Genomic DNA, 56,659 nt, shown 5'->3' on the forward strand with positions numbered 1-56,659 from the left:
GGCGCCGACCTCGTCCCCGCGCAGCATCCGCCAGGCTCCGGTGTCCGGATCCTTGGCGGCCACCGCGGCGCGGTCGGCGTCGGGGTCGTTGGCGATGACGATGTCCGCGTCCACGCGGGCCGCCGTTTCGAGGGCCAGGTCCAGGGCGCCCGGTTCTTCGGGGTTCGGGAAGTTCACGGTGGGGAAGTCGGGGTCCGGCTCGGCCTGTTCGGTGACCAGCGTGACGTCGGTGAAGCCGGCTGCGTGCAGGACGGCCACCGCCGTCTCCCCGCCGACGCCGTGCATGGGGGTGAGGACAATCTTCAGCTCGCGCGCCGGGAAGTGCTCCGGAACGGCCAGGGCCGCGACGGCGGACTCGTAATCGGTGGCAATGGAGCGCTCCAGCACGGTCCACCCCTGGGTCGCGAGGGCAATGGTGTCCAGCGCGCCGACGGCGTCGATCTTGGCGGCGATCCGGGCGTCGTACGGCGCCACGATCTGCGCGCCGCGGCCACTGTCCTCGACGGCGTGCCGGCCCAGGTAGACCTTGTAGCCGTTGTCCTGCGGCGGGTTATGGCTGGCCGTGACCATCACGCCGCCGTCGCAGTCCAGGGCCCGCACCGCGTAGGCGAGCAGCGGCGTGGGGAGCGCAGCCGGCATCAGGAACGTCTCGACGCCGGCGGCGGTGAGGATGGCCGCGGTTTCCTCGGCGAAAATCTCGGAGTTGTAGCGGGCGTCATAGCCGACGACGGCGCGCGGCCGGGTGCCGGGGGCGGCGTGGCCCACGGCGTCGGTCAGGAAGGCCGTGAAGCCGGCTGCGGCGCGGCGCACCACGACGCGGTTCATCCGGTTCGGGCCCGGGCCCAGGGCAGCCCGGAGGCCGGCGGTACCAAACTGCAGGGTGCCACTGAAGCTGTCCGCCAGCTCCTGGCGGGCCGCTGCAACGCCGTCGTCCGCAAGCTGGATCAGCCCGCTGAGGGTGGCGGCGGTGGCGGGGTCCGGGTCCTGTGCGGCCCACGTGCGGGCTTCGTTCAGGAGGCGGCTGAGTTCGGCATCAGGAGACGTCATGGGTACCAAGCTAGTGCCATTTGCCGCGGAAACCTCCCCCGACAAGCGAGAGGAGCCTCACAGGTCCGCAACGCCGGGACCTGGGACGGTAGCTGCCCCGCGAGGAGGCACTTCACGGCAATGCCGAACGCCGGCATTGCCGTGAAGTGTCCCCCCGAAGGCGGCCGGGCCCTTGACACCCATTTTTCCGGACACGTAACGTCTGGAATATGAAGACGGGCCGTGGGGTGGAGTGGGCGGTGCACAGCTGCGTCAACATGGCGTGGACACCGGCAGGGGAAGCAGTCAATAGCGCCCGGCTGGCGGCGTACTACAAGCTCCCCGGCGCCTACCTGAACAAACAGCTCCAGGCGCTGGTGCACGCCGGCGTCCTGGACTCAGTTTCGGGCCCCCGCGGCGGCTTCCACCTGGCCCGCCGGCCGGAGCACATCACGGTGCTTGACGTCGTCCTGGCACTTGAGGGTCCGGAGCCGGCGTTCCGCTGTGAAGGCATCCTGGGCAATGTCCCTGATGCGGATCAGGAACAGAACTACGTCCGCACGTGCCTCATCTCGCAGACCATGCGCCAGGCCGAGCTCGCGTGGCGGCAGGCGCTGGCGCGGCAGACCATCGCCGGGATCGCCGACTCGATGGAACGCCGGTTCCCGCAGGACAGGGTAAAAGCCGTGAGCTACCTGGCCGCAGGGACCTAGGCCCCGCGGGACTGAACCCGCGGGGACCCGGCCTCAGAGCTTGGCGATGATCTCCGCGAGCAGCTTGGAGATGCGCGGACCTGCGGCTTCACCGGCTTCGAGGACTTCCTCATGGCTCAGCGGCACCGGGCTAATGCCTGCGGCGAGGTTGGTCACGAGCGAAATGCCGAAGACTTCCATGCCGGCGTGCCGGCCGGCGATGGCTTCCAGCGCCGTGGACATGCCCACCAGGGATGCGCCGATGTGCTTGGCGTACTGCACCTCGGCAGGAGTCTCGTAATGCGGTCCGGTGAACTGGGCGTACACACCCTCATCGAGGGAGGGATCGACCTCGCGGGCCAGGGCACGGATCCGTGCGGAATACAGGTCGGTGAGGTCCACGAACGTGGCGCCCTCGAGCGGGGAGGTGGCGGTGAGGTTGATGTGGTCGCTGATCAGCACGGGCGTGCCGGGGTTCCAGTCCTCGTTCAGGCCGCCACAGCCGTTGGTCAGGACCAGCGTCTTGCAGCCGGCCGCCGCGGCCGTGCGCACGCCGTGGACCACGGCGCGGACTCCCTTGCCCTCGTAGTAGTGGGTGCGGGCGCCCAGGACCAGGGCCCGCTTGCCGTCCTTGGTGAGCACGGAGCGGATGGTGCCCACGTGCCCCACCACCGAGGGGGAGGAGAATCCGGGGACCTCGTCCGCGGACAGGGTGGCGGTGGTCTGGCCGATCAGATGGGCGGCGTCGCCCCAGCCCGAACCAAGTACCAGGGCCACGTCGTGGGTATCAACCCCCGTCTCCTCGGCTATGTAGGCGGCGGCGTCGCGGGCCGCGTTGAAGGGATCCGAGTTCAGGAATTCTGTATGACTCACTGGTACAAGCTATCGTGCCGGTGCCGTGATGCCCAGCACCGCACGCGGCACGGTGCACGCCCCGATTCTTGGAGCGCCGGGGCGGATAGGGGACAATAGACGATTGTGACTACGCATCCCGATTTCAGCTCCCCCCGCATTGCAATCCTCGGAGGCGGCCCCGGTGGCTACGAAGCCGCCATGGTCGCAGCCTCACTGGGGGCCCAGGTAACCATCATCGAACGCGCGGGGCTCGGCGGCTCGGCGGTGCTGACCGACGTCGTACCGTCCAAAACGCTGATCGCGACGGCGGACCTCATGACCCGCGTGGGCGAGGCCGGTGAGCTGGGCGTGAAGTTCGACGTCGACGGCGGCGAGTTCGCCCCGGTCATGCGTGCTGACCTCAAGCACATCAACGACCGCCTGCTGGGCCTGGCACGCAAGCAGTCCGACGACATCCGCGCAGGCCTGGAAAACCAGGGCGTCCGGATCCTCATCGGCTCCGGCAAGATGCTGGACAACCACACCATCGAGGTCCTCACCATCGACGGCACCGAAACCGTCGAGGCCGACGCGATCCTGCTGGCCGTCGGCGCCCACCCGCGTGAGCTCCCCACCGCGCGGCCGGACGGCATCCGCATCCTGAACTGGGCCCAGATCTACAACCTGGACGAGCTGCCGGAGGACCTCATCGTGGTGGGCTCCGGCGTCACCGGGGCAGAGTTCGCCTCCGCGTACAACGGCCTGGGCTCCAAGGTCACGCTGATTTCCAGCCGCGACCGGGTGCTGCCGGGCTCGGACACCGACGCCGCCGAGGTCCTGGAGGGCGTCTTCGAACGCCGCGGCCTTAAAGTGCTGTCCCGCTCGCGCGCCGAGACGGTGGAACGCACTGAAGACGGCGTCGTCGTCACCCTCGGGGATGGCTCCACCGTGACCGGCAGCCACTGCCTCGTCTGCGTCGGCTCCATCCCGAACACTGACGGGATCGGCCTCGAGGAGGCCGGCGTGGCCGTCACCGAGAGCGGCCACATCAAAGTCGACGGCGTCTCCCGGACCACCGCGCCGAACATCTACGCGGCCGGCGACTGCACCGGGGTCCTCGCGCTGGCCTCCGTCGCCGCCATGCAGGGCCGGATCGCGATTGCCCACTTCCTGGGCGACAGTGTGATGCCGCTCAAGCTGCACCAGGTCGCCTCGAACATCTTCACCTCGCCCGAGATCGCCAACGTGGGCGTCTCCGAAGCCGAGATCGAGTCCGGCAAGTATCAGGCCGACGTCGTCAAGCTGTCCCTGAAGAGCAACGCCCGCGCCAAGATGCGCAACCACCGGGACGGCTTCGTCAAGATCTTCGCCCGCAAGGGCTCGGGCACCGTGATCGGCGGCGTCGTCGTGGGCCCGAACGCCTCCGAACTGATCTTCGCCATCTCCCTCGCGGTGACCCAGAAACTGCACGTCGACGACGTCGCCAGCACGTTTACGGTGTACCCGTCACTTAGCGGTTCCATCTCCGAGGCCGCACGGCGCCTGCACGTCCATATGTAGCCTTTCGTCGGCGGGCCGCGCAGGTCCGGCGGTGCACGCCCACCGGCTCGCATGAACGCGGCGAAAATTCTCACTGTCCACCGGGTATTTTCGGCCGCCTACGGCCCTAGGATGAGTCTCGTCATTCGCACTCATTTAAGGGGACTACATGAGCTATCCGCAGCAGCAACCCGCGTTCTCGCCCGCGACCGGCGAAACACCGCTCTGGGCGCCGCTCTACGGGGCCAGCTTCCAGCAGGCCGTCCAGCGATTCTTCAAAAAGTACACCACGTTCTCCGGCCGGGCCAGCCGCAGCGAGTACTGGTGGTGGGCCCTGGTGTCCTTCGCAGTCAGCATCGTCATCAATGTCTTGACCAGCACCGGTATGACGACTGCAGCGTCCGGGGCAACCGCTCTGGGCCCCGGTGCCGTTGTCGGACTCATCCTTGGTGTGATCTGGGTGCTGGCGACGATCGTTCCGTCCCTGGCCCTCCTGGCCCGGCGCCTGCATGACGTAAACCTCAGCGCCTGGCTGATCCTGGTGGTCCTGGTGCCGTTCCTCGGCGGCCTGGCGCTCTTGGTGATGACAATCCTGCCAACCAACCCGGCCGGCCAGAGGTTCGACCAGCCCTCCGGCTACTAGCAAAACGCCTCCCGAACGCAAGCAGTCGGTTCTTGCATGGGAAAGCGGTGAACCCCTGCCCGGGAATCCGGGCAGGGGTTCTGCCCATTAAGCGCCGGGGACGTTGGACCCTAGCCTCTCCACCGCCAGTTCGGACACACTGAACCATGGCCAACATCTACATCCCGTACGGGACCGTCGAAGGACAGACAGCCCAGATTGCTGAGTACATGGCCGAGTTGATCCGTTCGCACGGGCACCAGGCAGAGACGGCGGACCTCAAACATGCCGGCGACACCCTTCCGGCCGGCTACGACGGCGTGATCGTGGCGGCCTCCGTTCACATGGGCAACCACGAGGCGTATGTCACGGACTTTGTTCAGAAGAACCGGAGCGAGCTCGAGCGGCTCCCGTCTGCCTTGGTTTCGGTCAGCATGTCCGCCCACGGAGACCAGGAAAATGCGGAGGGCTACGTGGAGAAGTTCAAGGACCAAACGGGATGGCGGCCTTCGCACGTCGGGTTGTTCGCCGGTGCGCTGCTCTACACGCACTACGGGTTTATCAAGAAGCACGTGATGAAGAAAATTACCCGCGACAAAGGCTCCCAGGACACGGACACTACCCGCGACTACGTCTACACCGAGTGGGACGGCGTCCGGCGCTTCACGGAGGATTTCCTGGCCGGGCTGGCTACTCTGCAGGCTCAGGAACAGGCATAGGGCGGAACGGCGTCGCCAGGGGTGAACGGCGTGAACCAGTGCTCGAAGTCCAGCATCCCGTCGTTGACGTGTCCCGCAGGACTGCCGCCGTCGGCGTCTTCATAGAGCGCCTCACTGTCCGCGCCGTCGAGCAGCACGTCCTCAACGCGCGCCCGCCAATCCTCCGGCAGGTCCAGTTCGTAGATGTCCTCGGTGAGTTCCGCCTGGTCGAGCAGGCAACGGACCGCCAGTTCGGCGGCGAGGCAGCCGGGGGCGGTCCAGCCGCGGACCAGGGATGCGGTGACGTCGGCGGCGACGGCGATGAACTTCTGGGTGAATTTCGCGTCGTAGCCGGCGGCGAACTGCGGCGGCAGCGAGGACAGGACCGAGGTCCCGGCGATGTCGGACGGGGTGACGGCTTCCAGATTGCTCAGCGTTCCCAGATCACGGAAGAGCTGGCCGATGAGGATGCCCGAGGAGTTCCACAGGAGGCCTGCCAGCAGGCGGGTCTGGCTCACGGCCTTCGTGCGCTCGCCCGGCGTGACGGCGGCCATCTCGGCCAGGTCCTCGGAATCAAACTGGAGCCGCTGCTCTGCCGTCATGTCATCGGGATGCGGGTCGAGACCCAGGAGCTCAAGGCTCAGCCCGGTGAGCTTCGCGGCGTCGGCCAGTAGTTCTTCGGTAATGTCATCGTCATCGGCGCTCATGGCCCCGATGCTACCGGGCTTATGTGGCCTGCCCGATTCCTGTGATGTGGACGTGTGCGGCGGATTGTCAGCGGGGCGGTAGCTCCCCTTCGAAGGAGGAATGACGGCCCTGACTTTGACCTTCCTCGTCTGACAACCTGAGAATGGCCCGCCGTGGGCTGGACGGAGTTCCCGATCGGCCTGAACTCCGAATTTTTTAGGCCCTGGTCCGAAGAGGCCCCGCGCGGTTCCTGCCCATGATCTGCGACGACGGGCGAGGACCCTACTGGCGACCACTACCGCACGGGCAATCAGGGAGTAAGACCTCTATCTCCGGGCGTGTCGCATATGGGATAGTGACGGAATGTTCCTTTTCGTGATATTGGCCATCTTTCTACTGGCCGTGTTTTGGCAATACATCTTGGCGGGGCTCGTCCTTTGGGTGCTCGTCCACACCATGCGCGCCGTGATCACCTGGACGGTGGCCGACGTGAAGCCGAACTACCGCCGGAGGCCGGTCCAGACCCGGCCTGTGGCCAGGCCCGTCCAGACCAGGCCCGCGCCCAAGCCTGCCCGCGAGCTGCCCGCGCCCGGCTACCTGCCCAGGTGGAATGCCGGCCGCCGGCTGGAGGCTGGCCGCGAGCTTGCCCAGTGGCAGAAGGAGTTCGACCAAGCAGCGTATTTTGCTAAGACCCTGCCGGGCTGGGGGTCCAAAACGGGCTAGCGCGGTCGCACCGGAGTCCGCCGACGGGTATTCCACCCCGGGCATCGGAGCCACGGCGAGCGCTGCGGCCCCTTGACGTGGGACGAACGGCGCGGCTGCGACGTTCGTAGCCGGCGCGTTGGTGGCGGTGTGAGCGTCGACGTGTGGCGTAGGGTGATGAGCATCACGCGAGACACTCTCGTGCGTCCAAATAGTGGACCGCATGTCCAGTGAATGGACGGCGGGAACTATTATCAGACGTATACGAATCCCCCTAGCCGGACGGTCTCAAGCGCCAGGAGTCCGGTCTTCATGAAAGTGCTACTACATGTCATCAACCGCCACTTCAACGGAGCCCGGGTCCGCCAAGCCGGTGAACTCGCGCGGCCGCGTCATCGTCGCCAGCCTGATCGGCACCACCGTTGAGTTCTACGACTTCTACGTCTACGCCACGGCCGCCGTCCTCGTTTTCCCGAAGCTATTCTTCCCGGGCCAGAGCGAGACCACCCAGCTGCTGAGCTCCTTCGCCGTGTTCGGCGTCGCCTTCATCGCGCGCCCGCTGGGTTCGATCGTCTTCGGCCACTTCGGGGACAAGTTCGGCCGCAAGGGCACACTGGTCGCCTCGCTGCTGACCATGGGTATTGCCACTTTCCTCATCGGCTGCCTCCCGACGGCGCTCGTCCCGGGCTGGACTTTCTGGGCCCCGGCCCTGCTCGTCGTGATGCGCTTCGCCCAGGGCCTTGCCCTCGGCGGCGAGTGGAGCGGCGCCGCATTGCTGGCCACGGAGAACGCCCCGTCCAACAAACGGGCCATCTACGGCACGTTCCCGCAGCTGGGTGCGCCGATCGGCTTCATCATCGCGAACGTGATCTTCCTGGTCTTCAGCTACACCCTGACGCCGGCTGCGTTTGAGGCCTGGGGCTGGCGCGTGCCGTTCCTGCTCAGCGCCGTCATGGTGATTATCGGCCTCTACGTCCGGCTCAAGCTGATCGAAACCCCCGCCTTCACCAAGGTCCTCGAATCCAAAGAAGTCGCCAAGCTGCCGCTTGCCCGGGTCTTCAAGACCAGCGGGCGCCAGCTGATCCTGGGCACGTTCATCATGCTCGCCACCTACGTGCTCTTCTACCTGATGACCACGTTCACGCTGACCTACGGCACCCGCGCCGCCAGCCTGGACGCCGCCAAGGCAGCTGCAGAGAAGGCCGGAAAGCCGATGACAGAGGCCGCCGCGGCCGCCTTCGTTCCCGGCCTGGGCTTCACCCGCAACGACTTCCTCTGGATGCTGATCGCCGGCGTCGTGTTCTTCGGCATCTTCACCCTGGTCTCGGGCCCGCTGGCCGAAAAGTTCGGCCGCCGCAAGATGCTGATCGCCGTGACCCTCGGCATCTTCGCCTTCGGCCTGCTCTTCGTACCGCTGTTCAGCGGCGGTTTCGTCGGCACCATGGCCCTGCTGATCGTCGGCTTCTCTCTGATGGGCCTGACCTTCGGGCCCATGGGTGCGCTGCTGCCGGAGCTGTTCCCGACGAACGTCCGGTACACCGGCTCGGCCATCAGCTACAACTTCTCCAGCATTCTCGGTGCGGCGGTGGCCCCTTTCATCGCCGTCTGGCTCTGGGAAATGGCGAAGGGCAGCCCCGTGCTGGTCGGCGTCTACCTCTCTGCCATGTCGGTCCTGACGCTCGTGGCGCTGTTCCTGAGCAAGGAAACCCGCGACCTGGACTACGAGAACAACGTGGCCTGACAGCCCGGGACCGCGTGGCCTGACCAGCCTCCCCATTTGCCGACGGAAACGCCCGGTGTGTTCGCTGAACACGCCGGGCGTTGCCGTGTCGGGAGCCGAATGCGCGGACGCAGCCGGGCAGGAGCGCAGGCCGCCGGCCGGGGACGCCTAGTTCGCGTACCTCTCCACGAAGTTCCGGAGGATCTTCATCGGTTCCGTGGCGACAAACCGCCTGGCGTCCTCCATCAGCATGTCGGCCGATTCCGGCGGGAAGTAGCCGGCGTGGCGGTAGATATCGATCCTGGTCACCAGCCCTTCGGCATCAAGCTCGGGGTGGAACTGGGTGGCGTACAGGTTGTTCTTGATCCGGAACATGTGAACCGGGCAGGCGGCGGAGCTGGCCAGAAGAACGGCATGGGAGGGCAGGACGGTGCAGGCCTCCTTGTGGCCGGTGAAGGCCGTAAAGCTCTCCGGCAGCCCGCGCAGGAGGGGATCCAGCAGCCCTTCTTCCGTCAGCTTGATGGCCACGCCGCCGAGCCCTTCGCCGTAGGTCCGGTCGATCACGGCGCCCTGGTGCCGGCCCAGCGTGCCGACCCCGTAACAGGCGCCCAGGAAGGGGTAATCCTCCGCAACGATCCGGTCCAACAACGCCGCGAGCTCGTGCTCCACCCGGTGCTGGACGTCGCTTTTCTGCCCGGCCGGGTCGCTGGAGGTGAACGGGCTCCCGCCCACAATCACGCCGGAGTATCCGGAGAGCTCCAGCTCGGGCAACGGTCCCGCTTCCATCCGAATGCGCCGCAGCTGGCCGGGTTCGAGCCCGCCGTAACGCAGGTAGGCGCGGTATTCGTCGTCGGCGGCGTCGTCCTCGGCGCGGGAGGCGAGGAGCAGGAATGGCTTCACAGACCAAGTCTGCACGGGCGGGACACAGGGGCGCCAGAGGCGCGCCCGCGTCCCGCCCGGCGGGGACTTCCGGGGGCCAGAGCTACTCGGCCGCGGCGTCCTCGATGAGTGCAATGACGGCGCCGGCGGAGACGGTCTCGCCGGCGGATGCGGACAGTCCGATCACGATTCCCGCGCGGTGCGCGGTGAGCGGCTGTTCCATCTTCATGGCCTCGAGCACGACGACGAGATCGCCCTCGGCAACAAGGGCGCCCTCGACCACGGCAACCTTGACGATGGTGCCCTGCATGGGGGAGGTCAGGGCATTGCCGCTGGCCGCAGCCACGGCTCCGCCACCGCGGGAACGCTTCTTGGCTTTCGCGGGCTTGACGGCGTTCGCGCCGCCACCGCTGCCCAGCGACGCCGGGAGGACGACCTCCAGGCGCTTGCCGCCGACCTCGACCACGACGCGCTGGCGTTCGCCGGCGTCGGCCGCCTCCGCCTCGGCGCCGGCGGGCGTCCAGGCGGGGATGTTGTTGACGAAGGCCGTCTCGATCCAGCGGGTGTGGACCTTGAACGGGCCCTCGGCGGGGGCGAAGTCGGGGTCGGTGACGACGGCGAGGTCGAACGGGATGACGGTGGGGATGCCTTCGACCACCATCTCCTCAAGGGCGCGGCGGGCACGCTGCAGGGCCTGCGGGCGGGTGGCGCCGGTGACGATCAGCTTGGAGAGCATCGAGTCGAAGTTGCCGCTGATGACGTCGCCCTGCTCCACGCCGGAATCGATCCGCACGCCGGGGCCGGTCGGGTTCGCGAGCCGGGTAATGGTTCCGGGGGCGGGCATGAAGTTCCGGCCCGGGTCCTCGCCGGTGATGCGGAACTCGATCGAGTGGCCGCGGACCTCGGGGTCCCCGTAGCCGAGGGCCTCACCGCGGGCCAGCCGGAACTGCTCGCGGACGAGGTCGATCCCGGTGACTTCCTCGGAGACGCAGTGCTCCACCTGGAGACGGGTGTTGACCTCGAGGAAGGAGATGGTGCCGTCCTGGCCCACGAGGAACTCGCAGGTTCCGGCGCCGAGGTAGCCGGCTTCCTTGAGGATGGCCTTGGAGGATTCGTAAAGGCGTCGGTTCTGCTCCTCGGTGAGGAAGGGGGCCGGGGCTTCCTCGACGAGTTTCTGGTTGCGGCGCTGCAGTGAGCAATCGCGGGTGGAGATCACCACGACGTCGCCGTAGGCGTCGGCCAGGCACTGGGTCTCGACGTGGCGCGGGGCGTCCAGAAAGCGTTCGATGAAGCACTCGCCGCGGCCGAAAGCTGCGACGGCCTCACGGACGGCGGATTCGAAGAGCTCCGGGATTTCCTCGCGGGTGCGGGCAACCTTGATGCCGCGCCCGCCGCCGCCGAAGGCCGCCTTGATGGCCACGGGCAGGCCGAACTTATCCACGAACTCGAGGATCTCCTCGGCGGATTCCACGGGGTCGGCGGTGCCGGGGACCTGCGGGGCGCCGACCTTTTCGGCGATATGGCGGGCCTGGACCTTGTCGCCCAGGGCGGCGATCGCGGCGGGGGAGGGCCCGATCCAGGTGATGCCGGCGTCGATCACCTTGGCGGCGAACTCGGCGTTCTCGGCCAGGAAGCCGTAGCCGGGGTGGATGGCGTCGGCACCGGAGCGGCGGGCCACGTCGATCAGCTTGTCCATCACGAGGTAGGACTCAGCAGCGGTGTTGCCACCGAGTGCGTAGGCCTCGTCGGCGAGCCTGGCGTGCAGCGCGTCGCGGTCAGGGTCCGCGTAGACCGCCACGGAGGTGATGCCTTCATCGCGTGCGGCACGGATGATGCGCACCGCGATTTCGCCGCGGTTGGCGATCAGCACCTTGCTCAGGGGACTTGTGCCCGGCGGGGTTGCCACGGCAGTGCCTCCTTGGGCTGATCGCTGCACGGGATTTGCGGACTGCTCCGAATTTGCTGACAAGGCGTCTCCTTCTTTCCTTCAGGGAGCCTAGCGCGGTTTTGTGGGGTCCGCCGATATTACTTGCGGAATCCGCGCGTAAAGCGTCCCGCCTTTGTAGGGTTGCTACAAAGTTCTGCGAATTGGCTCACTCTGCGCGCAGGACCGCCGGATCGGCGGCACCGCCGGTCCACAGTTCGGTGATGCCCACCTGCGCTTGGCCCAGCAGGCCGCGGAGGGTGGAAATGGACAGCCCGACGACGGCGTGCGGGTCGCCGTCGACCTTCCGGATGAACGCGCCGCCGTAGCCGTCGATCGTGAAGGAGCCGGCGCACTGCAGCGGCTCGCCCGTGACGATATAGGCATCGATTTCCTCAGCGCTCATCTCCATGAAATGCACCTCGGCGGACGTGACGTGGCCCAGGGTCGCGCCGGTGCCGGCGGTCTCTGTGGTGTCGCCATCGGCGTCCGTGTCCCTGCAGTCGACCAGCCAGTGGCCGGTGTGCAGCACGCCCATGCTGCCGCTCATCCGGAGCATCCGCTCCCTGGCGACCTCGGCGGTGTAGGGCTTGCCGTGCGCCTCGCCGTCGAACTCGAAGACCGAATCGCAGCCGATCACCAGGGCCCCATCGGCCTCCGGCAGCGAGGCGACGGCCTCGGCCTTGGCCCGGGCCAGAAGCAGTGCGGTGTCGTGCGGGTCGGTCACGCCGTAGCGGGCCTGGACAGCGTCCTCATCGACATCCGAGACGAGGATCTCGTGCTTGATGCCGGCGTCGGTGAGCAGCTTGGTGCGGGCGGGGGACTGGGAGGCAAGAATGAGGCGGGTCACCGCTCCAGCCTAGTTCACCGCAGCAGAGCAACGCGGGGTCACTTAGCGCCCATCCGGAGGGGAGTAATGGGCGGTAAGTGACCCCGCGTTGCTGGTGCGGGCCGGACGCCTGCGAGCCTGCGCCGGGCCGGGGGGCAAAAGACTCTAGCTGCGGACATCCGGCCGTGATGGGCTGGAATCGTGACTCCCTAGAGAATCGAGCAGCCCATGAGCGGATGGCTTGTCGCAGGCGCTGGCACGCTGGGTGTCGGAACCTATTTTGGCTGGGATGGCTTCACCATCCAGTCGGGAAACCTAGTGGTGATCGTGGTGATGATCATCCTGTTCGTTCTGGCCCTGGTCGTTCCGTTTCCCGGCGGGAAGCGGCGCAAATGAGCGCCCAGACCAAACCGGCACAGGGGTTGCCGGCGGACGACGACGCGCACACCTGGACCGGCAAGGCCCGCAGGTGGATGCTCGGGAAGCTCCCCCCGGACAAGCTCTTGCCCGAGGACCAGCCGAGCTATGTCATGTCGTGGGCCTATGTCTTCGGCATGGGGGCTATCGCTTCGCTGCTCTGGATCATCGTTTCCGGGGCCGTGCTGGGATTGAACGGACCCCAGTGGTACCACGTGTCCTCACTGGGCAGCTTCGTCAACAGCACCCACTTGTGGAGCGTGGAACTGTTCTTCATCTTCATGGTGGTGCACCTGTGGCTGAAGTTCTGGATGGCGGCCTGGCGCGGTGGGCGGGTTCTGACCTGGGTCACGGGGATGCTCTCCTTCGTCGTCTCCATCGTGGCTGCTTTCACCGGGTATCTGCTTCAGACGAACTTCGATTCCCAGTGGATTGCCTTCGAAGCCAAGGACGCGCTGAACTCCGTGGGAGTGGGCGCCTGGTTCAACGTGGCCAACGTCGGACAGATCTTCGTGTGGCACATCACCTTGCTGCCCCTGGCAGTGGGCGCCGTGGTGGTCCTGCATGTCCTGCTGGTCCGGGTCCACGGGGTTGTCCCACCGCTGGAGGCCGCCGAGGGCGACGCCCAACTGCTCGACGCCAGCCCGGCGCCCGGCCATCCTCCGGGGCCCAGCCATCCTCTAGAGTCCGCCAACTCTCAGGATTCCGCCGAACCTAGGGACGCAGCGCGATGACCACCAGGAGCAGCAGCACCACCTCGTGGCGCAGGAAGGACGACATTGCCGGCAGGCCGTGGATCGGCCGTGTCCGCGAATACGACCTTCTCAAAGAACTCACCATTGGCGTTGTGGTGGTCGGACTGCTTGTGCTCGGGGTGTCCGCCATCTTCGGGTCACCCGATGAGCCCAGCGTGAGTCTCAAGGCGTGGGCAAGTGCCGCCCCGGCGGATTTCGTCGCCACGGCCTCAAAAGAACTCGGCGGCACAAGCGACACCGCAGGTTACGGGCCGCCCTATAGCTCAACTCAGGACGCCGCGCAGACAATCGGTCCCATCGACCTCCAAAGTCTTTCGGGGGTCCGTCTTCCGATCGAAACGGCCAATGACTTCGTGATTGCGCCGCTTGAGACGTTGCCGTCCCCGCCGGCCGCCGTTGCCGAGTGGACGGCTGCGACGGATCAACAACGCTCCGACTGGACAGCCGCTTATTCCGACGCTCTTGCGGCTGCCCCTGACAACGACCCGGCCAACGTGGCCGACGCAGACTATGGCCCGGTTCCGGCATTGACCGGTGCTCTGCTGGACATGGCACGGCAGGGCACGCTGGACGGCGTGCTGCAGAGCGGCGGAAACTTCTACAACATGGACTACACCCGGAGCCTCCTGTTTCTGGGAGACGGCAGCTATTTTCCGGATCTTGCGGCCAGCCAGCACCTCACCGGCGATCAGTGGGGCGTGATGAACGAGACGGGCGACACGCCAGGGCAGTCCTGGCTCTGGCTCTTCTCGCTCCTCTACCAGGTGGAACCATTCAAGTCCTCGCCGAGTGTCGACGCCCTGGTGGTGGTCACCATGGTTGTCCTGACTGCGTTGCTGACCCTCCTGCCGTTCATCCCGGGGCTGAGGGCCCTGCCACGGAAGATTCCCCTGCATCGCTTGATCTGGAAGGACTACTACCGCAATCGCTGAGCGGCAGCCCCGCCGTCGCACTCCAGAGCAACGCGGGGTCACTTAGCGCCCATCCGGAGGGGATTAATGGGCGGTAAGTGACCCCGCGTTGCTTTAGTGGGCGGGCTGTCAGTGGGCGGTGACTTCCGCGGGCTCGGCAGGGGAGCCTTCGCCCGCCGCCTTGCCCGGCTGCCGGAGCTTGGCGCCTTCAACATCCACGTCCGGCAGGATCCGGTCCAGCCAGCGCGGCAGCCACCAGGCTTTCTCGCCCAGCAGGTACATCACGGCCGGGACGATCGTCATGCGCACCACGAACGCGTCGATCAGCACGCCGAAGGCCATGGCGAAGCCCAACGGCCGGACCATATTCAGGTGCGAGAAGATGAAGCCCGAGAACACGCTGACCATGATGATCGCGGCGGCGGTGACCACGGCGGAGGCGTGGCTGAAGCCGGACCGGACCGCCTGCTTGGCGGACTCGCCGTGCATGAAGGACTCGCGCATCCCGGAGGCGATGAACACCTGGTAGTCCATGGCCAGGCCGAACAGCACGCCGATCAGGATGATGGGCAGGAAGCTCAGCACAGCGCCCGGGTTCTCGACGCCGAAGAATGCGCCCAGCCAGCCCCACTGGTAGACCGCGACGACGGCTCCGAAGGCGGCGGCGAGCGAGAGCAGGAAGCCGCCGGTGGCCAGCAGCGGCACCACGATGGAACGGAACACGAGCAACAGCAGGATCAGCGAGAGTCCGACCACGATCGCCAGGTACGGGGGGAGGGCGTCGCCGAGCTTGGTGGACACATCGACGTTGCCGGCGGTCTGGCCGGTGAGCCCGATGCTGACCCCGGTGGCGTCCGTGATCTGGCCTTTTTCGGCGCGCAGCTGGGAGACCACCGTGACGGTGCTTGCGCTGGCCGGACCCTCCCGGGGAATGACCTGGAATACTGCGGTGCGGCGGTCCTCGCTGAGGGCCACGGGGACGGCTGCGGAGACGTTGTCGGTGCCACGCAGGATGTCCGCGACGTCGAGCTGCTTGGCCTGGGCCTCGGCCGCACTGAGTCCTGCGGGGAAGTCGCCCACCACCACGATCGGGCCGGTCATGCCTTCACCGAAGCTGCGGCCGGTGGCCTCGTAGGCCTTGTACGCCTGCGACTCGACGGGTTCGGACCCGCCGTCGGGCAGTGCGAGCCGCAACTGGCTGGCCGGGAGGGCCAGGATGCCCAGCAGCAGGACGCCGGCGAGCGTCGCCAGGACCGGATGCCGGGTGACCAGCCCGCCCCAGCCGTGGCTACTGCGTCGTTCGTCCGTGGCGCGGTCCTCGGTCTCGTGGCCGGGGGCGGCGTTGTGCCGCTCCGCTTTGGCCCAGGCGCGCTGGGAGATCAGTTTGCGGCCCACGAGGGAGAGCACGGCCGGAGTCAGGGTCAGGGCGACGACGACGGCGACCGCCACCGTAGCGGCCGCGGAGAGGCCCATGACTGCCAGGAACGGCAGTCCCGGGATGACGAGGGCGGCGAGGGCGATGATGACGGTCAGGCCGGCGAACAGCACCGCGTTGCCCGAGGTCCCCGTGGCGAGGGCAACGGATTCTTCACCGTCCATGCCCGCCAGGAGCTGGCCGCGGTGGCGGTTGACGATGAAGAGGGAGTAATCGATGCCCACGGCCAGGCCCAGCATGAGAGCGAGCATCGGGGAGATGGAGCTCATGTCGAAGACTCCGCTGAGGGCGAAGGTGCCGCCCACGCCCACTCCGACGCCCACGAGGGCCATGAGCAGCGGGAGTCCGGCAGCGATCAGGGTGCCGAGCATGATGATCAGCACCAGGGCCGCGACGGCGATGCCGAGGATCTCGGAGATGCCGAAGAGCTCCGAGACGTCCTCGGTGATTTCCTTGCTCGCATAGGCGGTGACCCCGGCGGACGAGACCTCCTGGGCGATGTCCTGGACCTGCTGCCGGACCTCGGGGGCAAGGCCATTGATGGAGGTCTTGAACTGCACCTGGGCGATAGCGGCCTTGCCGTCTTCGGAGACGAAGCGCATGCCCTGCGAGGCGGCGAGCTGGCGCTTGGCGAGGGCGAGCTTGGTGGCGCCGGCCTCGAGCTCCCGGGTGCCGGCGTCGAGCTTTGCCTGCCCTGCGGCGAGGGCCGCCTTCTGCTGGCCGAGCTGTGCTTCGACGGCGGCGGGCGGCATCCCGGCGGCGGTCATCTGCTGCTCGGCGGCGGCCAGCCGGGCCTTGCCGGCGCTGAGTTCCGCGGCGGACTGGTCCAGTTGCGCCTGGCCCGCGGCGGCCTGCTGTTCACCGGCGGCGAGGTCCGTGGAAGCCTTCTCCAACTGGGCCTGCGTGGCGAACGGGTCGACCGTTCCCTGGACCTGGGGAAGGGTCTTGAGTTTGGCCAGTGCCGCGGTGACGGCGTCCTTGCCGGCCTGGCTGAACCGGTCGTCCTTGGCTTCGAACACGATGCCTGCCGTGCCGCCCGAGGACTTGGGCAGCTCCTTCTTCAGCTTGTCCGCCATCTGCTGGGTTTCGGTGCCCGGGATCTGGAAGTTGTTGGACATGGTGCCGTGGAAGGCGGCCGCGGCACCGCCGACTGCCAGCATGACCGCGAGCCATACGGTGATGACCAGCCAGCGGTGCCGGTAGGAGAATTTTCCGAGACGGTAGAGCAGAAGTGCCATGTCAGTGCCGATCTGGGGAAGGTGTAGCGGGGGGCTGGGAAGCGAAACCGGAGCCGAGGAGGCTCATGGAATCGATGAGGAGTTGGCGCAGGACGGACAGGGACGCCGGACTGAGGTCGCCGCCGCAGCGGGCGAACCACACGTCCATGGCGGCTTTTCCGCAGGAAATGACAGAACCGGCGAGGGCGCGAAGGTAGAGCTCGTCGATCCCGGTGCCGGGGTTCTCGGCGAAGCGTTCGCGGGCGGCATCGATGATCTCAACGGTGCAGTGGTCCCACGCTTCCAGCTCGGAACGGCTGAGGGAGGGATTCGCCTGGCCCAGGCTGTAGAGCTCGGCCATGGGGGCCACTGTCATGGGGTCGGCCAGTTCAACCAGCGCCGCCCGCGCGGATTCCAGAATGGGCTCGCCAGCCGGGCGGAGCCGGAACTTCTGGAGCGCCTTGTCCAGGAATCCGTGGGTCACCGAGGCAATGGCCACCTCGGTGCTGCTGAAGTAGTTGAAGAAGGTGCGGCGGGAAATCCCGGCGGCCTCGGCAATGTCCTCCACCGTGAAGTTTCCGGGACCCCGCGTCCGGAGCAAATCCATGGCGGCGTGCGTGATGGCCTGCCGGGTGGCCGCCTTGTTCAGTTCCCGGCGTGAGCGCGGAGGGGCGCCGGGGGCGGCGTCAGGAGCGCCGGTGGCTGCCGTGGACAAAGAAGCGGTGGGCATATGAGTACACTACGTGCATGTTTGCACTCCGGGCAAGCTTTTCCCGGCGGCCGGAGCCGGCGGCCGGCGCGCGGCGCTCCCCACGGCGCTCCCCGAGGCGCCCGGCAGGGGTTCACTCGCGGCGGTCCCCCTGCTGCGCCGTCCTCGTCAGGTGGAGCGACTGAGCCGTGGCGCCCGGTTCGCCGTCGGCCAGCGGAACGGCGAAAACGGCCGTCCCGTACGCGCAGATATCCGACCAGCTGTTGGCCATATGCGATGTCTCGAAGCGCATCGCGACAATCGCGTTCGCGCCGCGCTGCTCGGCCTCGGTGACCATCCGCGCCATGACCTCCTGCCGGCTGTCATAGAGCACCTGGGTCAGTTCCCGCAGCTCGCCGCCCGCCAGGGAACGGAAGCCGGCCGCGACCTGGCCGCCGATGTCCCGGGAGCGGACGGTGAGGCCCATGACCTCGCCGAAGACGGCGTCGATACGGTGGCCGGGGATGTCGTTGGACGTTACGATCAGCATGCACCGAGCCTACCCACGTTCGGGGCCGCGGAACCGGAAGCGGAACACCCTCATGAACAGTCCGGCGGGATGATTCACAGGAAGATGAAAGGTTCCCGACAGCTCCCCGCGGACCTGACGGGGCACACTGGAATCGCTGCCTCTTGAAAGAGACACAGCACCAGCACGCAGCCGTCACACACGGCAGACCCAGGAGACACCACATGTCACGTACGAAGAGAATCACGCTCACCATCAGTGCAGCGGCCCTGGCACTCGGCGCCGGCCTTGGAGTCACCGGGATGGCGTCCGCCACGACACCGGCCCCCACACCCAGCTCCAGCACCCCGGCGGATGCGAATGCCACGCCGGGCGACGGCCAGGGCATGGACGAGGGCCAGGACATGCGCGGCGGCCACGGCCACGGCCGAGGCATGCGCGGCGGCTTCGGCGGCGTTCACGCGGCGGAACTGGCTACCAAGCTCGGCGTCGACCAGGCCAAGCTCACGGAGGCCCTGAAGGCATTCCGCGACGCCAACAAGCCGACCACCCCGCCGGCAGAAGGGACGAAGCCGGACCGGGCGGCGAGGGAGGCAGCCCTGGCCAAGTCCCTGGCAGCCTCGCTGGGCATTGACGAGTCCAAGGTCACCGCCGCACTCGAGGAAATCCGGACCGCGGAACAGGCCGGCCGTGCGGCAGCGCTGAAGACCAAGCTGGACAAGGCTGTCACCGACGGCACCCTGACCCAGGCCGAGGCCGACGCTGTCACCAAGGCGGTCGAGAAGGGCGTCATCGGCGGCGGCCGCCGCTAGGCCACCCCCCGCGTCTCACAGGCCACGCCTGGCGCGGCACACGAAGAAGTCCCCGGGAGATCCCCGGGGACTTCTTTGTGTGAACGCGATGAGGCGGCTAGGCCTTGGCGTCTGCCAGTTCGCGGCCCTCGGGCGCTGCTGCCGGAGAAACGGCTGCGGACGGGTCGACGGCGGGGGAGCCGGCGGCGTCAGGGACAGTGTCATCGGCGTCGTCCGCGAACGGGTCGCCGTTGCGCGGGGCGTTGAACAGCGCCTCATCCAGGATGCCCTGGCGCTTCGCCACGATGGTGGGGATGAGCGCCTGCCCGGCCACGTTCACCGCGGTGCGGCCCATGTCCAGGATCGGATCGATCGCCAGCAGGAGCCCGACGCCGGCCAGCGGCAATCCCAGCGTGGAGAGCGTCAGCGTGAGCATCACGACGGCGCCGGTGGTGCCGGCGGTCGCGGCCGAGCCCAGCACGGAGACGAGGGCGATCAGCAGATACTGGGTGAAGTCCAGCTGGATGCCGAAGAACTGGGCCACGAAGATCGCGGAGATGGCCGGGTAGATCGCGGCGCAGCCGTCCATCTTGGTGGTGGCGCCCAGCGGCACGGCGAAGGAGGCGTAGGCGCGGGGGACGCCCAGGCTGCGTTCGGTAACACGCTGGGTCAGCGGCAGGGTGCCCACCGAGGACCGTGACACGAAGGCCAGCTGGACGGCCGGCCAGACGCCCGAGAAGTACTGCTTGACGGAGAGGCCGTGGCTGCGGATCAGGACCGGGTAGACCACGAACAGAACGAGCGCCAGGCCCACGTAGATGGCGAAGGTGAACTTGCCCAGGGAACCGATGGTGTCCCAGCCGTAGATCGCCACGGCATTTCCGATCAGGCCGACAGTCCCGAGCGGGGCGACCCGGATGATCCACCAGAGGACCTTCTGGATCACGGCGAGGGCGGAGGCATTGAGGTTCAGGAAAGGCTCGGCGGCCTTCCCGACCTTCAGTGCTGCGACGCCGACGGCGACCGCGATCACCAGGATCTGCAGGACGTTGAAGCTCACGGCCGTGGTGGCAACGCCGTCGGTCACGGTGGTGCTGGCGCCGAGGCCGAGGAAATTCTTCGGGAACAGCCCGGTCAGGAAGGCCCACCAGTCACCGGACTTGCCCGCGTACTTGGCTTCCTGGGTGATGCCGGTATTGGCGCCGGGCTGCAGGAGCACGCCCAGGCCGATGCCGATCAGCACGGCGATCAATGCGGTGATGGCGAACCAGAGCAGCGTGTTCCAGGCCAGCCGGGCGGCGTTGGAGACGGCGCGCAGGTTGGAGATGGAGCTGACCACGGCGGTGAAGATGAGGGGCACGACGGCGGTCTGCAGCAGCGAGACGTAGCTCGAGCCGATGGTCTGCAGGGTCGCGCCGAGGGCGTTGGGGTTCGCCTTGGTGCTGCCCGTGTACTTAGCCAGGAGGCCGAGGCCCAGGCCTACGATCAGGGCGGCGATGATCTGGAAGCCGAACGAGCCGGCCCATTTGGGCAACTGGAAGCCGGTCTTTCCGGCGGGTGTGGGGGTGCTTGTCTGAGTGCTCACCTGAACACGCTAGGACCGATGCCATTATCACGGCGAACGAATGTTGAGAAATGTTACGGCGCCAGGAATGGGCCCGGCCGCCGGATCCCCTGAAATCCGGCGCCAGGCAAGGACTATGTGAAGTTATTCCGCAGTCCAATGTGGCGATTGTCTCGCGCCGAGTGTGCAGTTCGCGGCAATGTTTTCGAAAAACACTGCCGCGAACTGCCAACTCGCGCATGTCCCGGGGCTGCACCACACGAGTCCCGGCTTATCCCAGCAGCGCCCGCTTGAGGGTGTCCAGGCCTACCGACCCCATGTTGAGCGCCTTGGAGTGGAAGGCCTTGAGGTCGAAGCCGGGGCGGGATTCGAGCTCGGCGCGGATCTGCTCCCAGAGCCGCTGGCCCACCTTGTACGACGGCGCCTGCCCGGGCCAGCCGAGGTAGCGGGTGAACTCGAAGTTGAGCTGGCCCTCGCTGATGGCGAGGTTTTGCTTGAGGAACCCGTAGCCCTTCTCCGGCGTCCAGGTGCCGGAACCCCAGCGTTCGGGGACCTCCAACTCCAGGTGCACGCCAATGTCGAACACCACGCGGGCGGCCCGCATCCGCTGCATGTCCAGCATGCCCATGTGGTCGCCGGGATCCTTGAGGTAGCCCAGTTCCTGCATGAGCTTCTCCGCATAGAGCGCCCAGCCCTCGCCGTGCCCGGAGGTCCAGCAGACGTTGCGGCGCCACTTGTTGAGGAGCTCGCGCCGGTAGGTGGCTGTGGCGACTTGCAGGTGGTGGCCCGGGACGCCCTCGTGGTAGACCGTGGTGGTCTCGGCCCACGTGGTGAAGGTGTCCTCGCCCGGCGGCACGGACCACCACATCCGGCCCGGCCGGCTGAAGTCATCCGAGGGACCGGTGTAGTAGATGCCGCCTTCCTGGGTCGGGGCAATTTTGCACTCGAGGGTCTTCATGACGTCCGGGATGTCGAAGTGCACCCCGGCGAGATCGGCCACCGCCTTGTCCGAGAGCTCCTGCATCCAGGCCTTGAGGGCGTCGGTGCCTTTGAGCTGGCGGGCGGGATCGTTGTCCAGGATCTCCTTGGCTTCCTCGATCGTGGCGCCCGGACGGATCTCGCCGGCCACGCGCTCCTGCTCGGCAATCAGGCGATCGAGTTCCTGCACGCCCCACGCGTAGGTTTCCTCGAGGTCCACCGTGGCGCCCAGGAAGGCGCGGGAGGCCAGCGAGTAGCGCTCGCGGCCCACGGCGTCCTTGTCGGGGGCAACGGACAGCAACTCGGATTCGAGGAAGCCGGCCAGCCGGGAGTAGGCGACGCGCGCGGAGGCGGCGCCGGCGTCGAGCCTGGACTGCACGTCCTCGGGCAGCGGCCCTTCGGCGGTCTTGGCTTCGGCGGCCAGCTTGGCGAAGAAACCGTCCTCCGCGGCATGGTTGGTGGTCTGTTCGATCACGATCCTGACCTGGCGGGCGGCGGCAACTTTGCCGTTCTCCATGGCGGTGCGCAGTGACACGATGTAACCGTCCAGCGCGGCGGGGACGTTGTGCGCGCGTCCGGCGATGTGCTCCCACTGCGCCGCGGTATCCGTCGGCATGAGGTCGAAAATCGCGCGGATATCCTGGGCGGGGGAGGCGATGTTGTTCAGCTCGGCGAGGTCCCAGCCGGAGTCGTGGATTTCCAGCTCCAGGCCCAGTCGCTCGCGCATGGCGTCCAGCGTGACGGCGTCGACGTCGTCAGCCGGCTCCAGGCCGTCCAGGGCGGCGAGGGTCTCGCGGGCGGCGGCGGCGAATTCCTCCTGCCCGGCGGGGGAGAAGTCCTGGTATTCGGTCTCGTGCCCGGGCAGGCCGAGTTCGGTGGCGAAGCTGGGGTTCAGCCGGATCAGTGTGTCCGTGAAGGCGTCGGCTACGGCGTCGATGGCCGTTTGCGGGCGCCGGGGGGCAGTGTCTTCAGTGGTTTCGGTAGTCACCCGAAAGAGACTAGCCGGGCCACAGCGGTTATGAAAGGGTTACTGAACTTTTCCCTCGGACACTCACGCTGCGGTGGAATCTACCCGCGGCTGCGCTTCCACGAGCCGGGGCCGGGCCTGGGCGCCAGCTGCAGTTGCTGCCGGCGGACCCAGTGCCGGGCGCCCGGGTTCTCCGGCGCCGCGGGTTCGGCGCCGCCGAGGGACAGGACGACGGCGGTCAGTGCCGCCAGTTCCTCCGCCGTCGGCTCGCCCTTGACCACGGCAAAGACGGGCCCGGTGCTCTCCGCCGCTGGCTCAACCGCAGATACCTCCGCCGATTTTTCCGCCGGCGTCACAGCGGGATGTTCCCGTGCTTCTTGGCGGGCAGGCTGGCGCGCTTGTCCCGCAGGGCACGCAGTCCCTTGATGATCTGCACGCGGGTCTCGGACGGGGCGATGACGGCGTCGACGTAACCGAGCTGGGCGGCCTGGTACGGGTTGAGCAGCTCGTCCTCGTACTGCCGGATAACCTCGGCGCGCTTGGCCTCGACGTCCCCGCCGGTCTCGGCCACCGCGGCGAGTTCGCGGCGGTACAGGATGTTGACCGCGCCCTGGGCGCCCATGACGCCGATCTGGGCGGTGGGCCAGGCGAGGTTGAGGTCCGCACCCAGCTTCTTGGAGCCCATCACGATGTACGCTCCGCCGTAGGCCTTGCGGGTGATGACCGTCAGCTTGGGCACGGTGGCCTCGGCAAAGGCATAGAGGAGCTTCGCGCCGCGGCGGATAATGCCCTGGAACTCCTGGTCCTTGCCCGGCAGGAAGCCGGGCACATCCACCAGCGTGATGATCGGGATGTTGAAGGCGTCGCAGTGCCGGACAAAGCGGGCGGCCTTCTCCGAGGCGGCGATGTCCAGGGTGCCGGCGAACTGCATGGGCTGGTTCGCGACGATGCCGACGGTGTGCCCTTCGACCCGGCCGTAGCCGATCATGACGTTCGGCGCGTAGAGCGACTGCATCTCCAGGAAGTGCGCATCGTCGACGACCTGCTCGATCACCTTGCGCATGTCGTAGGGCTGGTTGGCGGAGTCCGGGATGAGGGCATCGAGGGCGAGGTCGTCGTCGTCGAGCTCCAGTTCCTGCTGGTGCTCCAGCACGGGGGCTTCGGCGAGGTTGTTGGAGGGCAGGAAGTCCAGCAGTTCACGGACGAACTCGATCGCATCTGCCTCGTCGGCGGCGAGATAGGTGGAGGTTCCCGTGGTGGCGTTGTGCTGGCGCGCGCCGCCGAGGGTCTCCATGTCCACGTCCTCTCCCGTGACGGTCTTGATGACGTCCGGGCCGGTGATGAACATGTGCGAGGTCTTGTCCACCATGACCACAAAGTCGGTCAGGGCGGGGGAGTAGGCAGCGCCGCCGGCGGAGGGGCCCATGATGAGGGAGACCTGCGGGACGACGCCGGACGCGTGGACGTTGTTGCGGAAGATGTCCGCGAACATCGCCAGCGAGGCCACGCCTTCCTGGATGCGGGCGCCGCCGCCGTCGAGGATGCCGACCACGGGGCAGCCGTTGCGCAGCGCGAACTCCTGGACCTTGACGATCTTCTCGCCGTTGACCTGGCTCAGCGAGCCGCCATAGACGGAGAAGTCCTGGCTGTACACCGCTACCGGGCGGCCGTCGACAGTGCCGTAGCCGGAGACCAGGCCGTCACCGAGCGGCTTCTTCTTCTCCATGCCGAAGGCGGTGGAGCGGTGCACGGCCAGCGCATCGAACTCGACGAAGGATCCGGCGTCCAGCAGCAGGTCGATGCGCTCGCGGGCCGTGTTCTTGCCCCGGGCATGCTGCTTCTGGATCGCTTCCGGGCCGGAGGGCTGCTCAGCACGGGCCTGGCGGTCGCGGAAGTCGGCAATCTTTCCCGCAGTCGTGGTCAGATCGTGGCTCATCAAGTATCTCCGGCTCTGTTGCTGGTTATTCTGGCGTTCAGTGGCGCTTCCCCGCGGGGCGGTTTAGTCGGATTCCGCAAATTCCGGCGAATCCTGCGGGCCATGATGGCAAGTCTAGTGACGGACGCGGCCCAGACCGCTGTAGAAACCCTACAATTTTCGCTCCTACCCTCACGGTGACCGCAACGGGCGGCCGGGCAGAGTGCAGTGCAGTGCGGCAGCGCGGCAGTGCGGCAGTGCGGGGCGGCGGCACGCCCGCAATGTTACTCGTGAGTAACATAAGTCGGCTAGAGTGTCCTCATGACTTCGAGCAATGATGCTTCGGGCACCGCCCCTCACTCCCAGCAACCAGGGCCGTACCAGGCCGCCGGTTCCCTCCAGGGCCGCACCATCCTCATCTCCGGGGGGAGCCGCGGCATCGGCCTGGCAATCGCCACCCGCGCCGCGCAGGACGGTGCCAACATCGTCCTGATGGCCAAGACCGGCCAGCCGCACGCCAAGCTGGCGGGCACGGTGTACTCCGCCGCCGAACAGATCGAGGCGGCCGGCGGACAGGCGCTGCCGCTGGTCGGCGATGTGCGCAATGACGACGACGTCGCCGGGGCGGTTGCCGCCGCCGTCGAACGTTTCGGCGGGATCGACATCGTCATCAACAACGCCTCCGCGATCGACCTGTCCAAGACCGACCACGTCGACATGAAGCGCTACGACCTCATGCAGGACATCAACGTCCGCGGCACGTTCCTGCTCTCCAAGCTGGCCCTGCCCGCGCTGCGGGAGTCCGGCGCCGGGCAGATCCTGACACTGTCCCCGCCGCTGAACCTCGATCCCAAATGGGCCGGCATGCACCTGGCGTACACCATGGCCAAGTACGGCATGAGCCTGACCACCCTGGGCCTGGCCGAGGAACTCAAGGTGGACGGCGTCAGCGTCAACTCCCTATGGCCCTGCACCCTGATCGACACCGCCGCCATCCGCAACATGCCGGGCGGGGAACAGATCGTCAAGGGTGCCCGCGGCCCCGGGATCATGGCGGACGCGGCGCATGCCGTGCTGACGAACAGCAACGCGATCCCGGAATCGGGCAGCTGGAGCGGAAACTTCTACACCGACGAGCAGGTCCTGGCCGCTGCCGGCGTCACGGACTTCAGCCCGTACAGCCTCGGCGCGCCGGAAAACCGGCTGGTGCCTGACATTTTCCTCTGAGTTTCCTGCGGATCCGGGCTCGGGCCGGTTCGCCCCGGACGCCGGTGCGGTAACTCGGTAGGATTCTAAGCATGGAAGCCGCGCAGGAAGCCCCGGAACGTCCGCCCCTTGACCTGAATGAACTCAGCGACGAGGGGTTCCTGTCCGCCACTGGCATTCCGCAGCTCACAGTGGTGGAGTCCACCGGATCCACCAACGCGGATCTGCTGCGCGGTGTCACCGAGGATCCCAGCGCCTACCCTGACCTCACCGTGCTGGCCGCCGAATACCAGAGCGCTGCCCGCGGCCGCCTGGACCGCCGCTGGGAAGCACCCGCCCGCAGCTCCGTCTCTGTCTCGCTGGTGCTCCGTCCGGTCAACGCCGAGGGCCGGCCGCTGCCCACCCAAAGCTACTCCTGGCTTTCGCTGCTCGCGGCCCTGGCCCTCCGGGAGGCGCTCCTGGACACGGCAGGTCTCCCCGCCGAGCTCAAATGGCCCAACGACGTGCTGGTCCGCGGCAAGAAGATCGCCGGCATCCTCGCCCAGCTTGGGCCGCTGGACGCCGGCGCGGTGCCTCCGGTGGTGCTCGGCACCGGGCTGAACGTCACCCTCACCGGGGCCGAACTGCCGGTCCCCACCGCCACCTCCGTGCTCCTGGAACACCCGACGACGGCGGACCGGACGCTCCTGCTGAAGAGCTATCTCTCCCGTTTCGCCACGCTCTACCGCAGCTTCTGCAACGCCGACGGCGACCCCACCGCCGGAATGTCCGGCGGCCCCTCGCTGCATAAGCGGGTGGAGCACCTCCTGACCACCCTCGGCAAGCAGGTGCGCGCCCAGCTCCCCGGCGACCACGAAATCATCGGCCATGCCACGCGCCTGGACGACTACGGTTCCCTCATGGTGGTTGACGCCGGGGGCCACGAGCACGTGGTCACCGCCGGCGACGTGGTGCACCTGCGTCCGTGGACTCCGCCGGGGCAGGGGAACGAGGGCACCGGCGGGAACTCCGGCGGAAAGAGCGCCCGCAGCGACGAAAGCGGCTATGCGTAAAGAGCTCCTCCCGGGCGAGCAAGTGATTGTGGTGACCCGCCCGCAGCCCCGGACCCTGATTGTTCCGGCGCTGGTGTTCATTGCTGTTCCTGCCCTGGCCGCCTATGCCTGCGCCTGGATTGTGAAGGGCGGCCCGGCCAGGCTGGCCCCGATCATCGCGAAGGAGACGAAGGACCAGACTCCGTGGCTGATCGGAGTCTGCGTGGGAGTGGCTGCCTGGGTGCTGCTGGGCTACTGCCTGCCCCGGGTCATGTCCTGGCACGCCACGAGGTACACCCTGACCAGCCAGCGGCTCATTGCCCGGTACGGCATGCTCAGGCGGCGCGACCAGCAGGTTTCGCTGCCCGCCGTCCGACATGTGGTCATCCATCAGTCGTTGCTCCAACGCTTAGTGCGTTCAGGGAACATATCCTTGGATACCGGGTACCCCTCCAGCACGGTGGTTCCCGACGTCCCGGAAGCCGCGACGTTCCGAAATTACCTTCTCGACGCCATCAACGACCTCCCGCGGGAGGCTCCTGGGGCCGGAGACCTGATGCACAACCCCGATGCGGCCTGGCCGTGGGAGACGAGAGAAGGTGGAAGAGATGAGCGCTGAAAACGTTGACCGGGCAACCGGACTCCTGGCCGAAGAACCGTCCCAGGTTACGGACGCCGTCGTCGAGACCGCCAGCCTTGAAGCAGCCGTCCTCGATTCCGCCGCCGAAAACATCAGCGGCGGGCAGCCCGCCGTCGACCCAGCCGCCGACACCGCGGAAGTTGCCGCCGTGGACGTTGCCGCCGCGGAACCCGACGACGCCGATTCCGTCGACGCCGACTCGGACCCCGCCGACGCCGACACCGAAGCAGCCCCCGAAGGCACCCAGGCACCGGCCGCCGCGCCGCCCACCGGCACCATGTCAGCCGAACGCGTGGCCTTGAAGGCCCTGGAGCAACGGCTCCTCGGCGGGGAGCGCAAGCTCCGCCGCCGCGAGGTGGCCGCCGGCGCCGGGCTGTCCCTGCTGTCCGCCCGGAAACTCTGGCGTGCACTGGGCTTTCCCAACATCGGGGACGAGGATGTTGCCTTCACCGAAAACGACCAGTCCGCGCTGAACACCATCGTGGACCTGGTCCGGGCCGGGAAACTCACCGAGGAAGCCGCGATTTCCGTCACCCGCGCGATCGGCCAGATGACGGACCGCATGGTGGTGTGGCAGATCGAGGCCCTCGTGGAGGACCTGGTCCACCAGCAGGACCTGACGGACGCCGTGGCCCGCAAGCGACTGGTCAGCGAGCTGCCGTCCCTCGTGGACGCGCTCGAGGACATGCTGGCCTACTCCTGGCGGCGCCAGCTCAACGCCGGGGTCCAGCGACTGGCCGTCCGGGCCGAGGCTGGTCTGGCGTCCAGCGAGGAAGGGCGCGAAGGGGACGAGGACGACGCACCCCTGCCGCTGGCCCGTGCGGTGGGATTCGCGGACCTGGTCTCCTATACAAGCCTGTCCCGCCGGATGAACGAAAAGACGCTGGCGCAGCTGGTGCAGCGCTTCGAGAACAAGTGCGCCGAGATCATTTCCGTCGGCGGCGGGCGCCTGGTGAAAACGGTGGGCGATGAAGTCCTTTATATTGCCGAAACGCCGGCGGCGGGCGCCGAGATCTCGCTGGCCCTGTGCCAGGCCTTCACCGAGGACGAGATCCTGCCTGAGGCGCGGGTCGCCATGGTCTGGGGCCGCATCCTCTCCCGCCTGGGCGACATCTACGGGCCCACGGTGAACCTCGCGGCGCGGTTGACCGCCTTGGCCGACCCGGGAACCGTTCTGGTGGACTCCATGACCGCAGCCGCCCTGGAAAACGACGAACGCTTCGTGCTGCTGCCCCGGCCGGCTGAGGATGTGCGGGGATTCGGCGAAATCCACCCGGTCCAGCTGCTGCGCGGAAGCGGCCGCGGACTGGTTCTTGACTAGGGTCCCGGACGAGGGTCCCGGACGAGGGTCCCGGACGAGGGTCCCGGACGAGGACCCGGCACGCTCCGCGCGGGGCTCCCGGACTGCGCACGCACCGGCCCCGGAACGCCGCCGGCGGGCATTCCAGCCCGATCCCCGGTAGTATCCCGGTAACGCACGGCCCGGCCGCGGGCCACGGACAAGGGGAGGTCCCGGCATGCCGAGCACGCTTGGGCTGATTCCCGCCGTCACCACACCGGACGCGATCCGGACCGCCCTTGCGGCGGGGGAGCCCGCCCACGTCCGCGCAGGTTCCACCGTCCACTTCGGTGACCGCTCCTTCTACCTAGGACAGGCATGAATTCCCAGCCGGCCGCCGTTCCCTCCTCCGCTGATCCGGGCGCCTCCCCTGATCCAGGCGCATCCCCTGCGCCCGTGATCGCCCCGCTGAGCCTCCGGCTCAACTGCGGCTACGGCACGGACCGCGGCCTGCGCCGCGAAATGAACGAGGACTCCTTCATCGCCTCCGATCCCGTCTTCGCCGTGGCGGACGGCATGGGCGGCCACGAGGCCGGCGAGATCGCGAGCGGCATCTGCGTCCGGACCCTCGCCCGGATCCCCCAGCAGGCGAGCGGGGAGCGCGACGCAACCGCCGGCGTCGTGCAGGAGTATCTGCTCATGGCCGACGAGAGCATCCGGGAGGCCACCGGCTCCCGCGCCGGGACCACGCTCTCCGGCGTCGTGGTGGTGGAGCAGCTGGGAGTCCCGCACTGGCTGGTGCTGAACATCGGAGACTCCCGCACCTACCGGCTCAGCCAGGGCACGCTGAGCCAGGTCAGTGTGGACCACTCCGAGGTCCAGGAACTGGTGGACGCCGGGCAGATCACCCGGGCCCAGGCCGCCGTGCACCCGCGCCGCCACGTCGTCACCCGCGCCCTCGGCACCGGCGACGAGACGGCGGCCGACTACTGGCTCCTGCCTGTCGAGGACGGCGACCGGATCCTGGTCTGCTCCGACGGGCTTAACGGCGAACTCGACGACGAGCACATCTCCAACATCCTGCGCTCCCACGCGGACCCGCAGGGGGCAGTGGATGAGCTCATCCAGGCGGCGCTGCGCAGCGGCGGCCGGGACAACGTCACATGCATCGTCGTGGATGCCACCAATGTCGGGAACGACGACGGCGCCCGGACTGCGCCGCGCACCGCGGCCGCCGCGGTCACCGCGGAGCAGGAGGACACCCTGCCCCGGACGGATGCGCTGGACCTCACCCCCAGCGGCGAGCTGGCCACCGGCGCCGGTGCTGGCACGGATGATGGCAGGCAGTAAACCGCCGGCTGCAGTCCGCTACCAGCCCGGCAGCTTGGACACCCGTGACCGGACAATGTCGGTGATCTAAGGCAGGATAGGTCTGTGAGCACAGGGAAGACTGCAGCAGGCACCGCAACACCGATTCCGGCCGGGGACCTGGTCCCGTCCGCGGACGTGCGCGAAGAGTACGAGGCCCTCGTTGAACAGGTCCGCAAGCACCGCTTCGCGTACTACCAGGAGGACGCGCCCGTCATCTCCGACGCCGAGTTCGACGGACTCTACCGGCGGCTGGAAACCATCGAGGCCATGCACCCCGAGCTTGTGGCCAACGATTCCCCCACCCAGGAGGTCGGCGGCGAAGTGTCCGCCGCCTTCACCGCCGTCGAACACCTGCAGCGCATGTACAGCCTGGAGGACGTCTTCTCCCTCGAGGAGCTGGAGGCGTGGATCGCCAAGGCCGGGGCCAATATCGCCAAGCTGGGCAACGGCACGCCCGCCTGGCTCACCGAACTCAAGATCGACGGCCTCGCCGTCAACCTGCTCTACCGCGACGGGGTGCTGATCCGGGCCGCCACCCGCGGCGACGGCACCACGGGGGAGGACATCACCCACAACGTCCTCACCATCAAGGAAATACCGCAGCGGCTGAGCGGGGACGGGTTCCCCGCCGAGGTGGAAATCCGCGGCGAGGTCTTCATCCCGTCCAAGGCGTTCACCGAATTCAACGAGGCGCTGATCGCCGCCGGCAAGGCCCCGCTGGCCAACCCGCGCAACGCCGCGGCCGGCTCGCTGAGGCAGAAGGACCCGGCGGAAACCGCCAAGCGGCCGCTGAAGATGTACGTGCACGGCATCGGCGCCCGCGAGGGTCTGCAGACCGCCAGCCAGTCGGACACCTACCGCCAGCTCGCCGAATGGGGACTGCCCACCAGCCCCTACGCCGAGGTGCTGCCGGGGCTGGCGGACGTGCTGGCCTTCATCACCCGCTACGGGGACCAGCGGCACAGCCTCACCCACGAGATCGACGGCATCGTGGTCAAAGTGGACGACTTCGCCACCCAGCGGGCGCTTGGCTACACCTCGCGGGTGCCGCGCTGGGCTGTCGCGTACAAGTACCCGCCGGAGGAAGTGAACACCAAGCTGCTGGACATTGCGGTCAACGTGGGCCGCACGGGCCGCGTCACCCCTTACGGCGTGATGGAGCCGGTCAAGGTTGCCGGCTCCACGGTGGAAATGGCCACCCTCCACAACCAGGAGGTGGTCAAGGCCAAGGGCGTCAAAATCGGCGACATCGTGGTGCTCCGCAAGGCCGGGGACGTGATCCCGGAAATCGTGGGGCCGGTCCTGGCCCTCCGGGACCAGCAGGACCCTCCGGTCCGGGACTTTGTGATGCCCACCCAATGCCCTGCCTGCGGCACCCCGCTGGCGCCGGCCAAGGAAGGGGACGTGGACATCCGCTGCCCCAACTCCCGGTCCTGCCCGGCGCAGCTGCGCGAACGCGTCTTCCACCTCGCTGGCCGCGGCGCCTTCGACATCGAGGCCCTCGGCTGGGAAGCCGCCATCGCCCTGACCCAGCCCGCCGAGCCCGACGTCGCGCCGCTCACCACCGAGGCGAACCTCTTCCGGCTGACGCCCGCTGACCTCGCGGACGTCAGGATCCGGCGGGAAAAGCGCTCCAAGGGCGTGGCGAGCGGCGAGTTCGAACTCGTGCCCTATTTCTTCAGCAAGGGCACCGCGAAGACCCCGTCCAAGCCCACGGCGACCACCGAGAAGCTGTTCCGGGAACTGGACAAGGCAAAGACCCAGCCGCTCTGGCGTGTCCTGGTGGCGCTGTCCATCCGGCATGTGGGCCCGCGGGCCTCCCGCGCCCTCGCGACCGCGTTCGGGAGCATGGACGCGATCCGGAAGGCCTCGGAAGAGGAGCTCGCCAACGTCGACGGCGTCGGGCCGGTGATCGCCGCAGCCCTGACCGAATGGTTCGCCGAGGACTGGCACCGCGGGATCGTGGACACCTGGGCGGCCGACGGCGTCCGGATGGAGGACGAGCGCGACGAGTCCATGCCGCGGACCCTGGAGGGGCTGACCATCGTCGTCACCGGGAGCCTTGAGGGTTTCAGCCGGGACGAGGCGAAGGAAGCCATCCTGATCCGCGGCGGCAAGGCGGCCGGTTCGGTCTCTAAGAACACCAGCTACGTCGTGGCGGGCGAGAACGCTGGCACCAAGCTGGACAAGGCCGAACAGCTGGGGGTGCCGGTCCTGGATGAGGACGGCTTCCGCGCACTGCTCGCCGACGGCCCGGCGGGCGGCGCGGCGGAGTCCGCCGAAGAAGACCTCCCGGAAGGTGAGGGCGAATGAGCTCCGGTCCCGCCACCCCGCCGGACGCCGGCGCGGCACCCGGCACTGCCGTCCTGCTTCAGCTGGCGCAGGCGGCGGCGGCGGCCGGGGCCGCAGTCCTGGCCGGCCGTGACGCGGCCGGGCTGGACGTCAGCAACAAGGGCGACTCGGGGGACTGGGTGACCGCCTTCGACCTCGCAGCGGAAACCGCCGTCCGGGACGTCATCACGGCGGCGCGGCCCTTCGACACCATCACCGGGGAGGAGGGCGGCACTGTCCTTCCGGCGTCCCCGAACGGCTACCGTTGGTCGATCGACCCGCTGGACGGCACCACCAACTTCATCCGCAACATCGTCTACTACGGCACCTCCGTCGCTGTGGCAGACCCCGACGGCGTGTGGCTTGCCGGCGTCGTCAACGCCCCGGCCCTGGGCCGCACCTATTTCGCCTCGCGCGGCCACGGGGCCTGGTGCCAGGAAAAGGGCCGGCTGACGCAGCTGGTAGGACCCGTCCCCGGACGTACCGGTCAGATCCTGGCCACCGGCTTCAGCTACGATCCCGCCGTCCGGGCCGAGCAGGCCGCAGGCCTGGCCAGCGTCATGGAGGGTTTTGCCGATGTCCGCCGCCTCGGCTCCGCGGCGTTGGATCTGTGTCTCGTGGCCGACGGAACCCACGATGCGTACGGCGAACGCGGCCTCAACGAGCACGACTTCGCCGCGGGCACCCTGATTGCCGAGGAAGCCGGCTGCTGGGTGCGGCGGCCGCGCCTTACCAGCCCGCTGGCCGGCGGACCCTCCGACGACGAACGCCTCGCAGCCTGGACCTGCGCCGGGACGCTGGAGCTGTCCGGAAAATTCCCGCTCTGAGGGCGCGCTCCTTGCGGGCGGCTGATAGTTCGATCACGGAAACTGCCGTTCGGGGGCATGCGCTGCGCGTCCGCCCGTAGCATGGACACGTGCATGCCCAGATCCTCATCCGTCCCGCCGTTCCCGCCGACCACGACGCCATCGCGCGCATTACCCGGGACGCCTATCTGGCCGCGGGCCACTTCGAGAGCGCCGACCACCCCTATATGCGCCAGATCCAGGACGTGGCCAGGCGGGCAGCGCAGGCCACCATCTGGGTGGCGGAACGCGACGGCGCCGTCGTCGGCTCCGTGACCCTCGCCGTCGCCGGCGAACCCTACGCGGATATAGCCCGCGACGACGAGCTGGAATTCCGGATGCTCGTGGTGGATACGGCCGTGCAGCGCAGCGGTGCCGGCAAGGCGATGGTCCTGGCCATCCTGGAGCACGCCAGATCGCTGCCCGGCATCAACGCCGTGGCGCTGACCACCGGCCTGACCTGGGAAAGCGCCCACGGGCTCTATCTCAAGACCGGCTTCCAGCGCGCGCCCGAGCGCGACTGGGTGGTGCCGGACACCGACATCAAACTGCTCGTCTACCGCCAGGAGCTCGTCCGCACCGTGGGGTAGGGTTCTTCCAACCCGCACGCACAGGCAACGACTACCTGGAGGACCCATGGCACCGCACATCCCCGGCTCAATCGACGGGAAGCTCCTCGGCCTGTACCTTTCGGACCACCTGACCGGGGCCACTGCCGGCGTCTCCCGGATCCAGCGCATGGCCGAGGCCTTCGCGGACACCCCGGTGTCCGCCGAACTTTCCCGGGTCAGCGCGGAAATCACCAGGGAGCGCGACGTGCTCCTCGGTCTGATCCGGGACCTGGGCGTCCGGCAGCGCCCGCATCGCCAGGCTGCAGCCTGGCTGGCCGAGCACGCCGGCCGGCTGAAGCTGAACGGACGCATCGTGCGCCGGTCCCCGATGACCATGGTGCTGGAGGCCGAGCTGATGCGCGCCGCGATCCTGGGAAAGCTCGGCGGCTGGCAGACCCTGGAAGAGCTGGCACCCGAGCTCGGACTGGACCCGGACACGTTCGTGAAGCTCGGCGAGGAGGCCCGCTCGCAGATAGAGGCCCTGAGCCGCGTCCACGAACACGCCCGCCGCAATGCCTTCCGCAAGCACGGGGACATCAGCGCCTGAAAGCAACGCGGGGTCACTTGGCGCCCATCGTGGCGTCCCGGATGGGCCGTACGTGACCCTTCGTTGCTTGGCAGGGGGTTAACGGCCCGACGCCGGCGGCAGGCCGTAGCGGTGCTCCGGCCGTCCGGTTGTGCCATACCGCAGCTGGATGTCGACGGCGCCGTCGTCCGCCAGTGATGACAGGTACCGCTGGGCAGTGGCCCGGGAGACCCCCACCCGTGCGGCGACCTCGGCTGCCGAGTACTGTTCGCCTGGCACGAGCGACTCCAGCACCGCGGCCTCCGTCGCGGACCGGGGTTTTGCCGATGCCGTTACGTCACCGGGGATGAGGGCACGCTTCGCCCGTTCCACCGTGTCCTGGTCCACGGACCCCGGCTGCGCCAGGATCCGGCGGTAGCGCGCATAGGAGCGCAGCTGCTGGGAGAGAGATTCGGCCGTGAATGGCTTCAGCAGGTAGCCCAGCGCCCCGCGGCGGAACGCGATCCGGAGGGACGCAGTGTCCGAGGCCGCGCTGAGGATCATGGTGTCCACATCCAGCTGGCGGAGCAGGTCAAGCCCCGAGGCATCCGGCAGGTACACGTCCAGCAGCACCAGGTCCGGGCGCAGGCTGTGGATGGCCTGCAGCGCCAGCGACGCCGATCCGGCCGGCGGCAGGGCCAGGAAACCCGCCACCGAATCCACATAGGCCGCATGCAGCTTGGCGACGTGGAAATCGTCATCCACAATCAGCACCCTGAAATCCTCAGACATCGCTGTCCCTTTCGATTGGCTCTGCGGCTGGCTCGGTGGCCGGTTGGGCGTCTGGCGCCCCCGTTGTCCCGGCTGTTGTCCCGGGCAGGGTGGCCACGAATACTGCCCCCGGCCCGCCGGGGGAGCCCGGATCCAGCACCCGTACGTCGCCGCCGCGGCGGCGCGCGAGCTGGCGGGACAGGGCCAGCCCGAGGCCCTGGCCGCCGCCGGCACGGGCGGGCCGCTCCGCCGTCGTGAATCCTTCCGCGAACACGGCCTCGCTGCCGACGGCCGCCACAGCCGGGCCCAGGCCATCGCCGGAATCGCCGACGACGACGTGCAGCGTGCCGGCACCGCCGCCCTCACCGGGTTCGTCCAGCACCTCCACCTCGACCCAGCGGTCCGTCGCGGAGCCGGCGACGGCGGCGTTGACGGCGTTGTCGATCAGGTTGCCCAGCACCGTGGTGACCTCCTGCGGCTCGGTGACGTGGCCGCGGACCAGCGTTTCCGGGCCCAGGCGCAGGCTCACGCCGCGCTCGTCCGCCTCCACGCCCTTGGCGCCCAGGAACGCCTGCAAGTACGGGTCCTGGAGCAGCTGGGCCTGGTCCACCGGGAAATTCAGCGGGCCGGTCGCCGCCAGCCGGGCCAGGTAGTCGCGGGCCTGCTGGTGCTGGCCGATGCTCATGAAGCCGGCGATCGTGTGGAGCTGGTTGGCGAATTCGTGGCGCTGGGCGCGGAGGGCGGTGGACATGGTGCCCACGGCGTCGAGCTGGCGGGTCAGCTGCTGGAGTTCTGTCCGGTCACGGAGCATGACCACCCAGCCCAGGTCCTCGCGGCCGTGCAGGGCCTTGCGGGCACTGGCGACCAGGACGCGGCCGCCGGCGACGAGTTCCACCGCGTCGCCTTCCGCCGCGTCGGCGCGGGTCAGTGCCAGCAGCTGGGCCGGCACCGGGGCATCGGCCCACGGCGCTCCGGTGAGATCGGGCTGGCCCAGCAAGCGCTGAGCGGCGGAGTTGAACACGCTGATCCGGCCGCCCGCGGCGACGCCGATCACGCCGTCGTCGACGCCCTGCAGGACCGCCACCTGGTCGTGGACCAGGGTGCTGATTTCCTCCGGTTCCAGTCCGAGCGTGAGCCGCTGGAGCCGGCGCCGGAGCAGGAAGGAGGCCAGGACGCCAACCAGCAGGGCACCGGCGGCGGTCAGGGCGATCGGGATGATGTCCCGGGCCAGGCTCTGGCCGATCGTCTCCGTGGAGTAACCCACGCTGACCTCGCCCACCACGGTGTCCGAGCCCGGGGCGAACACCGGGACCTTGGCCCCGGCGGAGGGGCCGAGGGTCCCCGTGTTCCGGGTGGTGACTTCCTTGCCGGCCAGGGCCTCGGACGGGTCGGTGCTGACCCGTTCGCCCAGCCGGTCGGCGTCGGGGTGCGCCAGCCGCAGGCCGGTCTCGTCGGTGATGACCACGAAGAGGGCTCCGGTGCGGGTGCGGGCACCCTCGGCCGCGGCCATCAGCGGGCCGGCCAGCAGCTCGGCGGCCGGGGGAGTGCCCGGCTGGGCGCTGATCTGCTGCACTTCGGCCCGCACCTGCGGGTCCGAGGCCACGGTCCGGGCCAGGGTCAGTGCCTGGTTCTCCGCCTCGCGTCCCAGCCGGTCGTAGGTGAGCCAGCCGTGGACGGCGCTCGTCAGGAGCACCACGAGGGCCACGACCGCCAGCTGGAGCAGCAGGGTCTGCGTGGAGAACCGCAGGGGAGTGCGGCTGGTTAAGCGGCCGATGATGCGGCCGGTTAGGCGGGGCACGGCGGTCCTCCTTCGGGTGTGAGCACAATGCGCAAAATGCGTCCAACAAGCAGTATGCCAATCAAATGAGGCAAAGGCCCGGCCGTGACGCGCGCCACTCTAACGTCTGTTGTACGCATCACACCGGGGTGGTGCGATTCAATGAAGAAGGAGCCGGCCGTGCTGGTATTACTAGGATTCGCCATGATCGCGGTTTTCATGATGCTGATCATGACGAAGAAGCTGACGCCAGTGCTGGCGCTCATCATCGTCCCCACAGTCTTCGGACTCTTCGCCGGCGCCGGACTGGGCATCGGCCCCATGGTCATGGACTCCATGAAGTCGATGACGTCCACGGCAGCCCTGCTGATGTTCGCCATCATCTACTTCGGCCTGATGATCGACGTCGGGCTCTTTGACCGGCTGGTCCGGTTCATCCTGCGCAAGCTCGGCAACGACCCCGCCAAGGTGGTCCTCGGCACGGCCATCCTCGCGGCGGCAGTGTCCCTCGACGGCGACGGCTCCACCACCTTCATCCTCACCACCGCGGCCATGCTGCCGGTCTACCTGCGGCTCAAAATGAGCCCCGTGGTCCTCACCTGTGTCGCCGGCCTCGCCAACGGCACCATGAACATCCTGCCCTGGGGCGGCCCCACCGCCCGTGCCGCAACCGCGCTGAAGATCGACGTCAACGATGTCTTCTTTCCGATGATCCCCTCGCTCATTGCCGGACTCGTTGTGGTCTTCGTTTTCGCCTGGCTCCTGGGCCTGCAGGAACGCAACCGGCTGCGCGCCGTGGCCCCGGAAATCTGGGACACCAACAACACGATCGACGGCGGCTCGCCCCAGGGCGGCACCGGCGGCCGGCGCAAGACCACCCGACCCTCCGGTGGAGCCCCCGCCGGCAGCGGCTCGGTCGCTGTCCTGGAACGCACCGAGGTGCTCGTGGACGATCGCGATTCCGCCATGGCGGACACCGCGCTGGACCCCAACCGCTCCACGCTGCGTCCCAAGCTGTTCTGGTTCAACCTGGGCCTGACGGTTGCAGTCATGGTGACGCTCGTCGCCAACATCATTCCGCTCCCGTTCGTCTTTATGGTGGGTTCCGCCGTCGCCCTGCTGGTCAACTTCCCGAAGGTCAAGGACCAGGGTGCCCAGCTGATCGCGCACGCACCGTCGATCGTCGCCGTCGTCAGCATGGTCTTGGCCGCCGCGGTCCTCACCGGTGTCCTCAACGGCACGGGCATGGTCAAGGCAATGTCGGAATGGCTCGTCGCCATCATCCCCTCCGATATGGGTCCGTTCATGGCCATCATCACCGGCGTGCTGAGCATCCCGATGACGTTCTTCATGAGCAACGACGCCTTCTACTTCGGCGTCCTGCCCGTGCTCAGCGAGACGGCGGCCCACTACGGGGTCAGCGCCGCGGACATGGCACGCGCCTCCATCACAGGCCAGCCCTTCCACCTGCAGAGCCCGCTGGTCCCCGCGATCCTGCTCCTGGTTTCCCTCGCCAAGGTGGACCTGGGTGACCACCACAAGAAGGTCCTCTGGCGCACCGCCGTCATATCCTTGGTCATGCTCGGGGTAGGTGTCCTGACCGGAGCCATCGGCATCGGCTGACACCCCACGCACCAGCAGCAAGCAAAGCGGGGTCACTTACGGCCCGTTCCGGACCTCCGGACGGGCCGTAAGTGACCCCGCGTTGTTTGTCGCAGTCCTTCCAGGTGCCGGAGAGTAACGGCAGTTCAACCCACGTAGACTGGGACGGAAAATAATCCATACCTTGCAGGGGAGATCCATGGCTGCGATCAACCGCGACGACGTCGCGCATCTCGCGCGACTCGCGCACATCGAGATGAGTGCTGAAGAGCTGGACAGGATGGCCGGCGAACTCGCCGTCATCGTTGATTCAGTGAAGTCCGTAAGTGAAGCCGCCGGTGATGACGTCCCGGCCACGTCCCACCCCATCCCGCTGACGAATGTGTTCCGCGAGGACGTTGTGGGCCACACTTTCACGGCCGAGCAGGCACTCTCCGGCGCCCCCGACGCGTACGAAGGCCGCTTCAAGGTCCCGGCAATCCTGGATGAGGGCTAAGAACATGACTGAGAACAACGAACTGATCCGCTCCTCCGCCGCAGCGCTCGCCGGCAAGCTCGCCGCCCGCGAGGTCTCCGCCGTCGAGGTGACCCAGGCCCACCTGGACCGCATCGCCGCCGTCGACGGCAAGGTCCACGCCTTCCTGCACGTCAACACCGACGAAGCCCTCGCCGTCGCCGCCGAGGTGGACGCGATCCGCGCCGCGGGCGGCGCCGCCGCCGAAGAGCTGCACGCCCTCGCCGGTGTGCCGATCGCCGTCAAGGACCTCATCGTCACCATCGGCCAGCCCACCACGGCCGGCTCGAAGATCCTCGAAGGCTGGCACAGCCCCTACGACGCCACCGTCATCAAGCGCCTGCGCGCCGCGAAGATGCCGATCCTGGGCAAGACCAACCTTGACGAATTCGCGATGGGCTCCTCCACGGAGCACTCCGCCTTCGGCCCCACCCACAACCCGTGGGACCTGGACCGGATCCCCGGCGGCTCGGGCGGCGGCTCGGCAGCCGCCGTCGCGGCCTTCGAAGCCCCGCTGGCCCTCGGCACCGACACCGGCGGCTCCATCCGCCAGCCCGGCGCCGTCACCGGAACAGTCGGCGTCAAGCCCACCTACGGCGGCGTGTCCCGCTACGGCGCGATCGCGATGGCCTCCTCGCTGGACCAGATCGGCCCGGTCTCCCGCACCGTGCTGGACTCCGCCCTGCTGCACCAGGTCATCGGCGGGCACGATCCGCACGACTCCACCTCGCTGCCGGACCCGCTGGAGGACCTCGTCGCGGCGGCGTCGACCGGCAACGTGCGCGGCATGAAGATCGGCATCATCAAGGAACTCCACGGCGAGGGCTACCAGGCCGGCGTCGAAAACCGCTTCAACGAGTCCCTCGAGCTGCTCAAGGGCGCCGGCGCGGAAATCGTCGAGGTCTCCTGCCCCAACTTCAAGTACGCCCTGGGCGCCTACTACCTGATCATGCCCTCCGAGGCCTCCTCCAACCTGGCCAAGTTCGACGGCGTCCGGTACGGCCTGCGGGTCCTGCCCGAAGACGGCCCGATGACGATTGAACGCGTCATGGGCGCCACCCGGGCCGCCGGTTTCGGCGACGAGGTCAAGCGCCGCATCATCCTGGGCACCTACGCACTGAGCGCCGGCTACTACGACGCCTACTACGGCTCGGCCCAGAAGGTGCGGACCCTGATCCAGCGCGACTTCGACGCCGCGTTCGCCAAGGCCGACGTGCTGATCTCCCCGACGGCGCCCACCACGGCGTTCAAGCTCGGCGAGAAGCTCAACGACCCGCTGGCAATGTACCTCAACGACGTCGCCACCATCCCCGCCAACATGGCAGGCGTCCCCGGACTGTCCCTGCCCGGCGGCCTGGCCGACGAGGACGGGCTGCCGGTCGGCGTCCAGCTGCTGGCCCCGGCCCGCCAGGACGCCAGGCTGTACCGCGTCGGTGCGGTGCTCGAATCCCTGCTCGAGGCGCAGTGGGGCGGCCCGCTGCTGGACAAGGCTCCCTCGCTGACTGACGCTGCCGTTTCAAGCCACGGAGGTTCCCACTAATGACTGACGCAACCCTCAGCTTCGAAGAGGCGATGGAGAAATACGATCCCGTCCTCGGCTTCGAGGTCCACGTGGAGCTCAACACCAAAACGAAGATGTTCTCCTCCGCGCCGAACGTGTTCGGTGACGAGCCCAACACCAACGTCAACGAGGTGGACCTCGGCATGCCCGGCGTGCTGCCCGTGGTGAACAGGACCGCGATCGAGTCCTCGATCAAGATCGGCCTGGCGCTGAACTGCAAGATCGCCGAGACCTGCCGCTTCGCCCGGAAGAACTACTTCTACCCGGACACCCCGAAGAACTTCCAGACCTCCCAGTACGACGAGCCGATCGCGTACGACGGCTACCTGGACGTCGAGCTCTCCGACGGCACGATCTTCCGCGTCGAAATCGAACGCGCGCACATGGAGGAGGACGCCGGCAAGCTGACCCACATGGGCGGCGCCACCGGCCGTATCCAGGGCGCGGACTACTCCCTGGTGGACTACAACCGCTCCGGTGTGCCGCTGGTCGAGATCGTCACGAAGCCGATCGAGGGCGCCGGGTCCCGCGCGCCCGAGCTCGCGAAGGCGTACGTCGCCGCGGTCCGCGAGATCGTCAAGAACCTCGGCGTCTCGGACGCGAAGATGGAACGCGGCAACGTCCGCTGCGACGCGAATGTCTCGCTGCGCCCGCACGGGCGCGAACGCTTCGGCATCCGCTCTGAGACGAAGAACGTCAACTCCCTGCGCGCAGTCGAACACGCCGTCCGCTACGAGATCCAGCGGCACGCCGCCGTCCTGGACTCCGGCGAGCCAATCGTCCAGGAGACCCGCCACTGGCACGAGGACACCCGGACCACGACGTCGGGCCGGCCCAAGTCCGACGCCGATGACTACCGCTACTTCCCGGAACCGGACCTGGTGCCGATTGTCGCCTCACGCGAGTGGGTCGAGGAGCTCCGGGCCACGCTGCCCGAGCCGCCGGCCGCCCGCCGCAAGCGGCTGCAGGCTGACTGGGGCTACTCCGACCTGGAATTCCGCGACGTCGTCAACGCCGGCGTGATGGACGAGATCGAGGAAACCATCGCCGCCGGCGCCACCGCCACGGTGGCCCGCAAGTGGTGGATGGGCGAGATCGTGGGACGCGCCAAGAACGCCGACGTCGACCCCGGCCAGCTCGGCGTCGCCCCGGCCACCATCGTGGAACTGAACCGGATGGTTGAGGACGGCAAGATCAACAACAAGATGGCCACCGAGGTCCTCGACGGCGTCCTCGCCGGCGAAGGTACCCCGGCGGAAATCGTGGCTAAGCGCGGCCTCGCCGTGGTCTCCGACGACGGGCCCCTGCTTGAAGCGATCGACGCGGCCCTCGCCGCCCAGCCCGGCGTCGCGGACAAGATCCGCGCCGGCAAGCTCCAGGCGGTCGGCGCGATCGTCGGCGGCGTCATGAAGGCCACCCGCGGGCAGGCCGACGCCGGCCGCGTCAAGGAGCTGATCCTGCAGCGCCTCGGCGTCGAAGGCTAAGCCCTAGCCGCCCACCAAATCGGTCATGATGGTCTGCAGTGCGTCGCAGACCATCATGACCGATCGGCGTTTAAGGTTCTCCGGCCGGGCCAGGATGTCGATCCTGCGCCGGGTGCTAATGCCCTCCAGCGGCTTGAGCACAATCGACGGGTTCAGCACGGGCCGCGCGGTGTGCCGCGGCAGCAGGCCGATCACGCTGCCGGTTGCCACGAGCGCCGCGACCGTCGAGTAGTCGTTGATCCGGTGCACGATGTTCAGCTCGCGGCTTGAGACGGCGGCTACGGCGGAGAGCACGTCCGCGGGGGAGTAGCCGGCGTGGCTGGTCACCCAGGGTTCGCCGACGACGTCATCCGCGGTCACCGCACGCTGGCCCGCCAGCCGGTGCGCGGCCGGCAGCGCGACGTCCAGCGGCTCGTGCGCGAGCGGGATCACCGCGACACGCTCCTGGGGCCAGCGCGGGCTGTGGTCCATCCGGTGCGCCAGCACCAGGTCATAGCGGGCCGTGAGGGCCGGGAAGTCCTGCTGGGCCACGTCCTCGTCGGAGAGCAGGATCCGCGGCTGTCCCGGGGCAGCCAGGGCCCGGGCGAGCGGGGCGAACAATGCCTGCCCGGCGCTGTGGAAGCCGCTGAGCGTCACCGGCGCCACCGGTGAGCCGTGGTAGGTGCCGATTGCCGTCCGGGCATCCGCCATGGCGCTGACGACGGCGGCCCCGGCGTCCGCGAGCACCTGGCCGGCCTCGGTCAGCACCAGGTTGCGGCCTTCCTTGCGGGTCAGCGGAACCTCGACGGTCTTCTGCAGGGCGGCGAGCTGCTGGGACACCGCCGAAGGGGTGACACGCAGGGTGTCGGCGACGGCCTTGACGCTGCCCAGAGCCCCGAGTTCCCGGAGCATCTCCAGCTGATGGATTTCCATGCAAACCAGTCTAAGCACGAGCCAAAGCTAAATCGTCGATTGAGAAGAATCTGTTTGTGCTAATGCTTTATCTCCGGGTCTAATGGGGTGAGTTGTCGCACACGTGCCGCCGCGAAGGCCGCGGCCCCATCACAGTTAGGCAGGCCCATGAAGGCTCTCTACAAGGCCGGCGCGCACGCAGGATTCGAGCTGGTGGACCGTCCCGAGCCGGAGACCGGCCCCGGAGACGTCAAGATCCGCGTCATCACCACCGGCATTTGTGGCACCGACCTGCATATCCAGGCCTGGGACGCCTGGGCTCAGGGCATCATCAACGCCCCGCTGATCGCAGGCCACGAGTTCTACGGCGAAGTCGTCGAGACCGGCGGGGACGTCCTGGACGTCCGGGTCGGGGACCGCGTCTCCGGCGAAGGCCACATCGTCTGCGGGATCTGCCGCAACTGCCGGGCCGGCCGCAAGCAGATGTGCATCAACACCGTCAGCGTCGGCGTGCAGCGCGACGGCGCGTTCGCCGAATACGTCGTCATCCCCGAAACCAACGTCTGGGTCCACCAGGACCCCTCCGTGACGCCGGAACTCGGTGCCATCTTCGACCCCTTCGGCAACGCCGTCCACACCGCGCTCAGCTTCCCGCTCGTCGGCGAGGACGTCCTGATCACCGGCGCGGGCCCCATCGGGCTCATGGCGATCGCCGTCGCACGCCACGCCGGCGCGCGGAAGATCGCCATCACGGACATCTCCGCCCCGCGGCTGGCGCTGGCCCGGGCCCTCGGCGTCGACCTCGCGATCGACGTCTCGAAGATGCGCGTCAAGGACGCCCAGCGTGAACTGGGCATGCGCGAGGGGTTCGACATCGGCATGGAAATGTCGGGACACCCCACGGCACTGCCTGAGATGATCGAGAACATGAACCACGGCGGCCGGATCGCGATGCTGGGACTGCCCAGCCAGTCCATCGACATCGACTGGGGCAAAGTGGTCACGCATATGCTGACCATGAAAGGCATCTACGGCCGCGAAATGTTCGAGACCTGGTACGCCATGAGCGCCATGCTGTCCTCCAGCCCGGTCCTGCACGCCAACATCTCGGCCGTCGTGACGGACACCCTGCCCGCCACGGACTGGGAAAAGGGCTTCGAGATCGCCCGCGCCGGCGTCGGCGGCAAGGTGGTCCTCGACTGGACCTGCTTCTAACCCGCCACCGTTCCGGCCCACCGACCCCACCAGCTGAGGAGCCCACCGCAATGTATTCAGCCATCAAGGACCAGTTGCAGCACGAACTCGAAGAGATCCGCAACGCCGGCCTGTTCAAGACCGAGCGGCACATTGATTCGCCCCAGGCCAACCGCGTCAAGGCCGGCCGGATCGGCGAGTCCGGTGCGGACGTCCTGAACTTCTGCGCCAACAACTACCTCGGCCTCGCGGACCACCCGGAGATCATCGCAGCCGCCAAGACGGCCATGGACGAGCGCGGGTTCGGCATGGCCAGCGTGCGCTTCATCTGCGGCACCCAGGACCTGCACCTGGCCTTGGAAAAGCGCGTCTCGCAGTTCCTCGGCACCGAGGACACCATCCTGTTCTCCAGCTGCTTCGACGCCAACGGCGGCGTGTTCGAATCTCTCTTCGGCCCGGAAGACGCCGTCATCTCCGACGCGCTGAACCACGCCTCGATCATCGACGGCATCCGGCTCTGCAAGGCCCAGCGCTTCCGCTACGCCAACCAGGACATGGCGGACCTCGAAGCCAGGCTGGTCGAGGCCACCACGCAGGAGAACCCGGCCCGCCGCAAGATCATCGTCACCGACGGCGTCTTCTCGATGGACGGCTTCCTCGCCCCGCTCGAGGCCATCTGCGACCTTGCCGAGAAGTACGACGCCATGGTCATGGTGGACGATTCCCACGCCGTCGGCTTCATGGGAGCCACCGGGGCCGGCACTCCGGAGCACGCCGGCGTCTCGGAACGCGTGGACATCTACACCGGCACCTTCGGCAAGGCCCTGGGCGGCGCCTCCGGCGGCTACGTCTCCGGCCGCCGCGAGGTTGTGGCCATGCTCCGCCAGAAGGCGCGCCCGTACTTGTTCTCCAACTCACTCGCCCCGGCGATCGTGGCCGCCACGCTCAAGGCACTGGACCTCGTGGAGGGCTCCGGCGAACTGCGCAGCCGGCTCTTCGCCAACGCGGAGCTCTTCCGGAACCGGATGAGCGAGGAAGGCTTCGAGCTGCTTCCCGGCGAACACGCCATTGTCCCGGTCATGTTCGGGGACGCCGTCATGGCCGCGAAGGTGGCCGATGCCATGCTGCACCACGGCGTCTTCGTGACCGCGTTCAGCTACCCGGTGGTACCCAAGGGTGCGGCCCGGATCCGCGTCCAGCTCTCCGCCGCGCACAGCGCCGAAGACGTGGAGTCCTGTGTCCGGGCCTTCGTGCGCAGCCGCGAGACGGTGGCCGCCAACTCGTAGGGCTCTGCCGCCCGCGGTGCGGAAAGTGCTGACGCGACCTCCTGTCGGGTGCAAGGATGGAGGCATGTCAGCTAAATACGATGTCGTGATCGTGGGCGGCGGAATTGCCGGCCTGTCCCTTGCCTCCGCCCTCGCCGGCAAATGCAGCGTGGCACTGGTCGAAGCCGAGCAGTCGCTGGGGTACCACACCTCTGCCCGCTCGGCCCGGCAGCTGATTCCCAGCTACGGGCCGCCGGTGGTCCGGGACCTGACCATGCGCACGCTGGACCTTATCGGCACCCGCGAGGGTACGCGGCCTGAACCTGTGCTCTCACCGCGCCGGTTCATGCTGATCGGCGACGAGGACGCCGTCCAGCAGCAGGCCAGCGGCTTCATGCACCGGATCAGCCATGCCGAAGCCCTGAAAATCTGCCCGGCGCTCAGACCGGATTCCTTCTCCGCCGCCGGCCTCGACTCCGGATCCTTCGCCTGCAACGCGTCCTTGCTGCTGGAAGACCACCGGGAGTGGGCGGTGGAGGGCGGCGTGGACATCATCACCGGCGCGAAGGTCCACTCGGCGCAGCGGCTCGGCTCCGGCTGGGAGCTGGGCGCCGGGCAGGAAGGCATCCAGGCCGCCGTCGTGGTCAATGCCGCCGGCGCCTGGGCGGACGAATTCGCGGTGCTCAGCGGCGTCGAGAAGCTCGGGCTCCAGCCCTACCGCCGCACCGCCGCAATCGTCGACGTCGAGCATCCCCTCCCGCAGGGCTGCCCGATGGTGGCCGCCGCGGACGAAAGCTTCTACTTCCGGACGGACGGACGGCGTCAGGTGCTGATTTCCCCGTCCGAAGCCGTGCCGAGCGGCCCTGAGGACGCCCGGCCCCATCCGGGCGACATCGAGGCGCTGATCACCCGGCTCAACACCGTCACCACGATGGGGATCGGCGGTATCAGCCGGGCCTGGACCGGACTGCGGACCGAAGCCGCCGACGGCATCCCCGTGGTGGGGTTCGACGCCGAAGCCCCCGGATTCTTCTGGCTCGCCGGCCAGGGCGGCTACGGTTTCCAGACCTCGTCCGGCATCGCCGAACTGGCCGCCGGGCTGATCCTGGCGGGGCAGGGGACAGCCACCGGTGAAGCTGCCGGTCCGGCATCCCGGACAGCGGACGCGCTGGCGGCGACCCGCTGGTCCATCCGGCGCTGAAGAATGGACCCATGAGCACCCTGATCACCAACATCGCCGAACTGATGACCCAGGACGCGGAACACCGCGTCCTCCGCGCAGCCGCCGTGGTGATCGAGGGCGAGCGGATCGCGTGGCTTGGTGCCGCCGAGGACGCGCCGGCCGCCGATGAGGCCGTCGACGCCGGCGGCCGGGCCCTGCTGCCGGGCTGGGTCGATTCCCATACGCACCTGATCTTCGCCGGGGACCGGACGGCGGAGTTCGAGGCCCGGATGGCGGGAGAGAGCTACAGCGCCGGCGGCATCGCCGTGACCACCGGCGCCACCCGGAGCACCAGCGATTTCGACCTCACCCGGCTGGCGATGGGCCGGGTGGCCGAGGCCGTCGCCCAGGGCACCACCTACCTCGAAACCAAGACCGGGTACGGCCTCGACGTCGAGAACGAGGCCCGCAGCGCCCGGATAGCCTCCACCGTGGCCGATGAGGTCACCTTCCTCGGCGCCCATCTGGTGCCCGCCGGGATGGACGCCGGAGAGTACACGGAGCTGGTCTGCGGGCCGATGCTATCCGCCGTCCGGCCGTTCGTGCGCTGGGCCGACGTCTTCTGCGAGCGGGGCGCCTTCACAGAGGACCAGTCCCGGCGCGTGCTCCGGGCCTGCAAGGACGCCGGGCTGGGCCTGCGGGTGCACGGCAACCAGCTCGGCGAGGGCCCCGGCGTGCGGCTCGCGGTCGAGTTCGGCGCCGCCAGCGTAGACCACGTGAACTACCTGTCCTCGGCGGACATCGACGCCCTCGCGGCGAGCTGGTCCGGCTGGGACGCGGGAACCGGCCGGCATGGAACCGTGGCGACCTGCCTGCCGGCCTGCGACCTGTCCACCCGCCAGCCCCTGGCACCGGGCCGGGAACTGCTCGACGCCGGCGTGCAGCTCGCGCTGGCGTCCAACTGCAACCCGGGCACCTCCTACACCAGCTCCATGGCGTTCTGCGTCACCACCGCGGTGCTGCAGATGCGGCTCAGCGTCCACGAGGCCGTCCGGGCCGCGACGTACGGCGGCGCGCTGGCCCTCGGCCGGGAGGCCGGGAACGACGCCGACGGCGAACGCGCGGTGGGCTCGATCGCCGTCGGACACCGCGCGGACCTGCACCTGCTCAAGGCGCCGTCCGCCACGCACCTGGCCTACCGGCCCGGCATTCCGCTGACCCACGCCGTCTGGCGGGCGGGAGTGCGCGCACGCTGAATCCGGAGTCAGCCCCGCCCGCTAGAAGACCATCGGCGGGGCATCCAGGACGGTCTCATCGACGCGGCGGGCCTCCCACTGACTGAACGCCTTGTCGAGGTCGTATTTGCCGTCCGCGCTGCGGTACAGGGTGCGGACCTCCGCGTTGTCCGGGTTGTTGAGGGATTCGAAGTACTCCACCGACCAGTGGAACCAGCGCATGCAGAACAGCCGCATGGTCAGCCCGTGCGTCACGAACAGCGCGTTGGGGGCGTAGTCCGGCCGGGACCAGTGCCGGTAGAGGGTTTCCATGAAGGAGGACACCCGGTCATAGACATCGGAGCCGGACTCGCCTTCCCGGAAGCGGTAGAAGAAGTGGCCGTAGGCATTGCGGAGCTCTTTCTGGTCCTCGATCTCCCCGGCGATCTGGAAGTTGGCCCAGTCCTGCTCCCGCAGCCTCGGCTCCTCGATGACCCGCTCCACCAGCGGACCGAGGTTGAGCGCCTCGAGGGTCTGGTAGGCGCGCAGGTAGGGCGAGACGTACACACAGGCCGGCCGGCCGTCCAGGAGCCGCCGGACCTGCTCGCCGGCCGTCCGGGCCTGTTGCACGCCGAGTTCGGTCAGCGGGATCCGGTAGTCGGGCACCCGGTTGTAGATCGACGTGTCGGCGTTGGCGGCAGACTGGCCGTGCCGGATCATGATGATTTTTCCGGGCGCACTCATAAGACCCAAGCATAGGCCCGGGCGCGGCGCATCCCCGGCAACGGGACGGTTCAGGCAACTGCCGGAAACTACGGGCAAGATAGGAACATGTTCGTTCCTTCCCGCCGCCGGCTGCGGATAGAAGTCTGGATTGTCCTGGGCCTGTCACTGGGACAGTCAGCGGTCTATTCGATCGTGCAGCTGCTGGACAAGATGACCCGGGCGCCGCTGGCGGAGGGCACGTCCACACTGAACCGCTCGCAAAGCCCCCGCGAGTACTTTGACCTGACCTACCAGCTGCTGGACATCTTCTTCGCGCTGGTGCCGGTGGCCTTGGTGATCTTCCTTCTGTCCGAGCACCGCACGGCAGCCGCGGCCTGCGCGAAGCTGGGCTTCAATTTTGCCCGGCCCGGCAAGGACCTGCTGCAAGGGGTGGGCCTGGCGGCGCTGATCGGGATCCCCTCGCTGGGGCTCTACGCCGCCGGACGGGCGCTCGGGATCACCACCGCCATCATTCCCAGCGGACTCGACACTTATTGGTGGACCGTGCCGGTGCTCATCCTCTCCGCGATCCGGCACGCGGTTGTGGAGGAAGTGATTGTGGTGGGCTACCTGCTGGACCGGCTGCCCAAGCTCGGCTGGAGCCTGCCGCTGGCGATCTTCGCGAGTGCCATGCTGCGCGGCAGCTACCACCTGTACCAGGGCTTCGGGCCGTTCATCGGCAACGCGGTCATGGGAGTGGTCTTCGCGCTGGTTTACACCCGGACCCGCCGGGTGATGCCGCTGGTAGTCGCCCACGCCCTGCTGGACATTGTCGCGTTCGTCGGCTTCAGCCTCTTCGGCAAGGCGATCGGCCTGGGCTGAATCGGCACCAGCACAAAGCAACGCGGGGTCACTTCGCGCCCATCCGGAGGCTCCGGACCGGCGCGATGTGACCCCGCGTTGCCTTAATGAATTCGGCCGCCATCGAGGGGTGACGTCATTGGCACCCGCTGATGGCGGCCGAAGTGTGGGGCGGTGGAGGGTCAGATGGTGACGGCCCCGGCGGCTGTCTCGAACGTGACGGAGAGGATGCCGGGTGTCCCGTGCGGGGCCAGCCAGTTCACGGCCACGTCTTCCAGCGGCTTTTCCACCGGTTCGCCCAGCCATTGGGTGACGCGCTCGGCTGAGCCGGCGATGGTGAGCGCGGACATCTTGACATTGCTCTCGTAGGCCTTGGACGGGTGGAGTTCCGGATCGCCCTCCCACTTGAGCATGTACGGGACCTGGGGATCGGCGATGAGCCCGAGGATGCCGATCTGCTTCCAGACCAGCTCCCGGCCGTCCGGGAACTTGCGGTTGCCGTTCGCGGCGGCGCGGCCGAGCCTCTCCTCGAACGGGGCGAGGTCGTCTACCTCGACGCACCAGCCCATCCAGCCGCCGCCTGCTTCGGAGCGGGCGCGGACGGCCTGGCCGAAGGGCGCCTTGTCCGAGGCCGGGTGGTTCAGGACCTCCACGACCTCGACATACTTGTGTCCCGCAAGCGGAATGATCATGTTGCGGGTCCCGAAACGGGGGTGTACTCCGCCCTTCACGGCTTCAACGCCGAGGGCAGACGCGATTCGTTCGGTGGTGGCTGCCAAGCCATCTTTTTCGGAGGCGTAAGAGATGTGATCCATGCGCATGCCCTCATCTTGGCACTTTGTGATGAAGCTCTCAGCTTAGGGTGCCCTAACCCCCAGGGGATGTCCTTTTCGACCCCGTTCAGCCCCGCCCCCGCGGCGGTCACGTGCATGCCGGCCGCTGCCAGGACGGCCCCCGGGCGCCCGCAGCTTCATCTTTGTCACAAAGCTATCCAAGCCACGGCCGCCCTTCCTAGACTGACATCAGGTCATGAGTGCCAGCGCATAGCCCCGGCTTGCTGGCCGGCAACCCTCGTATCGCGGTGGGGTGCCCCGGGTGAAGACCTGGCCCTCCTGCGCCCGCCGGAGGGCAAGCGCGGCGCCTGTGCCGTCCCCGGGCCGATGGCTCCGGGGCGAGGGTGCCCAGTCCTTGAGGAGCATCCCGATGTCCAATGCCTGGTCCTTCGAAACCCGCCAGATCCATGCCGGCCAAGCGCCTGACAGCGCCACCGGCGCACGGTCACTGCCGATTTACCAGACGACGTCGTTCGTCTTCCCCAGCGCCGAAAGCGCGGCGAACCGGTTCGCCCTCGCGGAGCTCGCCCCGATCTACACGCGAATCGGCAACCCCACCCAGGACGCCGTGGAGCAGCGCGTCGCCAGCCTGGAAGGCGGGCTTGCGGCGCTGCTGCTGAGCTCCGGCCAGGCCGCGGAGACCCTTGCGATCCTGAACGTCGCCGAAGCCGGCGACCACGTGGTGGCCAGCCCCAGCCTCTACGGCGGAACCTACAATCTGCTGGCGCACACGCTGAAGAAGTTCGGCATCTCCGTGACCTTCGTGGCGGATCCGGACAACCTGACGCAGTGGCGCGACGCCGTCCGGCCCAACACCAAGCTCTTCTTCGGCGAGGTGGTGTCCAACCCGCGCCAGGACGTGCTGGACCTCGAGGGCATCTCGGCGGTGGCCCACGAGGCCGGGGTGCCGCTGATCGTGGACAATACCCTGTCCACCCCTTACCTGATTCGGCCCCTCGAGTGGGGCGCGGACATCGTGGTCCACTCCGCCACCAAATACCTCGGCGGCCACGGATCCGCGATCGCCGGCGTGATCGTGGACTCCGGCAATTTCGACTTCGGCAAGGACCCGGAGCGCTTCCCCGGCTTCAACACCCCGGACCCCACCTACAACGGACTCGTCTATGCCAGGGACCTCGGCGCGGACGGCGCCCTCGGCGCCAACCTCTCCTACATCCTCAAGGCCCGCGTCCAGTTGCTGCGCGATCTCGGCTCGGCGGTGTCCCCGTTCAACGCCTTCCTCATCGCCCAGGGCCTCGAGACGCTGAGCCTGCGCGTGGAGCGCCATGTTGCCAACGCCACCAGGGTGGCCGAATGGCTGGAGGCAAGGGCCGACGTCGAATCCGTCGCCTACGCGGGGCTGCCGTCCAGTCCCTGGTACGAGCGCGGCCGCAAGTACGGGCCCAAGGGGACCGGCGCCGTCGTCGCCTTCAACATCGCCGGGGGAGCGGAGGCCGGCAAGCGCTTCGTTGACGCCCTGGAACTGCACTCGCACGTGGCGAACATCGGCGACGTGCGCTCGCTGGTCATCCACCCGGCGTCGACCACCCACAGCCAGCTTTCGCCGGAACAGCAGGCTGTTGCCGGGGTTAACCCCGGCCTCGTGCGGCTCTCGGTGGGCCTGGAGCACATTGATGACATCCTCGCGGACCTCGACGCCGGATTCCGCGCAGCCAAGAACGCCTGAACACGGCAGGCTTCCGGCGCCCCGCCCGTTGACCTGGGTGGGCGCCGGGAGTCATAGGGGCGTCACAATCTTCGCCACAACGGCGCCGCAGTTCGTACACTCATTGAAGGTCATGAGTGCCAGCAGATAGCCCCGGCTTGCTGGCCGGCAACCCTCCTTTTGCGGCGGGGTGCCCCGGGTGAAGACCTGGCCTGCCGGTCAGCTGACGGCGGGCAAGCGCAAAGAATAGGTCCGCACATGAGCACTGCCGTCACCCGCAAGGGTGTACCCGAAAGCAAAACCTCCGCCCACCCTGCACACGTCCCGGACGGAACCGTCCGGTACCTCCGGATTGGTGACCTCGGGCTCGAATCCGGCGGCCGCCTGCCGGACGTCACCCTCGCCTATGAGACGTGGGGGACACTCAATGCGGACCGTTCCAACGCCGTGCTGATCGAGCATGCGCTGACCGGGGACACCCACGTGACCCGCGGGGCCGGCGAGCAACCGGGCTGGTGGGAGCAGCTCGCAGGCCCCGGCGCCCCGGTGGACACGGAGAGGTACTTCGTCGTCTCGGTCAACATCCTCGGCGGCTGCTACGGCACCACCGGGCCCTCGACGCCGGCCCCCGACGGGAAGCCGTGGGGCTCGCGGTTCCCGCTGGTCACCCTGCGGGACACCACCGCGGCCGAGGCGCGGCTGGCCGACGCCCTCGGCATCGGCAGCTGGTACGCCGTACTGGGCGGCTCCCTCGGCGGGGCACGAGCCCTAGAATGGGCCGTCAGCTACCCGGACCGGGTTCGGCGCTGCGGCGTGATTTCCATCGGCGCCAGCAGCACCGCCGAACAGATCGCCTTCGCCCAGGCGCAGACGCTCGCCATCCGCCAGGACCCCAACTTCAAGGGCGGGGACTACTACGGCGGACCGGAACCGGAAGCAGGCCTGGCCCTGGCCCGGCGGATCGCGCACATCACCTACCGCTCGGCCGCAGAGCTGGACGGACGCTTCGGCCGGAACGCCCAGGAGTCCGAGGCGCCTTTGGAATCCGGGTCCCTCGCCGGGCGCGGGCGCTATCAGGTGGAGAGCTACTTGGACCACCAGGGCAGCAAGCTGGTCCGCCGCTTCGATGCGAACAGTTATATCGCCATCACCGAGGCGCTCATGAGCCATGACATCAGCCGGGGCCGCGGTGCCCTCCCGGAGGCCCTGGCTCCGGCCACGGCCGAGTTCCTGGTGGCGGCCGTCGACTCGGACCGGCTGTACTTCCCGGCCCAGTCCCAGGCACTGGCCCGGGCCCTGCCGGGTGATGTTGTAGTGCACACCATCGAGGCACCCATCGGCCACGATGGCTTCCTCACGGAGATCGGCCAGCTCAGCGGGCAGCTCCGGCAGTACTTCTTCGGGTAGTCCCGCGTCCAAATGTGCCCCTTTTTGTGCATTTTTGCAGATGCGCTCTGCACTAATGGACGTTGAGGCCCGGACCGTATGCGTACATACTCGGGGGAATGGCGCCGCGTGTTTTATGTCACAGGCGCCCTCCTGCCATAGTCCATAGGGTGTCGAAGGCGACACCGAAGGAGTCGAAATGAGTACGCAAAACGCCGCCGCCAGGCGCCCGGAAGAGGAAGACGTCAAGGCGTCCGGCCTTAAGAAAGTAGTAACGGCCTCCATGGCCGGCACCGTCGTCGAGTGGTACGAGTTCTTCCTCTACGCCTCCGCGGCGACCCTCGTCTTCGGCAAGACCTTCTTCCCCAACTCCGGCAGTGAGCTGGACGGCATCATCGCCGCCTTCCTCACGTACGCGGTTGGCTTCGTCGCCCGGCCCATCGGCGGCATCGTCTTCGGCCACTTCGGCGACAAGTTCGGCCGCAAGCAGTTGCTCCAGCTCAGCATCATCCTGGTGGGCGTCTCCACCTTCCTGATGGGCTGCCTGCCCACCTTCCAGCAGATCGGCTACTGGGCTCCGGCTCTCCTGGTGTTCCTGCGCTTCGCCCAGGGCTTCGCCGTCGGCGGTGAATGGGGCGGCGCTGTCCTCCTCGTGGCCGAGCACAGCCCGAGCAAGTCCCGCGGTTTCTGGTCCGCGTGGCCGCAGTCGGCCGTTCCGCTCGGCAACCTGCTGGCCACGGCAGTGCTGTTCACCCTGTCCTCTGTGCTGTCCTCCGCCGACTTCCTCAGCTGGGGCTGGCGCGTGGCCTTCTGGCTCTCCGCTGTGATCGTGCTGGTGGGCTACTACATCCGGACCAAGGTCACGGACGCCCCCATCTTCCTGGAGGCCCAGAAGGAAGTCACCGTCGAGAAGAAGGGCTACGGCGTCGGCGAAGTGTTCCGCCGCTACCCGCGGGGCGTCTTCACCGCTATGGGCCTGCGCTTCGCGGAGAACATCCTCTACTACCTCGTGGTCACTTTCTCCATCACGTACCTGAAGGTCATTGTCCAGACGGACACCGCCCGCATCCTCCTCCTGCTGCTCGTGGCGCACGCAATCCACTTCGCCGTGATCCCTATGGTCGGCAAGCTCTCCGACAACGTCGGCCGCAAACCGGTCTACATGGCCGGCGCTGTCCTTGGCGGTACCTGGGGCTTCTTCGCCTTCCCGATGATGGACACCAAGAACGACCTCATCATCCTCGCGGCGATCACCATCGGTCTGCTGTTCCACTCGCTCATGTACGCCGGCCAGCCGGCGATCATGGCCGAAATGTTCCCGACGCGGATGCGCTACTCCGGCGTCTCGCTGGGCTACCAGGTCACCTCGATCGTGGCCGGTTCGATGGCCCCGATCATCGCCGTCGCCTTGCTGAGCCAGTACAAGTCCTCCGTCCCGGTGGCCATCTATCTCCTGGGCGCCTGTGTGGTCACGATGGTGGCGGTGTACTTCCTGAAGGAAACCCGCGGAATTTCCCTGCACGACGTCGACGCCGCCGACGCCCAGGGCACCGCGGATCTTCTCGCCGCAGGCAAGAAGTAAGCTCCACCGATACCACGCTGCCCGTGTCCGCGTTTCACCGCGGGCGCGGGCAGCACCCGTTTTCGGAGTCGTTTGCGGCTAACGGTTGCGGCTACTGCGTTGATGCGGTCAGGCGGGCTCGTCTGCGCGTCTGATGGCACGGCAGACGGTTGAACGCCCTACCGCGCAGAGTTCGGCGGGTTCCACCGTCGTGTGCGCCTGCCCGGTTAATGGAGACTAGGCGTGCTTCGCTTCCCTGAGTCCCGGCCCGGGCCCTGTCGTTGTGGTGCCGCTGGCGGTGGATGTACTTCCCCGACCGAGCGGAGGAATTGCGCTCAGCGCCTCGTCTCGTACCGGTTCAGGACCACGCCGCCGGGAAACGTCCGCGTCTCCACCAGGTTCAGGTTCACCCAGCTGTCCAGCGAGGTGAAGAACGGAGTGCCGCCGCCCACCAGGACCGGATGGGTGGCTAGCGCGTATTCATCGATCAGCCCGGCCCGCATGGCCGCGCCGGCGAGCGTTGCGCCGCCGACGCTCATCGGGCCGCCGTCCCCGGCCTTGAGCCGGGTGATCTCACCGATCGCGTCGCCGGTGACCAGGCGGGTGTTCCAGTCGACCTTGTCGATCGTTGAGGAGAACACCACCTTCGGCGTGTCGCGCCAGTTCCGCGCGAACTCGATCTCCGCCGGCGTGGAGTTGGGCTGCTGGTCGCCGGTCGGCCAGTAGGAGCTCATGGTCTCCCAGAGCTTGCGGCCGTAAAGCGACAGGCTGCTAGCCCGCTCCTGGTCGAGCCACCACTGGAACAGTTCGTCGCTCGGCCCGCTCCAGCCGATGTCGTCGCCGACCGCGGCGATGTAGCCGTCCAGGGTCAGATTCATGCCGTAGATCAGTTTCCGCACGGCGCCAGCCTTCCGTCTCGTAATGGTCGAGGGCGTCATTGAACTCCGTCGTCCCGCTCATTATCAGCGGCATCCTGTCCCTCATGGAGCCACCATAACTGCCCATGATCCGGATGCCATAGCCTTCGGTCCGCGATTCAATTGAGCGGCCCGGTGAAGGATCGATTGGTGACACAGGCGGTGGCTCGCCCGCGGCTCCAGGAGTTCCCGGCGCCAGACGGCCTGTTAATCGCAGCGGTATTTGGCGCGCACTTAGTAGCGCCATGTAGCGCAACCCGTGCTGTAGGCTCCGATTCGAACCTTGGAGGGCTGATGCTGAACAAAAGATGGATTGGCGAGGATGCGCTCCAGGCTTACCGACGCGAATATCCCGGCTGACGCTGCCCGGTACTGTCCGTCGTCCACCTTGTCCTCAGCCTCTGCGCTTTGGCGGCAGCAAGTGCCGCGGCCAGCCTGTGGGTTCCGATAGACACGGACTTCATCACCCGCGCCGACAATGCGGGGTGGAAAATGACGATGCTCCTGCCGCACCAAAGGGAACTCTCGCTCGTCGTCAACGCGTCAGTTCTCATAACATTTGTCCTCGTCGTGACCGCGTTCTATGGAGTACTGGCCTCACGCCGGTGGGCCAAAGACTTACCCGGAGCAAACGCATGAGCTACGAGCGGCACCTGGCCTTCACCCTCATGATGCGTGGGTAGTCCGAACCCGAGATCTTGCGGACGGCTCTGGGCATATCGTCGTCAAACGACGTCGGAAATTGACGGCCGCCGGGAACGCGGGCAGCCGCCGTAAACGCAGCGTGCCCGGCTCAGCCGGCGAGCACATCCTGGCGTTGGGCAATCTCGGTCCGGACCGCCGCCACCACGGCCTGCACCGGCGCCGAGCGCAGCGACTCGGCCCTGGCCACCGCCCAGATCGGCAGCTGCCGCTGGAAGTCGTCCGGCAGGACCGGCAGGAACCCGGGCTTCCCGACGACGAGAAAGTTGGGCAGCAGCCCGATCCCGGCGGCGCGGCGGACGGCCTCGAGCTGGGCGAAGATACTGGTGGCCTGGAAGCTGGAGCGCGGCATCGGCAGCTGGGTGGAGCGGTGGCCCAGCTCCGCGACCTGGAGTGCCGATTCCACGTAAGAGACAAATCCGTGCTGCCGGACGTCGTCGAGCGTCAACGGAAGG

General features: G+C 68.0%; 52 protein-coding genes and 2 riboswitches (2 of these 54 only partly in view). Of the genes, 32 read left to right on the forward strand and 20 right to left on the reverse strand.

Annotated features, from left to right (window positions below; all coding sequences use genetic code 11):
• Positions 1 to 1,047 carry the 5' portion of a phospho-sugar mutase gene (locus BJG92_RS08975; protein ID WP_232083686.1) on the reverse strand. Its footprint begins 708 nt before the window's first position, so only the first 1,047 of its 1,755 coding nucleotides appear in the window; it begins with the start codon at positions 1,045 to 1,047; its stop codon lies off the left edge, out of view.
• A gap of 209 nt (positions 1,048 to 1,256) precedes the next feature.
• On the opposite strand from BJG92_RS08975, the gene BJG92_RS08980 reads away from it, so the two are divergent.
• A complete protein-coding gene (locus BJG92_RS08980; protein WP_232083687.1) occupies positions 1,257 to 1,739 on the forward strand; it encodes an Rrf2 family transcriptional regulator in 483 nt (160 codons plus the stop codon).
• 33 nt (positions 1,740 to 1,772) lie between these two features.
• Here BJG92_RS08980 and BJG92_RS08985 read toward each other — a convergent pair whose 3' ends face one another.
• Positions 1,773 to 2,591, reverse strand: coding sequence for a purine-nucleoside phosphorylase (locus BJG92_RS08985; RefSeq protein ID WP_232083688.1), 819 nt, complete (start codon positions 2,589 to 2,591; stop codon positions 1,773 to 1,775).
• A 105-nt stretch (positions 2,592 to 2,696) separates the two neighbouring features.
• Here BJG92_RS08985 and BJG92_RS08990 point away from each other — a divergent pair, with 105 nt between their 5' ends.
• From BJG92_RS08990 to BJG92_RS09000, 3 genes are all read left to right on the forward strand, one after another.
• Positions 2,697 to 4,112 carry an NAD(P)H-quinone dehydrogenase gene (locus BJG92_RS08990; protein ID WP_232083689.1) on the forward strand — a complete coding sequence of 472 codons (1,416 nt, stop codon included), beginning with the start codon at positions 2,697 to 2,699 and terminating at the stop codon, positions 4,110 to 4,112.
• 148 nt (positions 4,113 to 4,260) lie between these two features.
• A complete protein-coding gene (locus tag BJG92_RS08995) occupies positions 4,261 to 4,734 on the forward strand; it encodes a DUF805 domain-containing protein (protein ID WP_232083690.1) in 474 nt (157 codons plus the stop codon).
• Positions 4,735 to 4,880: 146 nt separating this feature from the next.
• On the forward strand, positions 4,881 to 5,432 hold the full coding sequence (locus BJG92_RS09000) for a flavodoxin domain-containing protein (protein WP_232083691.1): 552 nt from the start codon (positions 4,881 to 4,883) through the stop codon (positions 5,430 to 5,432).
• On the opposite strand, the gene BJG92_RS09005 is transcribed toward BJG92_RS09000, so the two are convergent.
• Entirely contained in the window at positions 5,417 to 6,118 is a 702-nt protein-coding gene (locus BJG92_RS09005) for a hypothetical protein (RefSeq protein ID WP_232083692.1), read from the reverse strand. The genes BJG92_RS09000 and BJG92_RS09005 overlap by 16 nt on opposite strands.
• Before the next feature lie 343 nt (positions 6,119 to 6,461).
• On the opposite strand from BJG92_RS09005, the gene BJG92_RS09010 reads away from it, so the two are divergent.
• Together BJG92_RS09010 and BJG92_RS09015 are read left to right on the forward strand one after the other, a co-directional pair.
• Positions 6,462 to 6,821: a hypothetical protein gene (locus tag BJG92_RS09010; protein WP_232083693.1), complete on the forward strand. Its 360-nt coding sequence runs from the start codon at positions 6,462 to 6,464 to the stop codon at positions 6,819 to 6,821.
• Positions 6,822 to 7,128: 307 nt separating this feature from the next.
• Positions 7,129 to 8,541 carry an MFS transporter gene (locus BJG92_RS09015; protein ID WP_232083694.1) on the forward strand — a complete coding sequence of 471 codons (1,413 nt, stop codon included), beginning with the start codon at positions 7,129 to 7,131 and terminating at the stop codon, positions 8,539 to 8,541.
• A 147-nt stretch (positions 8,542 to 8,688) separates the two neighbouring features.
• On the opposite strand, the gene BJG92_RS09020 is transcribed toward BJG92_RS09015, so the two are convergent.
• From BJG92_RS09020 to BJG92_RS09030, 3 genes are all read right to left on the reverse strand, one after another.
• Positions 8,689 to 9,420 (reverse strand): glutamine amidotransferase, encoded by a 732-nt coding sequence (locus BJG92_RS09020; RefSeq protein WP_232083695.1) that lies wholly within the window; start codon positions 9,418 to 9,420, stop codon positions 8,689 to 8,691.
• An 82-nt stretch (positions 9,421 to 9,502) separates the two neighbouring features.
• The gene (locus BJG92_RS09025; protein WP_232083696.1) at positions 9,503 to 11,305 is read right to left on the reverse strand and encodes a biotin carboxylase N-terminal domain-containing protein; all 1,803 of its coding nucleotides are present in this window, start codon (positions 11,303 to 11,305) and stop codon (positions 9,503 to 9,505) included.
• Positions 11,306 to 11,492: 187 nt separating this feature from the next.
• Positions 11,493 to 12,173, reverse strand: a complete 681-nt coding sequence (locus BJG92_RS09030) for a nucleoside triphosphate pyrophosphatase (protein ID WP_232083697.1) — start codon at positions 12,171 to 12,173, stop codon at positions 11,493 to 11,495.
• Between the two features lie 207 nt (positions 12,174 to 12,380).
• Here BJG92_RS09030 and BJG92_RS09035 point away from each other — a divergent pair, with 207 nt between their 5' ends.
• From BJG92_RS09035 to BJG92_RS09045, 3 genes are read left to right on the forward strand one after another with little or no spacing between them, the layout of a single operon-like run.
• Positions 12,381 to 12,548, forward strand: coding sequence for a hypothetical protein (locus BJG92_RS09035; protein ID WP_232083698.1), 168 nt, complete (start codon positions 12,381 to 12,383; stop codon positions 12,546 to 12,548).
• Positions 12,545 to 13,303, forward strand: a complete 759-nt coding sequence (locus tag BJG92_RS09040) for a cytochrome b N-terminal domain-containing protein (protein ID WP_232083699.1) — start codon at positions 12,545 to 12,547, stop codon at positions 13,301 to 13,303. The genes BJG92_RS09035 and BJG92_RS09040 overlap by 4 nt, the downstream gene beginning before the upstream one ends.
• Positions 13,300 to 14,256: a hypothetical protein gene (locus BJG92_RS09045; RefSeq protein ID WP_232083700.1), complete on the forward strand. Its 957-nt coding sequence runs from the start codon at positions 13,300 to 13,302 to the stop codon at positions 14,254 to 14,256. The genes BJG92_RS09040 and BJG92_RS09045 overlap by 4 nt, the downstream gene beginning before the upstream one ends.
• A 108-nt stretch (positions 14,257 to 14,364) precedes the next feature.
• Here BJG92_RS09045 and BJG92_RS09050 read toward each other — a convergent pair whose 3' ends face one another.
• The 3 genes from BJG92_RS09050 to BJG92_RS09060 form a co-directional block, all read right to left on the reverse strand.
• A complete protein-coding gene (locus BJG92_RS09050; protein WP_232083701.1) occupies positions 14,365 to 16,908 on the reverse strand; it encodes an MMPL family transporter in 2,544 nt (847 codons plus the stop codon).
• Position 16,909: 1 nt separating this feature from the next.
• Entirely contained in the window at positions 16,910 to 17,617 is a 708-nt protein-coding gene (locus tag BJG92_RS09055) for a TetR/AcrR family transcriptional regulator (protein WP_232083702.1), read from the reverse strand.
• A 112-nt stretch (positions 17,618 to 17,729) separates the two neighbouring features.
• A complete protein-coding gene (locus BJG92_RS09060; RefSeq protein WP_232083703.1) occupies positions 17,730 to 18,125 on the reverse strand; it encodes a YbjQ family protein in 396 nt (131 codons plus the stop codon).
• Between the two features lie 203 nt (positions 18,126 to 18,328).
• On the opposite strand from BJG92_RS09060, the gene BJG92_RS09065 reads away from it, so the two are divergent.
• Positions 18,329 to 18,916, forward strand: coding sequence for a hypothetical protein (locus BJG92_RS09065; protein ID WP_232083704.1), 588 nt, complete (start codon positions 18,329 to 18,331; stop codon positions 18,914 to 18,916).
• Positions 18,917 to 19,013: 97 nt separating this feature from the next.
• Here BJG92_RS09065 and BJG92_RS09070 read toward each other — a convergent pair whose 3' ends face one another.
• From BJG92_RS09070 to BJG92_RS09085, 4 genes are all read right to left on the reverse strand, one after another.
• Positions 19,014 to 20,480, reverse strand: a complete 1,467-nt coding sequence (locus BJG92_RS09070) for a dicarboxylate/amino acid:cation symporter (protein WP_232083705.1) — start codon at positions 20,478 to 20,480, stop codon at positions 19,014 to 19,016.
• A 250-nt stretch (positions 20,481 to 20,730) separates the two neighbouring features.
• Positions 20,731 to 22,425 (reverse strand): DUF885 domain-containing protein, encoded by a 1,695-nt coding sequence (locus BJG92_RS09075; RefSeq protein ID WP_232083706.1) that lies wholly within the window; start codon positions 22,423 to 22,425, stop codon positions 20,731 to 20,733.
• 80 nt (positions 22,426 to 22,505) lie between these two features.
• Positions 22,506 to 22,760, reverse strand: coding sequence for an acyl-CoA carboxylase subunit epsilon (locus BJG92_RS09080; protein WP_374199781.1), 255 nt, complete (start codon positions 22,758 to 22,760; stop codon positions 22,506 to 22,508).
• The gene (locus tag BJG92_RS09085; RefSeq protein ID WP_232083707.1) at positions 22,757 to 24,340 is read right to left on the reverse strand and encodes an acyl-CoA carboxylase subunit beta; all 1,584 of its coding nucleotides are present in this window, start codon (positions 24,338 to 24,340) and stop codon (positions 22,757 to 22,759) included. The genes BJG92_RS09080 and BJG92_RS09085 overlap by 4 nt, the downstream gene beginning before the upstream one ends.
• Positions 24,341 to 24,640: 300 nt before the next feature.
• Between BJG92_RS09085 and BJG92_RS09090 the strand changes: the two genes are divergently transcribed.
• The 10 genes from BJG92_RS09090 to BJG92_RS09135 all read left to right on the forward strand — a co-directional run bounded on the left by BJG92_RS09090 (position 24,641) and on the right by BJG92_RS09135 (position 34,180).
• Positions 24,641 to 25,546 (forward strand): NAD(P)-dependent oxidoreductase, encoded by a 906-nt coding sequence (locus tag BJG92_RS09090; RefSeq protein ID WP_232083708.1) that lies wholly within the window; start codon positions 24,641 to 24,643, stop codon positions 25,544 to 25,546.
• A 71-nt stretch (positions 25,547 to 25,617) separates the two neighbouring features.
• Positions 25,618 to 26,577: a biotin--[acetyl-CoA-carboxylase] ligase gene (locus BJG92_RS09095; protein ID WP_232083709.1), complete on the forward strand. Its 960-nt coding sequence runs from the start codon at positions 25,618 to 25,620 to the stop codon at positions 26,575 to 26,577.
• Positions 26,570 to 27,175: a PH domain-containing protein gene (locus BJG92_RS09100; protein ID WP_232083710.1), complete on the forward strand. Its 606-nt coding sequence runs from the start codon at positions 26,570 to 26,572 to the stop codon at positions 27,173 to 27,175. Before BJG92_RS09095 ends, BJG92_RS09100 begins: the two co-directional genes overlap by 8 nt.
• Positions 27,165 to 28,517, forward strand: a complete 1,353-nt coding sequence (locus tag BJG92_RS09105; RefSeq protein ID WP_232083711.1) for an adenylate/guanylate cyclase domain-containing protein — start codon at positions 27,165 to 27,167, stop codon at positions 28,515 to 28,517. The genes BJG92_RS09100 and BJG92_RS09105 overlap by 11 nt, the downstream gene beginning before the upstream one ends.
• 196 nt (positions 28,518 to 28,713) lie before the next feature.
• Complete coding sequence (locus tag BJG92_RS09110; RefSeq protein ID WP_232083853.1) at positions 28,714 to 28,857, forward strand: hypothetical protein; 144 nt, start codon at positions 28,714 to 28,716, stop codon at positions 28,855 to 28,857.
• A complete protein-coding gene (locus tag BJG92_RS09115) occupies positions 28,854 to 29,825 on the forward strand; it encodes a PP2C family serine/threonine-protein phosphatase (RefSeq protein ID WP_232083712.1) in 972 nt (323 codons plus the stop codon). The genes BJG92_RS09110 and BJG92_RS09115 overlap by 4 nt, the downstream gene beginning before the upstream one ends.
• Positions 29,826 to 29,909: 84 nt before the next feature.
• Positions 29,910 to 32,159, forward strand: a complete 2,250-nt coding sequence (gene ligA, locus BJG92_RS09120) for an NAD-dependent DNA ligase LigA (RefSeq protein WP_232083713.1) — start codon at positions 29,910 to 29,912, stop codon at positions 32,157 to 32,159.
• Positions 32,156 to 33,004 carry an inositol monophosphatase family protein gene (locus BJG92_RS09125; RefSeq protein ID WP_232083714.1) on the forward strand — a complete coding sequence of 283 codons (849 nt, stop codon included), beginning with the start codon at positions 32,156 to 32,158 and terminating at the stop codon, positions 33,002 to 33,004. The genes ligA and BJG92_RS09125 overlap by 4 nt, the downstream gene beginning before the upstream one ends.
• Positions 33,005 to 33,093: 89 nt before the next feature.
• Positions 33,094 to 33,612, forward strand: a complete 519-nt coding sequence (locus BJG92_RS09130) for a GNAT family N-acetyltransferase (RefSeq protein WP_232083715.1) — start codon at positions 33,094 to 33,096, stop codon at positions 33,610 to 33,612.
• Between the two features lie 46 nt (positions 33,613 to 33,658).
• On the forward strand, positions 33,659 to 34,180 hold the full coding sequence (locus BJG92_RS09135; RefSeq protein ID WP_232083716.1) for a hypothetical protein: 522 nt from the start codon (positions 33,659 to 33,661) through the stop codon (positions 34,178 to 34,180).
• A gap of 78 nt (positions 34,181 to 34,258) precedes the next feature.
• Here BJG92_RS09135 and BJG92_RS09140 read toward each other — a convergent pair whose 3' ends face one another.
• Together BJG92_RS09140 and BJG92_RS09145 are read right to left on the reverse strand one after the other, a co-directional pair.
• Positions 34,259 to 34,930: a response regulator gene (locus BJG92_RS09140; RefSeq protein WP_232083717.1), complete on the reverse strand. Its 672-nt coding sequence runs from the start codon at positions 34,928 to 34,930 to the stop codon at positions 34,259 to 34,261.
• Positions 34,923 to 36,707, reverse strand: coding sequence for an ATP-binding protein (locus BJG92_RS09145; RefSeq protein WP_232083718.1), 1,785 nt, complete (start codon positions 36,705 to 36,707; stop codon positions 34,923 to 34,925). Before BJG92_RS09145 ends, BJG92_RS09140 begins: the two co-directional genes overlap by 8 nt.
• 84 nt (positions 36,708 to 36,791) lie before the next feature.
• Here BJG92_RS09145 and BJG92_RS09150 point away from each other — a divergent pair, with 84 nt between their 5' ends.
• From BJG92_RS09150 to gatB, 4 genes are all read left to right on the forward strand, one after another.
• On the forward strand, positions 36,792 to 38,309 hold the full coding sequence (locus tag BJG92_RS09150; RefSeq protein WP_374199782.1) for a CitMHS family transporter: 1,518 nt from the start codon (positions 36,792 to 36,794) through the stop codon (positions 38,307 to 38,309).
• Between the two features lie 178 nt (positions 38,310 to 38,487).
• Complete coding sequence (gatC, locus tag BJG92_RS09155) at positions 38,488 to 38,784, forward strand: Asp-tRNA(Asn)/Glu-tRNA(Gln) amidotransferase subunit GatC (RefSeq protein WP_056432749.1); 297 nt, start codon at positions 38,488 to 38,490, stop codon at positions 38,782 to 38,784.
• Between the two features lie 4 nt (positions 38,785 to 38,788).
• The gene (gene gatA / locus BJG92_RS09160) at positions 38,789 to 40,342 is read left to right on the forward strand and encodes an Asp-tRNA(Asn)/Glu-tRNA(Gln) amidotransferase subunit GatA (protein WP_232083720.1); all 1,554 of its coding nucleotides are present in this window, start codon (positions 38,789 to 38,791) and stop codon (positions 40,340 to 40,342) included.
• Positions 40,342 to 41,847 carry an Asp-tRNA(Asn)/Glu-tRNA(Gln) amidotransferase subunit GatB gene (gene gatB / locus BJG92_RS09165; RefSeq protein ID WP_232083721.1) on the forward strand — a complete coding sequence of 502 codons (1,506 nt, stop codon included), beginning with the start codon at positions 40,342 to 40,344 and terminating at the stop codon, positions 41,845 to 41,847. Before gatA ends, gatB begins: the two co-directional genes overlap by 1 nt.
• 3 nt (positions 41,848 to 41,850) lie before the next feature.
• Here the strand turns inward: gatB and BJG92_RS09170 are convergent, their stop codons facing one another.
• Entirely contained in the window at positions 41,851 to 42,759 is a 909-nt protein-coding gene (locus BJG92_RS09170) for a LysR family transcriptional regulator (protein WP_232083722.1), read from the reverse strand.
• A gap of 147 nt (positions 42,760 to 42,906) precedes the next feature.
• Between BJG92_RS09170 and tdh the strand changes: the two genes are divergently transcribed.
• The 4 genes from tdh to hutI all read left to right on the forward strand — a co-directional run bounded on the left by tdh (position 42,907) and on the right by hutI (position 47,615).
• A complete protein-coding gene (gene tdh / locus BJG92_RS09175; RefSeq protein WP_232083723.1) occupies positions 42,907 to 43,953 on the forward strand; it encodes an L-threonine 3-dehydrogenase in 1,047 nt (348 codons plus the stop codon).
• A gap of 50 nt (positions 43,954 to 44,003) precedes the next feature.
• A complete protein-coding gene (locus tag BJG92_RS09180) occupies positions 44,004 to 45,218 on the forward strand; it encodes a glycine C-acetyltransferase (RefSeq protein WP_232083724.1) in 1,215 nt (404 codons plus the stop codon).
• A 64-nt stretch (positions 45,219 to 45,282) separates the two neighbouring features.
• Positions 45,283 to 46,398 carry an FAD-binding oxidoreductase gene (locus tag BJG92_RS09185; RefSeq protein ID WP_232083725.1) on the forward strand — a complete coding sequence of 372 codons (1,116 nt, stop codon included), beginning with the start codon at positions 45,283 to 45,285 and terminating at the stop codon, positions 46,396 to 46,398.
• 11 nt (positions 46,399 to 46,409) lie between these two features.
• Positions 46,410 to 47,615 (forward strand): imidazolonepropionase, encoded by a 1,206-nt coding sequence (hutI, locus tag BJG92_RS09190; RefSeq protein ID WP_232083726.1) that lies wholly within the window; start codon positions 46,410 to 46,412, stop codon positions 47,613 to 47,615.
• A 21-nt stretch (positions 47,616 to 47,636) separates the two neighbouring features.
• Here the strand turns inward: hutI and BJG92_RS09195 are convergent, their stop codons facing one another.
• Complete coding sequence (locus BJG92_RS09195; RefSeq protein WP_232083727.1) at positions 47,637 to 48,317, reverse strand: histidine phosphatase family protein; 681 nt, start codon at positions 48,315 to 48,317, stop codon at positions 47,637 to 47,639.
• 87 nt (positions 48,318 to 48,404) lie between these two features.
• Here BJG92_RS09195 and BJG92_RS09200 point away from each other — a divergent pair, with 87 nt between their 5' ends.
• Entirely contained in the window at positions 48,405 to 49,160 is a 756-nt protein-coding gene (locus BJG92_RS09200; RefSeq protein ID WP_232083728.1) for a CPBP family intramembrane glutamic endopeptidase, read from the forward strand.
• A 161-nt stretch (positions 49,161 to 49,321) separates the two neighbouring features.
• Here BJG92_RS09200 and BJG92_RS09205 read toward each other — a convergent pair whose 3' ends face one another.
• A complete protein-coding gene (locus BJG92_RS09205) occupies positions 49,322 to 49,960 on the reverse strand; it encodes a VOC family protein (protein WP_232083729.1) in 639 nt (212 codons plus the stop codon).
• A 204-nt stretch (positions 49,961 to 50,164) separates the two neighbouring features.
• A riboswitch (SAM riboswitch) is annotated at positions 50,165 to 50,280 on the forward strand.
• A 62-nt stretch (positions 50,281 to 50,342) separates the two neighbouring features.
• Here BJG92_RS09205 and BJG92_RS09210 point away from each other — a divergent pair.
• The 3 genes from BJG92_RS09210 to BJG92_RS09220 all read left to right on the forward strand — a co-directional run bounded on the left by BJG92_RS09210 (position 50,343) and on the right by BJG92_RS09220 (position 54,606).
• A complete protein-coding gene (locus BJG92_RS09210; protein WP_232083730.1) occupies positions 50,343 to 51,659 on the forward strand; it encodes a bifunctional o-acetylhomoserine/o-acetylserine sulfhydrylase in 1,317 nt (438 codons plus the stop codon).
• 108 nt (positions 51,660 to 51,767) lie between these two features.
• Positions 51,768 to 51,884, forward strand: a riboswitch (SAM riboswitch).
• Between the two features lie 12 nt (positions 51,885 to 51,896).
• Positions 51,897 to 53,045: a homoserine O-acetyltransferase gene (locus BJG92_RS09215; RefSeq protein WP_232083731.1), complete on the forward strand. Its 1,149-nt coding sequence runs from the start codon at positions 51,897 to 51,899 to the stop codon at positions 53,043 to 53,045.
• Between the two features lie 178 nt (positions 53,046 to 53,223).
• Complete coding sequence (locus BJG92_RS09220; protein WP_232083732.1) at positions 53,224 to 54,606, forward strand: MFS transporter; 1,383 nt, start codon at positions 53,224 to 53,226, stop codon at positions 54,604 to 54,606.
• A gap of 314 nt (positions 54,607 to 54,920) precedes the next feature.
• Here BJG92_RS09220 and BJG92_RS09225 read toward each other — a convergent pair whose 3' ends face one another.
• On the reverse strand, positions 54,921 to 55,484 hold the full coding sequence (locus tag BJG92_RS09225) for a dihydrofolate reductase family protein (protein WP_232083733.1): 564 nt from the start codon (positions 55,482 to 55,484) through the stop codon (positions 54,921 to 54,923).
• Between the two features lie 811 nt (positions 55,485 to 56,295).
• Positions 56,296 to 56,659 carry the final stretch of a LysR family transcriptional regulator gene (locus BJG92_RS09230; protein ID WP_232083842.1) on the reverse strand. It continues 536 nt past the right edge of the window, so only the last 364 of its 900 coding nucleotides appear in the window; its start codon lies off the right edge, out of view; the stop codon is at positions 56,296 to 56,298.

It is taken from the genome of Arthrobacter sp. SO5 (assembly GCF_020532805.1).
Taxonomy (GTDB): Bacteria; Actinomycetota; Actinomycetes; order Actinomycetales; family Micrococcaceae; genus Arthrobacter.

Coding starts and splice junctions, on each gene's coding strand:
- BJG92_RS08980 (WP_232083687.1), top strand. CDS start 1,257: ATGAAGACGGGCCGTGGGGTGGAGTGGGCGGTGCACAGCTGCGTCAAC.
- BJG92_RS08995 (WP_232083690.1), top strand. CDS start 4,261: ATGAGCTATCCGCAGCAGCAACCCGCGTTCTCGCCCGCGACCGGCGAA.
- BJG92_RS09000 (WP_232083691.1), top strand. CDS start 4,881: ATGGCCAACATCTACATCCCGTACGGGACCGTCGAAGGACAGACAGCC.
- BJG92_RS09005 (WP_232083692.1), bottom strand. CDS start 6,118: ATGAGCGCCGATGACGATGACATTACCGAAGAACTACTGGCCGACGCC.
- BJG92_RS09010 (WP_232083693.1), top strand. CDS start 6,462: ATGTTCCTTTTCGTGATATTGGCCATCTTTCTACTGGCCGTGTTTTGG.
- BJG92_RS09015 (WP_232083694.1), top strand. CDS start 7,129: ATGTCATCAACCGCCACTTCAACGGAGCCCGGGTCCGCCAAGCCGGTG.
- BJG92_RS09035 (WP_232083698.1), top strand. CDS start 12,381: ATGAGCGGATGGCTTGTCGCAGGCGCTGGCACGCTGGGTGTCGGAACC.
- BJG92_RS09040 (WP_232083699.1), top strand. CDS start 12,545: ATGAGCGCCCAGACCAAACCGGCACAGGGGTTGCCGGCGGACGACGAC.
- BJG92_RS09045 (WP_232083700.1), top strand. CDS start 13,300: ATGACCACCAGGAGCAGCAGCACCACCTCGTGGCGCAGGAAGGACGAC.
- BJG92_RS09050 (WP_232083701.1), bottom strand. CDS start 16,908: ATGGCACTTCTGCTCTACCGTCTCGGAAAATTCTCCTACCGGCACCGC.
- BJG92_RS09055 (WP_232083702.1), bottom strand. CDS start 17,617: ATGCCCACCGCTTCTTTGTCCACGGCAGCCACCGGCGCTCCTGACGCC.
- BJG92_RS09060 (WP_232083703.1), bottom strand. CDS start 18,125: ATGCTGATCGTAACGTCCAACGACATCCCCGGCCACCGTATCGACGCC.
- BJG92_RS09065 (WP_232083704.1), top strand. CDS start 18,329: ATGTCACGTACGAAGAGAATCACGCTCACCATCAGTGCAGCGGCCCTG.
- BJG92_RS09085 (WP_232083707.1), bottom strand. CDS start 24,340: ATGAGCCACGATCTGACCACGACTGCGGGAAAGATTGCCGACTTCCGC.
- BJG92_RS09090 (WP_232083708.1), top strand. CDS start 24,641: ATGACTTCGAGCAATGATGCTTCGGGCACCGCCCCTCACTCCCAGCAA.
- BJG92_RS09095 (WP_232083709.1), top strand. CDS start 25,618: ATGGAAGCCGCGCAGGAAGCCCCGGAACGTCCGCCCCTTGACCTGAAT.
- BJG92_RS09100 (WP_232083710.1), top strand. CDS start 26,570: ATGCGTAAAGAGCTCCTCCCGGGCGAGCAAGTGATTGTGGTGACCCGC.
- BJG92_RS09105 (WP_232083711.1), top strand. CDS start 27,165: ATGAGCGCTGAAAACGTTGACCGGGCAACCGGACTCCTGGCCGAAGAA.
- BJG92_RS09110 (WP_232083853.1), top strand. CDS start 28,714: ATGCCGAGCACGCTTGGGCTGATTCCCGCCGTCACCACACCGGACGCG.
- BJG92_RS09115 (WP_232083712.1), top strand. CDS start 28,854: ATGAATTCCCAGCCGGCCGCCGTTCCCTCCTCCGCTGATCCGGGCGCC.
- BJG92_RS09125 (WP_232083714.1), top strand. CDS start 32,156: ATGAGCTCCGGTCCCGCCACCCCGCCGGACGCCGGCGCGGCACCCGGC.
- BJG92_RS09135 (WP_232083716.1), top strand. CDS start 33,659: ATGGCACCGCACATCCCCGGCTCAATCGACGGGAAGCTCCTCGGCCTG.
- BJG92_RS09140 (WP_232083717.1), bottom strand. CDS start 34,930: ATGTCTGAGGATTTCAGGGTGCTGATTGTGGATGACGATTTCCACGTC.
- gatC (WP_056432749.1), top strand. CDS start 38,488: ATGGCTGCGATCAACCGCGACGACGTCGCGCATCTCGCGCGACTCGCG.
- gatA (WP_232083720.1), top strand. CDS start 38,789: ATGACTGAGAACAACGAACTGATCCGCTCCTCCGCCGCAGCGCTCGCC.
- gatB (WP_232083721.1), top strand. CDS start 40,342: ATGACTGACGCAACCCTCAGCTTCGAAGAGGCGATGGAGAAATACGAT.
- BJG92_RS09170 (WP_232083722.1), bottom strand. CDS start 42,759: ATGGAAATCCATCAGCTGGAGATGCTCCGGGAACTCGGGGCTCTGGGC.
- tdh (WP_232083723.1), top strand. CDS start 42,907: ATGAAGGCTCTCTACAAGGCCGGCGCGCACGCAGGATTCGAGCTGGTG.
- BJG92_RS09180 (WP_232083724.1), top strand. CDS start 44,004: ATGTATTCAGCCATCAAGGACCAGTTGCAGCACGAACTCGAAGAGATC.
- BJG92_RS09185 (WP_232083725.1), top strand. CDS start 45,283: ATGTCAGCTAAATACGATGTCGTGATCGTGGGCGGCGGAATTGCCGGC.
- hutI (WP_232083726.1), top strand. CDS start 46,410: ATGAGCACCCTGATCACCAACATCGCCGAACTGATGACCCAGGACGCG.
- BJG92_RS09195 (WP_232083727.1), bottom strand. CDS start 48,317: ATGAGTGCGCCCGGAAAAATCATCATGATCCGGCACGGCCAGTCTGCC.
- BJG92_RS09200 (WP_232083728.1), top strand. CDS start 48,405: ATGTTCGTTCCTTCCCGCCGCCGGCTGCGGATAGAAGTCTGGATTGTC.
- BJG92_RS09205 (WP_232083729.1), bottom strand. CDS start 49,960: ATGCGCATGGATCACATCTCTTACGCCTCCGAAAAAGATGGCTTGGCA.
- BJG92_RS09210 (WP_232083730.1), top strand. CDS start 50,343: ATGTCCAATGCCTGGTCCTTCGAAACCCGCCAGATCCATGCCGGCCAA.
- BJG92_RS09215 (WP_232083731.1), top strand. CDS start 51,897: ATGAGCACTGCCGTCACCCGCAAGGGTGTACCCGAAAGCAAAACCTCC.
- BJG92_RS09220 (WP_232083732.1), top strand. CDS start 53,224: ATGAGTACGCAAAACGCCGCCGCCAGGCGCCCGGAAGAGGAAGACGTC.